The organism is Mycobacterium sp. ACS4054 (genome assembly GCF_001667275.1).
Taxonomy (GTDB): domain Bacteria; phylum Actinomycetota; class Actinomycetes; order Mycobacteriales; family Mycobacteriaceae; genus Mycobacterium.
The window spans coordinates 1-48,811 of the sequence record NZ_LZHV01000028.1; the positions used below are offsets into that span (position 1 = coordinate 1).

Here is a 48,811-nt window from a genome sequence, read left to right on the forward strand (position 1 = left end):
CCCCCCCCCCCCCCCCCCCCCCCCCCCCCCCCCCCCCCCCCCCCCCCCCCCCCCCCCCCCCCCCCCCCCCCCCCCGGGGCCCCCCCCCCCCCCCCCCCCCCCCCCCCGCCGCGACTTACTTCTGGGTGACCTTCTTGGCGGACGCCTTCTTGGCCGGAGCCTTCTTGGCGGGCGCCTTCTTGGCGGGCGCCTTCTTGGCGACAGCCTTCTGGGCCTTCTTGGCCGACTCGTCGGTCTTCTTGGGCAGCTCGATACCGACCAGCTTGGCGGCGCGCTCGCCGACCGCGCGGGTCTGCGACGCGACGGTGCCCAGGGCCTCCTGGGTCAGCTCGACGGCCTGGTCCACGTAGCCCTCGGCGCGCGCGGAGGCGTCCTCCAGGCCGGTCTGGCTGCGCAGCCGCTGCAGGGCGGCCTCGCCCCGCTCGACCAGCTCGTTGTAGCGGTTGGTCGCCGCGTCCAGGTAGCCCTCGGCCGCCTTGCGCAGTTCGTCGCTGGTGAACCGCTCGCGCAGCTCGCCGATCTGCTCGGGCAGGTCCTCCTGCAGCTTGGTCAGGCGAGCGCGGCTCTCCTCCACCCGGGTGCGGGTGTCGGCGCGCGTCTCTTCGGCGCGGTCACGCAGGTTCGCGATCAGCTCGTTGACCGTCGCCAGGGCCAGGTCGGCCGCGCCGAGGGCCGCGAGCAGCGGGGCCCGCAGATCTTCGATGTTGGTGTTGTCCGCCATGGTGTTTCCTTTCGTTATAGGCGTTCTTGGGTGTCTGTTGTGAAAGCCGGGGCGAGCGGTTCTCCTCCGCTCGCGGGCGCCGGATCCTCGCTTCTGGGTAACCCGGGTGGGCGGTGGGCTATACATCGCCCGGAACCGGCCTCACTCGTCGGCGATGGATTCGGGGGCACACTCCTCGTTGCTCGGTTCGGTGGATTCGTTCTGTTGGGTGAACGACGTGTAGATGTCGAGCAGGATCTGCTTCTGGCGCTCGGTGATCGCGGTGTCGGTGATGATGGCGTCGCGCACCTGGCTCTTGTCGCTGGGCTCGAGGATCCCGGCCCGCACATAGAGCACCTCGGCGGAAACCCGCAAGGCCTTGGCGATTTGGCTGAGCACGTCGGCGGACGGTTTGCGCAGTCCCCGCTCCACCTGGCTCAGATACGGATTGCTCACCCCAGACTTCTCGGCGAGCTGGCGCACCGAGACCTGCGCTTGTTCGCGCTGGGTCCGGATGAAGCTACCGATGTCCGAGGCCATGTCGGAGGCGGCGTTGGACACCTTGGCGGAGAGCTTCTCCTCGGGTGCCATGGCGTGCTCCTGGTCGGACGGTCGATCTGACGGCCCTCAGACTACTACAAGTGCTTGCTATTGCAAGCACTTGTTAGCACTACTAGAAAAACAGCTGCGCGACGGCGTAGATCACCAGGCCGGCGAGCGAGCCGACGACCGTGCCGTTGATCCGGATGAACTGCAGGTCACGGCCCACGTGGAGCTCGATGCGCCGGCTGGCCTCCTCGGCGTCCCAGCGCTCGATGGTGTCGGTGATGATCGCTGTGATCTCCACCCCATACTGGGAAACCAGGTGCTGGGCCGCCCGCACGATCCAGTTGTCCACCTTGTCGCGCAGGTCGGCGTCGTCGCGCAGCGACTCCCCGATGCGGACCACCGTGTCGGCGATGCGGGTGCGCAGCGTGCTGGACGGGTCGTCCACGCCCTCCAGCACCAGCCGTTTCAGCGTCTTCCACGCCGTCGCCGCCGCGTTGGCGATCTCGTCGCGCGCCATCAGCTGCTCTTTGATCGCGTCGGCGCGCGCGATGGTGTCCGCGTCGTGTTGCAGGTCGTCGGCGAATTCGAACAGGAACCGGGTCGCCGACCGGCGCAGCTCGTGATCGGGATTGCGGCGCACCTTGTCGGTGAAGTCCATCAGCTCGCGGTGGATGCGGTCGCCGACCAGGTGGTCGATGAAGCGCGGCGACCACGTCGGCGAATCCCGCTCGACCACCCGCTGGATCACCTCGCCGGCGTTCAGGGACCACTGGAAGGCGCGGTCGGCCAGCAACTGGATCAGCGCCTCCTGGCGGTTCTCGGCCAGCAGGGTCGCCAGCACCCGTCCGACCGGGGGCCCCCACTGCGGTTCGGCGATGCGGCGCACGATCATCCGGTCGATCACCTGCTGGACGTCGTCGTCGCGCAGCAGCTCCACCAACACGCGCAGCACGGTGGCCGTCTCGCCGGCCACCCGCTGCGCGTGCGACGGCTCCGACAGCCACTTGCCGAGCCGTCCGGGCACCTGCGCGTCCCGCAGCTTGGTCTCCACCACCGGCGGCGACAGGAAGTTCTCCCGCACGAAGGTTCCCAGCCCCTCCCCGAGCTGATCCTTCTTGCGCTTGATGATCGCGGTGTGCGGGATGGGGATGCCCAGCGGATGACGGAACAGCGCCGTCACCGCGAACCAGTCGGCCAGCGCGCCGACCATCCCGGCCTCCGAGGCGGCGCCCACGTAACCGACCCAGGCGCCCAGGTTGGCGTGGGCCTGGGCCCATCGGCAGGCCAGGAACAGGCCGGTGGCGCCGATCAGGAAGCTCAGCGCCACGGCCTTCATCCGGCGCAGCGCCACCCGGCGCTCGGCGTCGGCCTGCGGGTCGGCACCGGCGAAGGACTCGGCGAACGACGCGTGCGGTCGCCCCGCAGCGGTCGACGGAATCAGTGCGTCCGGGCCCGCCACTCGGGGGGCCGGCGCTTCGCCTCGCGACGAGGCTCTGTGTACCACCCCACCATCATCTATCGAAGCGGCCGATTGATGCGACGACACTGCTCCCGGGCCCGCAGCGGCGCGCGGTCAGAGTTCGAAACAGGCCCGCACGCCGTAGTATCGAGGGCGTCTAGTGAATGGGATATCGGCGACAGTGGCAGAGCGAATGTTGGCTGTGGCGGCCAAGACGGATGGTCGCAAGCGGCGCTGGCACCAGCACAAGGTGGAGCGCCGCAACGAGTTGGTAGACGGCACGATCGACGCGATCCGGCGCCTCGGCGGCACCATCAGCATGGACGACATCGCCGCGGAGATCGGCGTCTCGAAGACGGTGCTGTACCGCTACTTCGTCGACAAGAACGACCTGACCACCGCCGTGATGATGCGGTTCACGCAGACCACCCTGATCCCCAACATGGCCTCGGCGCTGACCTCCAACCTCGACGGCTTCGACCTGACCCGCGAGGTCATCCGCGTCTACGTCGAAACCGTCGCGAACGAACCCGAGCCCTACCGCTTCGTGATGTCGAACAGCTCGGCCAGCAAGAGCAAGGTGATCGCCGACTCCGAGCGGATCATCGCCCGCATGCTCGCGGTGCTGATGCGCCGCCGGATGCAACAGGCGGGGATGGACACCGGCGGCGCGGAGCCGTGGGCGTACCTGATCGTCGGCGGCGTTCAGCTGGCCACCCACTCGTGGATGTCCTACCCGCGCATGAGCCGCGACGAGCTGATCGACTACCTGACGATGCTGAGCTGGAACGCGCTGAAGGGCATCGTCGAGGTCGGTGGGTCGCTGGAGAAATTCCGCGAGGAGCCCCACCCGTCGCCGATCGTGCCGCCGCCGGGACACCAGGATTCGTCCCCGGCGTAGCCGGCCCACGGCGCGGCGCCGGGGTCGCTCTTTTTGTGCATTCGGGCGCTGTCGTGTGACGCTTTGCACCGCTAGCGAAGACGACTCGCATCGCCGCGACGACTAGCATGCAGGGATGCACCGGGGGTGACGCAGGGTTGCGTCGTGCAGGCCGGCCATCCCGCCTCCGCATAAACGAAAGGCTTTATCTCGACATGTCCGTGCAGCTCACGCCGCATTTTGGAAACGTGCAAGCCCACTACGACTTGTCCGACGACTTTTTCCGGCTGTTCCTGGACCCCACCCAGACCTACAGCTGCGCCTACTTCGAGCGGGACGACATGACGTTGGAAGAGGCGCAGCTCGCCAAGATCGACCTGGCGCTGGGCAAGCTGAAGCTCGAGCCCGGGATGACGCTGCTGGACATCGGCTGCGGCTGGGGCGCGACCATGCGGCGGGCCATCGAGAAGTACGACGTGAACGTCGTGGGCCTGACGCTGTCGGAGAACCAGGCCGAGCACGTGCAGAAGTCGTTCGACGAGATGGACACCCCCCGCACGCGGCGGGTGCTGCTGGAGGGTTGGGAGAAATTCCACGAGCCCGTCGACCGCATCGTGTCGATCGGCGCCTTCGAGCACTTCGGCCGCCAGCGCTACGGCCGCTTCTTCAAGATGGCCTACCAGGTGCTGCCGTCCGACGGAGTGATGTTGCTGCACACCATCGTTCGGCCCTCGTTCAAGGAGGCCCGGGCGCGCGGCATGACGCTGACCCACGAGATCGTGCACTTCTCGCAGTTCATCCTGACCGAGATCTTCCCGGGGGGCTGGCTGCCCACGCCGCAGACGGTCGGCGAGTACGCGGTGACGGCGGGCTTCGAGCTGACCCGGGTGCACTCGCTGCAGCTGCACTACGCGCGGACCCTGGAGACGTGGGCCACGGCCCTGCGGGCGAACCGCGAGGAGGCGATCGCCATCCAGTCGCAAGAGGTCTACGACCGGTACATGAAGTACCTGACCGGCTGCGCCAAGCTGTTCCGCCAGGGCTACACCGACGTTGACCAGTTCACGCTGGAAAAGTAGGCGCGCCAAGCGCTTTCGCGGCGCCCGCCCTCAGTACGTGTAGAAGCCCTGGCCGGTCTTCTTGCCCAGCCGGCCCGCCTCCACCATGCGCAGCAACAGCGGCGGCGGGCCGTACTGCGGCTCCTTGAATTCCTCGAACATCTTGTCCGCGATCAGTTTCAGGGTGTCCAGCCCGACCAGGTCGGACAGCCGCAGCGGACCCATCGGGTGCGACAGCCCGGCGACGACCGCCTTGTCGACGTCTTCGATGGTGGCGAAACCTGCCTCCACCATGCGGATGGCCGACAGCAGGTAGGGCACCAGCAGCGCGTTCACCACGAAGCCGGACCGGTCCGAGCAGCGCACCACCTGCTTGCCCAGCACCGCGCTCGCGAACTCCTCGGTGCGCGCCGCGGCGCCCTCGTCGGTGACCAACGTGCAGACCAACTCGACCAGCGGCAGCACCGGCACCGGGTTGAAGAAGTGCAGCCCGAGCACCCGCTGCGGGTTCTTGGTGGCCGCTGCGATCTTCATGATCGGAATGCTGGAGGTGTTGGACGCCAGCACGGCGTCGGGATCGGTGATGGCGCGGTCGAGTTCGGCGAAGATCTCCGCCTTGACGGCCTCGTCCTCGACGATGGCCTCGATCACCAGCTGGCGGTCGGCGAGGTCCTTCAGATCGGTGGTGAAGGTGAGCTTGCTCAGGGCGCGGTCGCGCTCCCGCTCGGTCACCTTGCCCGCGCTGACGCCGCGCTCCAGCGACTTCACGATGCGGTTGCGTCCGGCGGTGATCAGGGCCTCGGTGGTCTCGAACACCGTCACGTCGACACCGGCGCGGACCGAGACCTCGGCGATGCCGGACCCCATCTGGCCGGCCCCGACCACCCCTACCCGCTGAATCGCTGCGTCGCTCACTGTCATCTCTTTCGGTGTCGTATCGTCTTGCACCGCAATAGGCCCCGCCCAGGTTCGCTGGGCGGGGCCAATGCTACTTCACGGTCAGCAGGCGCTGATTCGCACGATCTGGATCGCAGCGGTGCGATTTCGCGACTGCTCGGCTCCGCAGACGATCAGTGAAACTGACCCTCTTCGGTGGAGCCGGTCAGCGCGGTCGTCGACGAAGTGGGGTCGACGGTGGTGGCGATGCGGTCGAAGTAACCCGCACCGACCTCGCGCTGGTGCTTGGTCGCGGTGTAACCGCGCTCCTCGGCGGCGAACTCGCGCTCCTGCAGCTCGACGTAGGCGGTCATCTGGTTGCGGGCGTAGCCGTAGGCCAGATCGAACATCGAGTAGTTCAGCGCGTGGAAGCCGGCCAGCGTGATGAACTGGAACTTGAATCCCATTGCGCCAAGCTCCTTCTGGAACTTCGCGATGGTGGAGTCATCCAGGTGCTTCTTCCAGTTGAACGACGGCGAGCAGTTGTAGGCCAGCATCTGGTCGGGGAACTCCGCCTTGACGCCCTCGGCGAACTTGGCGGCGAGTTCGAGGTCCGGCGTGCCGGTCTCCATCCAGATCAGGTCCGAGTACGGCGCGTAGGCCTTGGCGCGGGCGATGCAGGGCTCGAGGCCGTTCTTGACCCGGTAGAAGCCTTCCTTGGTCCGCTCACCGGTGATGAACGGCTGGTCACGCTCGTCGACGTCCGAGGTGATCAGCGTGGCCGCCTCGGCGTCGGTGCGGGCGATCACCACCGTCGGCACGCCGGCGACGTCGGCCGCCAGGCGGGCCGAGGTCAGCGTGCGGATGTGCTGCTGGGTCGGGATCAGCACCTTGCCACCGAGGTGACCACACTTCTTCTCCGAGGCGAGCTGGTCCTCCCAGTGCGAGCCCGCGACGCCCGCGGCGATCATCGCCTTCTGCAGCTCGTAGACGTTCAGCGCACCACCGAAGCCGGCCTCGCCGTCGGCGACGATCGGCGCCAGCCAGTTCTCCACCGAGGTGTCGCCCTCGACGCGGGCGATCTCGTCGGCGCGCAGCAGCGCGTTGTTGATCCGGCGGATGACCTGCGGCACCGAGTTGGCGGGGTACAGGCTCTGGTCGGGGTAGGTGTGGCCGGACAGGTTGGCGTCACCGGCGACCTGCCAACCCGACAGGTAGATGGCCTTCAGGCCGGCCCGCACCTGCTGGACGGCCATGTTGCCGGTCAGCGCTCCGAGGGCGTTGATGTACTCCAGGTCGTGCAGCTGCTCCCAGAGCACCTCGGCGCCGCGGCGGGCCAGCGTGTGCTCCTCGACCACGCTGCCCTGCAGGGCGACGACGTCCTTGGCGGTGTAGGTGCGGTTGACGTCCTTCCAGCGGGGGTTGGTGTCCCAGTCCTTCTGGATCTCTTCGGCGCTCTTGGGGGTGCCAACGGCAGACATTGGGCATGCTCCTTCAACGATCTTCACTACTGGTTAGGTGAACGCTTCACCGGCGGTAGCTAGCGGCTCAACTTCGCTGGTGTGCTAACTCGACGATGGCACAGCTGTTGACGCAGGTCCAGCCGTTTCATTTGCCAATTTCGGCAACGACTCCGCGGGATTTAGCAAATCTTGCAAAGATGAACGGGAACTGAACCGTTTCAGAAACTACCGGCCGGTAACCAGAATTCGCAGGTCAGCCGGGAAATTAACGGGACGCTTGTCCGGTTAGCGGGAGAAGAGCGCGGCGACGGCTTTCGTCTCGTCGCCGACCGCGTATGTGAGCGTTGTAACAGTGCGATCGGCCAGGTTGGGACCGAACTGATCGGTCGAACCGGGCGGGTGCACGTGCGAAATGATCTCCAGCTTGTCGCCGAGGGCCACCGGCGCCTCGTGCTCGATGGTGATCCGCAGGGGAAGCTGCATCAGCTCCAGATGAGAGGCCAGGTAGTCCTCGATCACGCTCCAATACACCGAGTTGTTCATGTGGTCGAACAGGTCGATGTCGGTGACCCGGACCGGAAACTCGTGGATCTCCGAGGCGTCGTCCCGGCTGCCCGGCTTCAGGTAGCCCTTCCAGCGCAGCCGGTCGATCGACGTGGTCTTGTGCAGGCCGGCGAGGAAGTCGTCGGAGATGCGCGACGGCATCTGGGTCTCGCGGTTGATGTTGATCCAGAAGGCCTCGGACTCGATCAGGCCGCCCTTGCGCCCGTCGACGCGAACCCGCATCTCACACCAGCGGTTCGAGGTGCCCGAACACCACCGGCGGCACCGCAGCATGTCCTGGAATTCGATCGGGCGGATCAGGTCGAGCATGGTGCGGCGGACGATCCAGAGCGGGTGTGTCTCCTCGAAGCCCATCTCGCGCAGCTGATCCTGCCCGATGTCCTGGATGTGCCGGCACGCCGCGTCCAGCCGCAACCGGCCGGTGCGGTCGATGTCGGCGACCCGCAGCGGCCATTCGCGGTCGAACACGTCGGGGTGCCCGTCGGGAACCGGCATCATTTCTTTGTCCAGGCTCACGGCTTCGCTCCCCGTTTCCTCCTCGTGGGCACCCCAGGCCAGTCCTGGGGCCTCCGCAGCGAATCATGCCAACCACCTGGGTCAAAAACCAATTGCGACGCGAACGCCGCCCCATGCGAACTCTGCCAACGTCCGCTTAGCAACCCCGGTACCCTGGGCAAAGTGTCCAAGACCTTCGTCGGCTCCCGCGTCCGCCAGCTGCGCAACGAGCGCGGGTTCTCTCAGGCCGGCCTGGCGCAGATGCTGGATATCTCGCCGAGCTACCTGAACCAGATCGAGCACGACGTTCGCCCCCTGACGGTGGCGGTGTTGCTGCGCATCACCGAGGTGTTCGGCGTGGATGCGACGTTCTTCGCCTCCCAGGACGACACCCGGCTGGTCGCCGAGCTGCGCGAGGTCACCCTGGACCGCGACCTGGACATCGATGTCGAACCCGCCGAGGTGGCCGAGATGGTCGCCGCGCACCCGGGGCTGGCCCGGGCGGTGGTCAACCTGCACCGGCGCTACCGGATCACCACCGCGCAGCTGGCGGCCGCCACCGAGGAGCGGTTCTCCGACGGCAGCGGCAGCGGGTCGATCACCATGCCGCACGAGGAGGTCCGCGACTACTTCTACCAACGCCAGAACTATCTGCACGAGCTGGACACCGCCGCCGAAGACCTGACCATCCAGATGCGGATGCATCACGGCGACCTGGCTCGCGAGCTGAACCGCCGGCTGACCGAGGTGCACGGCGTGCACATCAACCGCCGCATCGATCTCGGCGACACCGTGCTGCACCGGTTCGACCCCGCCACCAAGACGCTGGAGATCAGCAACCACCTCTCGCTGGGTCAGCAGGTTTTCAAGATGGCCGCCGAGTTGGCCTACCTCGAATACGGCGACCTGATCGACGCGTTGGTCCAGGAGGGCAAGTTCACCAGCGACGAGTCGCACACCCTGGCCCGGCTGGGGCTGGCCAACTACTTCGCCGCGGCCGCGGTGCTGCCCTACCGCCAATTCCATGACGTCGCGGAGAATTTCCGTTACGACGTCGAGCGGCTGTCCTCCTTCTACTCGGTGAGTTACGAGACCATCGCGCACCGGCTTTCGACGCTGCAGCGGCCGTCGATGCGCGGCGTGCCGTTTTCGTTCGTCCGGGTGGACCGGGCCGGCAACATGTCAAAACGCCAGTCGGCCACCGGTTTTCACTTCTCGTCCAGCGGCGGGACCTGCCCGCTGTGGAACGTGTACGAGACGTTCGCCAACCCGGGCAAGATCCTGGTGCAGATCGCCCAGATGCCCGACGGCCGCAACTACATGTGGGTGGCCCGCACCGTGGAGCGCCGCGCCGCCCGGTATGGTCAGCCGGGTAAAACCTTCGCGATCGGGCTGGGCTGCGAGCTTCGCCACGCGCACCGGCTCGTCTACTCGGAAGGACTCGACTTGTCGGGTGATATCGCCACACCGATCGGCGCGGGCTGCCGCGTCTGCGAGCGCGACAACTGCCCGCAGCGGGCGTTCCCGGCGCTGGGGCGCGCCCTGGATCTGGACGAGCACCGCAGCACGGTCTCCCCTTACCTGGTGCAGCAACCGTGACCGCGCCTGAAAACGGCCGCATCCCGTCGGGGCGGTTGCGTGAACTCGGGCTGATCAACTGGATTCTGGCGAAGTCGGCCGCCCGCAAGGTCCGCGCGCCCGAGATGCACCTGTTCACCACGCTGGGCCAGAACAAGTTCCTGTTCCTGGTGTGGAGCATCTACAGCGGCCGCGTGCTGCGCGGCCGGCTGCCGGCGATCGACACCGAGCTGGTGATCCTGCGGGTCGCGCACCTGCGCTCGTGCGAATACGAGCTGCAGCACCATCGCCGGATGGCCGCCAGGCAGGGGCTCGACGCGGACCTGCAGGCCGCGATCTTCGCCTGGCCCGAGCGGCTGGAGCCGGTCGAGGCGCGGCTGACCGTGCGCCAGCAGGCGCTGCTGACCGCGACGGACGAGTTCGTCAAGGACCGCACCATCACCGACGCCACCTGGCAGCAGCTGGCCCAGCACCTGGACCGGCGTCAGCTGATCGAATTCTGCTTGCTGGCAAGCCAATACGACGGCCTGGCCGCGACCATGTCGGCCCTGGCAATCCCGCTGGACAACCCCCGCTAGACCCGCCCGCTCACAGGTAGACGCTGGCGAACACGGCCAGCGTCAGCAGTAGCGGCGGCACCGGCAGCCCGAACCCGAAGCCCGACCACGCGTACTTTCGGCGCCGGCGCTGCAACGACGCCCACATCGTCGCGCAGACCGCCAGGGCGAGCGAGGCCAGCAACACCGTCGGCGCCCACTGCCCCACCGCCGCGTTGTCGTCGGCGATCGAAAAAGCGAGCAGCCACAGGACATAGCCCGCGGCGAGGCCGCCGACGGCCCCCAGAACGACGTCGCTGCGCATGGGCCCGTCAGAAGTTGATCATGTGGCCGGTCAAGCCGTGGAAGCACTCCTGCAGCGCCTCCGACAACGTCGGGTGGGTGTGCACATTGCGGGCCAGCTCGGTGGCGGTCAGGTCCCACTTCTGCGCCAACGTCAGCTCGGGCAGCAGCTCGGACACGTCGTGGCCGATCAGGTGCCCGCCCAGCAGCTCGAGGTGTTTCGCGTCGGCGATCAGCTTGACGAAGCCGCTGGGGTCGCCCAGGCCGTGCGCCTTGCCGTTGGCGGTGAACGGGAACTTGGCCACCACCACGTCGTAGCCCTCGTCGCGGGCCTGCTGCTCGGTCAGCCCGAAGCTGGCCACCTGCGGCTGGCAGAACGTCGCGCGCGGCAGCATCCGGTAGTCGCCCAGCGCCAGAGTCTCTGCGCCGGCGATGGTTTCGGCCGCTACCACCCCCATGGCTTCTGCGACGTGAGCGAGCATCAGCTTGCCGGTGACGTCCCCGATAGCGTAGATGTGCGGCACGCTGGTGATCATGTAGTCGTTGATCCCGATCGCCTTGCGGCCGGTGAGCGCGACGCCGGTGTTCTCCAGGCCGTAGCCCTCGACGTTGGGCGCAAAACCGATGGCCTGCAACACCTTTGCGGCCTTGAGCTCCTGCTTCTCGCCGTCCTTGCTGACGGCGACGGTCACCTCGGAGCCGTTGTCGTCGATCGACTCGACCTTGGTTCCGGTGAGGATCTTGATGCCCAGCTTCTTGAACTGCTTCTCGATCTCCTTGGACACGTCGGCGTCCTCGTTGGGCAGCGCGCGCGGCAGGAACTCCACGATGGTCACGTCGACGCCGTAGTTCTTCAGCACGTAGCCGAACTCCATGCCGATCGCGCCGGCCCCGGCGATCACGATCGACTCGGGCAGCTCCCGGGACAGGATCTGCTCCTCGTAGGTGACCACGTTGGTCGACAACGAGGTCCCCGGAACCAGCCGGGTGCTGCTGCCGGTGGCGATGATGGCGTTATCGAACGTGACGTTCTCGGTGCCACCGTCGTTCAGCTCGACCGAGAGCGTGTTGGCGTCGGTGAACCGGCCGTAGCCGTGGATCTCGGTGATCTTGTTCTTCTTCATCAGGAAGTGCACGCCCGCGACCCGGCCCTCGGCCACCTTGCGGCTGCGGTCGAAGGCGGTGCCGTAATCGAAGGTCGCCTCGCCGTTCATGCCGAACGTCTTGGCCTCCTTGGTGAAGATGTGCACCAGCTCGGCGTTGCGCAGCAGCGCCTTGGACGGGATGCAGCCGACGTTGAGGCACACACCACCCCAGTACTTCGGCTCGACGACTGCGGTGTTCAGGCCGAGCTGTGCGGCGCGAATGGCTGCGACATATCCGCCGGGACCGGCCCCGACGACGACGACGTCAAAATGGGTCACGGCCCTACCCTAGTGGCCCCGCGGGCCGGGCGTTAATACGGAACGACGCCCAGCAGGCAGTGGCCGACGCGCGCGCAGTGGTAGTAGCCAGCCACGGGCGCCGCGGCGGCCAGGGCGGCGAACGGCCCCGACATCACCGCCAGCGACAGCGCCGAAACCAGCGGCCGGCCCTCCACCATGGCGAGCAGCACGCCACCGACGGCGCACGCCACCACGTACACCAGGACCGCGAACAACGCCGGTGTCTTGTCGCCCGCGTGGTACCACCAATAGAACAGGCCGAGGCCGACGACGGCCGCCACGAACCAGACGCCGAGGATGACCAGCAGCAGCTTCCACCACTTGAGGTAGAAGTAGCGCCCGGGGACGGTGACGGGCTGCACCGGCACGACGGCGGATTCGGCCTCGTCATCGTCCGGCGCGGCGGCCGGCTCGGCCGGTTCCGGCGCGTCCTTCGCGGCGGCCGGGCGCCCGCCGGTGTCGTCGTCGTCCGAGAAATCCGGCACCCACGACTGCGTCCCGGTGTCCTCCTCGGAATCGGAGAAGTCCGGCACCCATGACTGGGTCCCCGGGCTCGACGGGGTGTCCTCGTCAGCCACCGGCCGTCACCTGAAGGGCGACGAGCACGCCGAACCAGCCCGGTCCCACCGACAGGACGAACGCGCCCAGCATGGTCACCCATCGACGCCCGGAGAAGAGGATGGTCACCAGCCCGAGGGTGCCGGGAATTCCCACCACCAACGCCAGGGCGACGGCCGGGCGGACATCCCCGTGGGCCGGGACGGCGAATCCCACCCCCGCCAGCAGCCCGAGCGCGGCGCCAATCAGCATGGCGCCGGCCAATAGTCGCGGGCGCGGCAGCGGGATCACGCTTTCGACACTACTGGCCTCACCGACCCGGAGGGCACGTTCGCAGCGCCGCGTCGGCCACCACCCGGCCGCGCGCGGACGGGCGTTCACCGCGCTCGTAATCGGCGCCGGTGATCACCGGCGCGGCCCGCAGCACCGCCTGCTCGTCGTCGCTGAAGACCCGTCCGCGCGACAGGAACCGCAGCCCTTCGGGCGCCTCCAGGCTGAAGCCGCCGCCGCGGCCGGGGACCACGTCGATCACCAGTTGGGTGTGCTTCCAGGTCTCGTACTGCGGGCCCGAAATCCACACCGGCACCCCGTCACCGACGTCGAGGACGCCGAGCAGGACGTCGCGGTCACCGACCAGAAAGTCCCCGCGCGGGTAGCACATCGGCGACGACCCGTCGCAGCAGCCGCCGGACTGGTGGAACATCACCGGGCCGTGCCGCTGTTGCAGTCGCTCCAGCAGTTCGGCGGCGGGGGCGGTGATGACCACCCCGGTGACGGGGTCCCGGGCCATCAGAAGAAACCGAGCGCCTTGTCCGAGTAGGACACCAGCATGTTCTTGGTCTGCTGGTAGTGCTCGAGCGCCATCTTGTGGCACTCACGCCCGAAGCCGGACAGCTTGTAGCCGCCGAACGCCGCGTGCGGCGGATACACGTGGTAGCAGTTGACCCAGACCCGGCCGGCCTGGATGTCGCGGCCGGCCCGGTAGGCGGTGTTGCCGTCGCGGCTCCACACGCCCGCGCCCAGGCCGTAAAGGGTGTCGTTGGCCATCGCGATCGCGTCGTCGTAATCGGAGAACGGCGCCACCGCCACCACCGGCCCGAAGATCTCCTCCTGGAAGATCCGCATGCCGTTGTTGCCCGAGAAGATCGTCGGCTGCATGTAGTAGCCGCCGGACAGGTCGCCGCCAAGCTCGGCCCGCTCGCCGCCGGTGATCACCTTGGCGCCCTCGTCCTGGCCGATCGCGATGTAGGACAGGATCTTTTCCAACTGGTCGTTCGACGCCTGCGACCCCAGCATGGTTTCGCTGTCCAGCGGGTCGCCCTGGCGGACCGCCTTGGTCCGGATGGCGGCCAGTTCGAGGAACTCGTCGTAGATGTCGGCCTGGATCAGGCTGCGCGACGGGCAGGTGCACACCTCGCCCTGGTTGAGGGCGAACATGGTGAAGCCCTCGAGCGCCTTGTCCTGGAAGTCGTCGCCGCGCGCCATCACGTCGTTGAAGAAGATGTTGGGGCTCTTGCCGCCCAGCTCCAGGGTCACCGGGATCAGGTTCTGGGAGGCGTATTGCATGATCAGCCGCCCGGTGGTGGTCTCCCCGGTGAACGCGATCTTGGCGATCCGGTTGCTCGAGGCCAGCGGCTTGCCGGCCTCCGCGCCGAACCCGTTGACCACGTTGACCACTCCGGCGGGCAGCAGGTCCCCGATGAGCGACATGAGGTAGAGCACCGAGGCCGGGGTCTGCTCGGCGGGCTTGAGCACCACCGCGTTGCCGGCCGCGAGGGCGGGCGCCAGCTTCCAGGCGGCCATCAGGATCGGGAAGTTCCACGGAATGATCTGCCCCACCACGCCGAGCGGCTCGTGGAAGTGGTAGGCAACGGTGTCGTCGTCGATCTGGGACAGCGAACCCTCCTGCGCGCGCAGCGCCGCGGCGAAATACCGGAAATGGTCGGCCGCCAACGGGATGTCGGCGGCCAGCGCCTCGCGCACCGGTTTGCCGTTGTCCCACACCTCGGCGACGGCCAGCGCCGCCGTGTGCTCATCGATGCGGTCCGCGATCTTGTTCAATATGGCCGCCCGCTCGGCGGGGGCGGCCTTGCCCCAGGCCGGGGCCGCCGCGTGGGCGGCGTCGAGCGCCTTGTCCACGTCGGTCTCGTCGGAGCGCGGTATCTCGCAGAACGGCTGGCCGGTCACCGGTGAGGGGTTCTCGAAATAGCGGCCGGCCGCCGGGGCGACCCACTGGCCCCCGATGAAGTTCTGGTACCGGGATTCGTACGACATCAGCGCCCCGGCAGCACCCGGACGTGCGAAAACAGTCATCTGCTGCGCTCCTCGTCTCGCCTGTGTAATACACCTCACAGTACCGCCGCGGGCCACAATGGCAGCCATGACGTCACACGCCGCCGCCACCCCCGAGGACCCGCACGACCCCTACCTGTGGCTCGAGGATGTCACGGGCGATGAGGCGCTGGACTGGGTGCGCGCGCGCAACGAACCGACGCTGGCCAAGTTCCGCGACGAGGCTTTCGAGCGGATGCGCACCGAGGCGCTCGAGGTGCTCGACACCGACGCCCGCATCCCTTACGTGGTGCGCCGCGGCGAGCACCTGTACAACTTCTGGCGCGACGCCGCCAACCCGCGCGGCGTGTGGCGGCGCACCACGCTGGACAGCTACCGCTCCGATTCCCCGCAGTGGGACGTGCTGATCGACATAGATGAACTGGGGCGCGCTGACAATCAGAAGTGGGTGTGGGCCGGCGCCGGCGTCATCGAACCCGAGTACACCCGCGCCCTGGTCGCGCTGTCCCCGGGCGGCTCGGACGCCTCCGTCGTGCGCGAATTCGACATGGCGACAAGGGAATTCCTCGACGATGGATTCCAGCTGCCGGAGGCCAAGTCGCAGCTGAGCTGGGTGGACCTCGATACCGTCCTGGTGGGCACGGACTTCGGCGACGGCTCGCTGACCGACTCGGGCTACCCGCGGGTGATCAAGCGGTGGCGCCGGGGCACGCCGCTGACCGAGGCCGAGACCGTGTTCTCCGGCGACCGCACCGACGTTCGGGTGTCGGCGTCGGTGGATCGCACCCCCGGCTTCGAGCGCACCCTGCTCGGGCGCGCCCTCGACTTCTGGAACGAAGAGGTCTACGAACTGCGCGGCTCGGCAGAGCACCCCGAGCTGATCCGGATCGACGCTCCCACCGACGCGAGCCTGTCGATACACCGCGAATGGCTGTTGATCGAGCTGCGCACCGAATGGTTCTACGGCGCCGACAGCTATCCGGCCGGCGCCCTGCTGGCGGCCGACTACGACGAATTCCTCGCGGGCACAGCACAATTGACCGTGGTGTTCGCACCCGACGAGCACACCGCGTTGAACCACTACGCATGGACGCGCGACCACCTGCTGATGGTCACCCTTGCCGACGTGGCCAGCCGCGTGGAGATCGTCACGCCAGGAAACTGGCGCCGGGAGCCGATCCCGGGCATTCCGGACGCGACCAACACCGTCGTGGTCGCCGCCGACGACACCGGCGACGAGTTCTTCCTGGACTCCAGCGGATTCGTCACGCCGCCGCGGCTCATGCGCGGTACCGGCACCGGCCCGCTCGAACAGATCAAGTCCGCGCCCGCCTTCTTCGACGCCGAAAACATGACGGTGGCACAGCATTTCGTGCCCTCGCGGGACGGCACGCCGATCCCCTACTTCGTGGTGCGCCCCGCCGACGCGCGCGGCCCCGGCCCGACCATGCTGTACGGCTACGGCGGCTTCGAATCGTCCAACACCCCGGCCTACAGCGGGGTGCTCGGCCGGCTGTGGCTGGGCCGCGGCGGTACCTACGTGCTCGCCAACATCCGCGGCGGCGGCGAATACGGGCCCGGCTGGCACACCCAGGCGATGCGCGAGGGCCGGCACAAGGTAGCCGAGGATTTCGCCGCGGTGGCAACCGATTTGGTGGAACGCGGCATCACGACCGTTGACCAGCTCGGCGCGCAGGGCGGCAGCAACGGCGGCCTGCTGATGGGCATCATGCTGACCCAGTACCCGGAGAGATTCGGCGCGCTGGTCTGCAGCGTGCCGCTGCTGGACATGAGGCGCTACCACCTGTTGCTCGCCGGCGCGTCGTGGATGGCCGAGTACGGCGACCCGGACAACCCGCAGGACTGGGCGTTCATTTCGGAATACTCTCCCTACCAGAACATTTCGGCGACGCGCCACTACCCGCCGGTGCTGATGACCACGTCGACGCGCGACGACCGGGTCCATCCGGGCCACGCCCGCAAGATGACGGCGGCGCTTCAGGCCGCCGGCCACCCGGTCTTCTACTACGAGAACATCGAGGGCGGCCACGCCGGGGCGGCCGACAACGAACAGGTCGCGTTCAAGTCCGCCCTGACCTACTCGTTCCTCTGGCGGATGCTGGGCCCATAGGATCGTGGCGTGTCAGCGACCCAACGCATCGAACTCACCCTGCTGGCGACCGGGCTGATCTTCGTCCTGGTTTCGGCGGCGCAGGCACGCTACCGATTCATCGGCGACCGCCGCGCCGGCCGGCGGTTCTACTGGGCGACCGCGGCGATCGGCACCGTCTGCTTCGCGATCGGCACGGGCCGGCTCTGGCCCAACGCCGTCTGCGTGACGCTGATCTTCTCCGGGCTGATCGTCATGTCGGCCTACCTGACGACGCCCTACCTGAAGATCGGCGACCGCATCTACGCGTCGTCACCGGAAAACCGCCAGCCCGACCCCTAGGGAAGCCATGCCGACACCCGACTTCGAGACGCTGCTGTACACAACGGCCGGCCCGGTTGCCACCATCACGCTGAACCGTCCGGAGCAGCTCAACACCATCGTGCCGCCCATGCCGGACGAGATCGAGGCGGCCATTGGGCTGGCCGAGCGCGACCCGGCCGTCAAGGTCATCGTGTTGCGCGGCGCTGGCCGGGCGTTCTCCGGCGGCTACGACTTCGGCGGCGGCTTCCAGCACTGGGGCGACGCCATGATGACCGACGGGCAATGGGACCCCGGCAAGGACTTCGCGATGGTCAGCTCCCGCGAGACCGGGCCGACGCAGAAGTTCATGGCCATCTGGCGCGCGTCCAAGCCCGTCATCGCCCAGGTGCACGGCTGGTGCGTCGGCGGGGCCAGCGACTACGCGCTGTGCGCCGACCTGGTCATCGCCAGCAACGACGCGGTGATCGGCACCCCGTACAGCCGGATGTGGGGCGCGTACCTGAGCGGGATGTGGCTCTACCGGCTCAGTTTCGCCAAGGTCAAGTGGCATTCGCTGACCGGCCGCCCGCTGACCGGGGTGCAGGCGGCCGAGATCGAGCTGATCAACGAGGCGGTGCCGTTCGAGCGGCTCGAGGCGCGGGTCGCGGAGGTCGCCGCCGAGCTGGCCCGGATCCCGTTGTCGCAGCTGCAGGCGCAGAAGCTGATCGTCAACCAGGCCTACGAGAACATGGGGTTGGCGTCCACGCAGACGCTCGGCGGCATTCTCGACGGCCTGATGCGCAACACCCCGGACGCCCTCGACTTCATCACCACCGCCCAGACCCGGGGCGTGCGCGCCGCGGTCGAGCGCCGCGACGGTCCGTTCGGCGACTACAGCCAGGCCCCGCCGGAGCTGCGGCCCGACCCCACACACGTCATCGTGCCTGATCGGGACCAATGCTGAGCTGACCTAGGAATTCTCCGCCGGCGGCCAAAAAGTGTTACCGTAGTTCCTATGTCTCGGCTGAGTTCTGGCCTGCGTGCAGGCGTCGCTGTCCTCGCCCTGGGTATCGCCGCCACGGCGTTCCCGAAAACGGCCCTGGCCGATTCCACCGAGGACTTCCCGATCCCGCGCAGGATGATCAACACCACCTGCGACGCCGAGCAGATCATGGCGGCCACCCGCGACACCAGCCCGGTGTACTACCAGCGCTACATGATCGACTTCAACAACCACCCGAACGTTCAGCAGGCGACCATCGACAAGGTGCACTGGTTCTACTCGCTGTCGCCGGAGGATCGCCGGACGTATTCCGAGAACTTCTACAACAACGACCCACTGTGGTACGCCTGGCCGAACCACATGAAGCTGTTCTTCAACAACAAGGGCGTCGTCGCCAAGTCGACCGACGTGTGCGCCCAATACCCGCCCGGCGACATGTCGGTGTGGAACTGGGCCTAACGGCTTAAAAAAATCCGCGCGTCCGTGAGGAAGGACGCGCGGATTTTTTTGTCCGATCAGCGCGGCTGTACCACTCCGCCCGCCGGGCGCTCGTCGACGTTCTTGAGCAGCAGTTCGCGCACCGCGGGACGCGGTCCGTACGGTCGGAGCATGGTGCTGGCCGGGCGTGGACGCACGTGCTGCGGCCACCAGAACCAGCGCCCGAGCAGGGTGGCCAGCGACGGCGTCATGAACGACCGCACGATCAAGGTGTCGAACAACAGACCCAACGCGATCGTCGTACCCACTTGGGCCATCACCAGCAGCGGGCTGAACATGAACGTGGCCATGGTCGCGGCGAACACGAGCCCGGCGGAGGTCACCACGGAGCCCGAACCGGCCATCGCGCGGATCGTCCCCGTTCTGAGCCCGGCGTGGATTTCCTCCTTGAACCGCGATATCAACAGCAGGTTGTAGTCCGAGCCCACCGCCAGCAGCAGGATGATCGCCATCGCCAGCACCATCCAGTGCAACTTCATGCCCAGGATGTACTGCCATAGGAGCACGGAGAGTCCGAACGAGGCGCCCAGTGACAGCAACACCGTACCGACGATCACCAGGGCCGCGACGACGCTTCGGGTGATCACCAGCATGATGATGAAAATCAGTGTGGCAGCGGCAATTCCGGCGATCAGCAGGTCGATGTCGGAGCCGTCGTGCATGTCCTTGTAGGTCGCGGCGGTGCCGCCGAGGTAGACCTTGGAGCCCTCCCAGGGCGTGCCCTTGATGGCCTCGTGCACGGCCTGCTTGATCGGTTCGATGTGGCTGATGCCTTCGGGACTCGCCGGGTCGCCTTCATGGGAGATGATCAACCGGACTGCGTGCCCATCGGGCGAGATGAAATTCTTCAGACCCCGTGCGAAGTCCGGGCTCTTGAAGGCCTCCGGCGGAAGGTAGAACGTGTCGTCATTCTTTGCTTTATCGAAGGCGTCGCCTTGCGCGGTGGCGTTGTCCGCCTGCGCTTTCGACTGTTCGTTGAGGCCCATGGTGGTCGCGTAGTTCGACATGATGGTGTCGAGGTTGCGCTGCTGACTCTCGATCTGCGGCGGTATGAGCGCCACCAACTGTGGCTGAATCCGATCCAGCTTGTCCAGGTTCGCGCTGAGCTCCACGATGTTCTGGGCCACCTGGTCGATGCCGTCGAGCGCGTTGAAGACCGACCGTAGCGCCCAGCAGACCGGGATGTCGTAGCAGTGCCGCTCCCAGTAGAAAAAGCTGCGGATCGGCCGCAAGAAGTCGTCGAAGTTGGCGATGTCGTCGCGCAACGCCTCGGTGATCTTCACGGTTTCTTTTGTGAGCCTGGTGGTTTCATGCGTCGTGTTGCTGAGGTCCTGGGTCACCCGCATCTGTTCATGCAGGGTGGCCATGGTCCTCTTCAGCTCGTCGGCCTGCTTGAGCAGATTGTTCGCCTGCTCCTCCTGATAGTGCTGGGTCTGGATGCGACCCGCGGCTTGTGCACTCATCTGAAAACCGAGGGTGCTGTGGTCCAGCGGCGTGCCCAGCGGCCGGGTGATGGTCTGCACCCGGCCGATACCCGGGATGTGGAAGACCGCCTTGGCAACCTTGTCCAGGACGAGGAAATCGGCCGGGTTACGCAGGTCGTGATCGGTCTCGATCATCAACAACTCGGGATTGAGCCGAGCCTGGTCGAAGTGCCGGTCGGCGGCGGCATAACCGACGTTGGCCGGGGTGTCCGCCGGCAGGAAGTGGCGGTTGTCGTAGTCCGTCTTATACCCGGGGAGGGCGAGCAGACCGACCAATGCGATGCCGATGGTCACCGCGAGAACCGGTGCGGGCCAACGGACGACGGCGGTGCCGATGCGACGCCAGCCCCGGGTCTGCAGCTTGCGCTTCGGATCCATGAGCTTGAAGAACGAAGCCACCGTCAACATCGCCGGGGCCAGCGTCAAAGCCGCCAACACCGCGACCAGCATGCCGACCGCGCACGGCACCCCGAGCGACTCGAAATACGGCAGCCGGCAGAAGCTCAGGCAGTACATCGCGCCGGCGATCGTCAGGCCCGATCCCAGCACGACGTGCGCGGTGCTGTGGAACATGGTGTAGAACGCTTGCTCGCGGGTCTCGCCCAGACCGCGGGCCTCGTGGTAGCGGCCGACCACGAAGATGGCGTAATCCGTCCCGGCTGCTATCGCCATCAGCACCAGCATGTTGTTGGCGAAGGTCGACAGCCCCATGATGCCGTAGTTACCGAGCGTCGCGACGACACCGCGGGCCGCAGCCAACTCGATGAACACCATGGCCAGCATGATCAGAACGATGCTGATCTTCCGATAGACGATCAGCAGCATCACGATGATCACCAAGAAGGTGACAAGGGTGACGAGCATGACGCCCTTCTCACCCGCGTGGGACTGGTCGGCGAACAGCGGACCGGCGCCGGTCACATACGCCTTGATGCCCGGCGGCGCGGGCACCGAGTCCACGATCTTGCGCACGGCCAGGGCGGACTCGTTCGCCAGCCCGCCGCCCATGTTGCCGACGAGGTAGACCTGGACGTAGGCGGCCTTCTGATCGTGGCTCTGGGAACCCGCCGCCGTCAGCGGATCGCTCCAGAAATCCTGGACGTGCTGAACGTGTTTCTTGTCTTGCTCTACGCGCCTGACGATTTCGTCGTAGTAGCGGTGCGCTTCGGCCCCGAGTGGCTTGTCGCCCTCCAGCAAGATCATGGCCGAGTTGTCGGAGTTGAACTCTTTAAACGTCGATCCGACCTTCATCATCGACTGAAAGGACGCCGCGTCCGTCGGGCTCATCGACACCGAGTGGGTTTTGGCGACGACCTCCAGCTGCGGGGCCACCGTGTTGGTGACGAACACGATGCCCAACCACACCAGGACGATCGGCAGCGCCAGCCGGTGGATCATCCGCGGCAGGAACGGGGGGATCAGCGGCTGGTCTACGCGCGGCGGAGCCTCGGCTGGCTCGCTCATGCGGACTTGTCCAGGCAATAGACGAAGGCGTTCACGGTTTGGGTGGAATCGGAGCGGTTCGGAGTCTTGATGACGTCACCGCTCCCGTCGTGCTTGTTCACCACGAATTGGCAGGCGATCCAACTGCCGTCGCCTTGCGCCACCAGGTTTGCCGGGATGCCGGGCTTCGTTGAACTCAATACTTTGCTCCAGGGCAACGGCACGTTGAGGGCCTGCTGTGGATGGGAGTTTTCGTCGAGGTAGTTGATGGTTGCCGTGCTGCCCGGTGGTCCCCAGACCTGGAGCGTGATCGTCTTGGCGTTGAACTCGTCGAGGACCTCGCCCGAGGTGCCACCACCGAACGAACCTTTGTGAACGCCGAATACACCGTGCAATCGGTATACGACGAATCCCGACAGCGCGACGACAGCCGTGATCGTGAGCACCAACCAGAAACGCGCGAACAGGCCTTTCAGGCCTTTCTTCTTGGCGCGCTGCGGAGCGAGGTTTTCGCCCTCCCCGCCGGCAGAGCCCACCTTCAGCGGCTCGGTCCTTGGCTCAGTCGTCGTCATGGGCACTCCGAGTCCTTCCCCCTAATCATGGCTTCTCCGCGATGAGGCCGACGCACGTCGCGGTCAGCAGCCGGGTGAGGGCCGACGCGAAGTCCAGATTCCATTCCGGCGGAATCACTTCCGGCTCCTCGGCATAGGCGTCGTTGAGGCGCTCCGGCGGGTTGGCGACCTGCCACAGCGTGGCCGCGAGCGAGTACGCCGCGAGCAAGATGTCGAGCGACCCCGAGCGGCCGAGCTCCGGCAGCGCGCTCTCGATGGAATCGGCGAGCGAGAGCGTGGCGGCGGTGCTGATGCGCTTGACCTCGACGACCCGCTCCACGTCCACCTCGTGTTCGAGGTGCAGGTGCAGGTTCGCCAGCAGGTCGCAGAAGAGCGGGTCCTGGGCCAGGGCGTCGGCCAGCGTCTCAGCGATCTGCGACGGCGACTTCCGGCCGGGCTGGGCCAGTTTCTCGGACACGGTGTTCGACCAGCGCACCCAGCCCTCGGCGGACAGGTGCAGGAGGACTTCCTTGTGCGAGGTGAAGTAGCGGCGCACGGCCGAGTAGTGAATGCCGGCGCGGCTGGCGACGGCGGTCAACGTGACCGAGGCGACGCCCGTCTCGAGCGCCAGCGAACGCGCGGCTTCCACGAGTGCCTCCGCACGTTGGCGCTTCTTCTCCTCGGTGCGGGCACGCTGGAAAGTCAACTGCGCCACCGACAGAGCGTAACGCACATTGTGTGATTTGTATAACGCACGCCGTGTGATTTGTGCCAGGTCACCGCGGCGCGCTGCGGCCGGGCAACGGCGCCGGTGTCAAGCCTTGGGCGGCAAGCCTTTTCGCAAGCCGCCCAGCATCGCCGCGACCACCCCGGCGACCACCAGCGCGGCCCCGGTCAGCAGCGTCAGGTTGAGCCATTCGTGCAGGCCCCCCTCGGCGCGGCCGACCATCACCTCGGCGATGCGGCGGATGTCGCCGGTGGTGCGGTTGAGCGCGTCGTTGACGTACCGCTGGGCGATCTCGATGCCCGCCCAGCCGCCGGCGCCGACCAGCAGCGCGGAGATGCCCAGGCTGGTGAGCGCCTGGCCGCGGCGGCGGGCGAGGGCCAGCGTGAGCACCGCGCAGACGACGCCGAGCGCGGCCGCCCCGATGCTCACCCAGGGGCCCCAGGTGGCGAGCGGGCGCAGCTGCCCCTGCCGCAGCGATCGTGGCGGCGATGCGGTCAACGGAACGGTAAGCGTCGCAGGAACTTTCACGTTGTGGCTGCTCAGGATCCGCTGCAGCGACGGGTCCTGCAGCATCGGGGCGACGTCGATCTCCCAGGCCTCGCCGGCGCCGTCGGCCGCGAACAACCAGCGGTGCGCGGCGCTGTTCGCCCGGGCGAACAGCCCCGGAAACGCCGGCCCGGCGGTGAACGCGGCGGCGGCCCGGTGCAGCTCCGCGCCGTCGACCGGCCGGCCTCCCCTGGTGTGCTCGGCGATGAGCGCCGTCGCGCGGCCGGTCAGTTCATTCGCGGCGGCGGCCTGCAGCGCGGGGTCCGTCGCGGCCCGCTGGGCCAGCGCCGCGTAGCCGCCCTCGCTGACGACGTTGAGCTGCAGCCACGCCGCCGGGATCGCGACCGCCAGCGCGACGGTGGTGGCCAGCCACAGCACCGCCCGCAGCACCGCGGCCAGGAAGCGCACGCCGGAAAACCCTAGGGCGCGATGCCGCGAACGTAAGCGGCCTGCCCGAGGTGTTGGGCGCAGTCGTCGATGATGCTGACCAATCGCGCGCTGGCCGTCACCGGCGGGTCCCAGTTGGTGTCGACCACCCGCTCCAGCTCGCCGGCGGTCACGCCGGCGACGTATTCAAGGGTGAGCTCGTGCACTGCGTGGTAGTACGCGGAGAGCAGGTCCGCGGGCGCCTTGACCTTCCCGACCTGCTCGGGCTTGTGCCCGTAGCCGGTGTCGTTGCGCGGCAGGTCCAGCCCGAACCGGTCCACCCAGCCGTCGCGCAGCCACACCTGCTCGACGCCGGCCACGTCGGCCAGCTGGACGTCCTGCACCCGCGCGCTGTGCCAGAGCAACCAGGCGATGCTGTTGGCGTCGGGCGTCGCCCGATAGTCGGCGACCTCGTCGGTCAACCCGTCGGCGATGTCGTCGACGTGTTCGATCAACCGGGTGAAGGCGTCGCGGAGCACTTCTTGGACGGCGGCATCGGGGCTGGAGGTGTTGGCCATACAGCGACACTAGATCCTGGCACGACCCACCGGCGCGGTCGTAGATTGTTTGGATGACGTACGACCTGATCATCCGCAATGGCACCATCGTCGACGGTCTGGGCGGTGAGCCGTACGTCGGCGACGTCGCGGTGCGAGACGGCCTCATCGCGGCGGTCGGCCACGTCAACGGCGAGACCGCCGACCGCGAGATCGACGCCACCGGGCTGCTGGTCACCCCCGGCTTCGTCGACCTGCACACCCACTACGACGGCCAGTCCATCTGGTCGGAACGCCTGACCCCGTCCTCGGCGCACGGCGTGACCACGGTGGTGATGGGCAACTGCGGGGTCGGCTTCGCCCCGTGCCGCCAGGAGGACCACGACGTGCTCGTCGACGTGATGGCCGGGGTCGAGGACATCCCCGGCGTGGTCATGACCGACGGCCTGCCCTGGACGTGGGAGACGTTCCCCGAATACCTGGACGCGCTGGATTCGGGCAAGCGTGACATCGACGTCGCGGCGTACCTGCCGCACTCGCCGCTGCGGGTCTACGTGATGGGCCAGCGCGGCGCCAACCGCGAACCGGCCACCGCCGAAGACTTGGCCAAGATGCGGGCGCTGGCCAAGGAGGCGGTCGAGGTCGGAGCGCTCGGCTTCGCATCGTCCCGGCTGACCATCCACAAAACCGAAAGCGGTTCGCCCATCCCGAGTTACGACGCCGCCCGGGAGGAGATCGAGGAGATCGCCCGCGGGGTCGTGGACGGCGGCGGGGGCCTGCTGCAGTTCGTGCCGGACATCCCCGCCGGTGGCTACGAGCCCGTGCTGCAGACGGTGTTCGACGTGGCCGAGGACGTGGGCCTGCCGCTGACGTTCACGCTGGTCGTCGCGAACGCCGGCGATCCGACGTGGCCGGACGCCATCACGATGATCGAGAAGGCGAATTCACGGGCGGGCTCCGACGGCCCGCAGATCACCGCGCAGCTGCTGCCGCGCCCGATCGGCCTGATCATCGGGCTGCAGCTGTCGGCCAACCCATTCGTGCTCTACCCCAGCTACCGCGAGATAGCGCACCTGCCGCTGGCCGAGCGGGTCGCCGAGATGCGCAAGCCGGAGGTGCGCGCCCGCATCCTGGCCGACAAGCCCGGCGCCGGCCACCCGATCCTGTACGTGGCGCAGATGTGGGATTGGATCTTCCCGCTGGGCGACAACCCCGACTACGAGCCGAACCCGGCGGACAGCATCGGCGCCCGGGCGCGGGCCAAGGGGGTGGCGCCGATGGAGGAGGCCTACGACCGGCTGCTCGACGACGACGGCCGCGCCATGCTGTTGGTGGCCACCAGCAACCTGCAGGGCAACTCGCTGGACACCGTCGGCGAGCTGCTGCACCGCGACGACGTGATCCTGGGGCTCGGCGACGGCGGCGCCCACTACGGGATGATCTGCGACGCCAGTTACTCCACGTATTTTCTGGCGCACTGGGCGCGCGACCGCAAATCGGGGCGGTTCACCGTGCCGGCGGCGGTCCGGGAGCTGACGTCGGTGCCCGCCCGGGTCGCGGGGCTGGGCGATCGGGGCCGCATCGCCGTCGGGTACAAGGCCGACCTCAACGTCATCGACCACGCGGCATTGCGCCTGCATAAACCCGTTATCAGCTACGACCTGCCGGCCGGGGGGCGGCGCCTGGACCAGACCGCCGACGGGTACGTCGCGACGATCGTGGCCGGGGAAGTGATCGCGGAGAACGGCGTCCCCACCGACGCCCGTCCAGGCAAGTTGGTGCGGGGGCGGCAAACTTGCCCGGTACCCGCGCAATAACGCCACCAAAGCGGCCAAATCCCAGGTAAGTTGAGCCGGTGACGAGCCCGCATTTTGCGTGGTTGCCGCCAGAAGTCAACTCGGCACGAATCTTCTCGGGTCCCGGAGCCGGGCCGCTGCTTGCTGCCGCGGAAGCGTGGGACGGGTTGGCCGAGGACCTGGCATCGTCAGCATCGTCGTTTTCTTCGGTCACGTCAAATCTTGCCAACGGATCCTGGCAGGGGCCGTCGTCGGCGGCGATGATGGCGCTCGCCACGCACTACGTCAGCTGGCTCAGCGCGGCGGCGGCGCAGGCCGAGGCGGTGTCCAGCCAGGCCTCGGCCGTCGCGGCCGCGTTCGAGGGGGCGCTGGCGGCCACCGTGCAGCCCGCAGTGGTCGCGGCCAACCGCGCGCTGGCGCAGGCGTTGTCGTCCACCAACTGGCTGGGACAGAACACCCCGGCGATCGCCGACATCGAGGCCGCCTACGACCAGATGTGGGCCTCGGACGTCGAGGCGATGTACGGCTACCACGCCGACGCCTCGGCGGCCGTGGAGAAGCTGGCGCCCTGGCAGCAGGTGCTGCAGAACCTCGGTTTCCACTTCAGCAGCAGCGGCCAGCTCACGTTCGGCCTGCCGGCGGCGCGGGTTCCGCGCACGCTGTAGCCGCCCGGCCCGCGCCTATCCTGAGCATCATGCGCACGAAGAAGAGCGTGGACTTCGAGCGGCTCGCCGCCGCTCTCCCCGACTACCCGTACGCCTACCTGGTCACCGTCGATGACGACTACCGCGTGCACACCGTGACGGTCGAGCCGCAGCTGGGCGAGGCCAGGCTCGACATCGGGCTCATCGGCGGCCGCACCCAACAGAATCTGGCCAGGCGCCGCGACGTCACGCTGCTGTGGCCCCCGACGGAGCCGGGCGGCTACTCGCTGATCGTCGACGGCACGGCCGAGGTGACCGAGGCCGGCGACGCCGTTCGCCTGGGCGTCGTGCCCACCCGCGCGCTGCTGCACCGCGACGCCGGCCCCGACTCGCCGGAGGCGGCCAAGGGCTGCCTGCACGACTGCGTGGTGTTCTCCAAGTGAGCCGCGTCGCTCCGCTCGCCCCGCCGTGGAGCGAGGAAGATGCCGCCGGCATCAACAGCTGGGGTCACCCGGACCGCACCTACGAGCCGCTGGTGTTGGTGCGCTGCCTGCAGCGCCACCCGGCGCTGGCCACCCGGCTGCGTAAGCTCGGCGAATCACTCTATGTCTCAGCGCTTTTGCCGGCCCGCACGCGGACGATCGCGATCCTGCGCATCTGCGCGCTGCTGGGTTGCGAGTACGAGTGGGGCGGGCAGGCGGCGTTCTGGGGGCCGATCGCCGGGGTCAGCGACGACGAATGCGACGCGCTGGTGACCGGCGGCGCCGACGACCCACGGTGGGGCCCGGACGAGCGCACGCTGATCGAGGCGGTGGACGAGTTGGAGCGCACGGGCTCGTGGTCGGAGGCGACTTGGACAGGACTGGGGCGTTTCCTTTCTGACGAGCAGCGGATCGAATTGCTCACGGCCGTCGGCTGGTATCGCACCATCTGCACGCTGTGCAACGCGCTCGCGCTGCCGGTGGAGGGCTGGATGCGGCGCTGGCCGCTAGCTGGCTGACCGATCCCTGCGCAGCCCCGGGTGCTGGTTCTTCAACAGCGGCAGCAGCACGCGCCGCGGCATGAACTGGAACAGCCGCGTGGACAGCTGGCTCGGCAGCCCGGCGATCACGGTGCCGCGGTCGTGCTCGAGCGCGTCGACCCCGGTTCGCGCGACGTCCCGCGAGGGCATCCACATGAACTTCGGGAAGGCGTCGGCGAAGGTGCGCTCGTCCATGCCCGCGTTCTTGAGGAAGTCGGTGCGCACCGGCCCGGGGCAGAGCAGGGCGACCGTGACGCCGGTGCCGGCGAGCTCGCCGCGCACCCCCTCGGTGTAGGTCTTCACGAACGCCTTGGTGGCGGAGTAGCCGGCCTGACCCGGGAACGGGTGATACCCCGCGGTGGAGCCGACGTTGAGGATGGCGCCGCGTCCGCGCGCGACCATCTGCTGGACCGCGCGGGTGGTCAGGTCGATGACGGCCTCGACGTTGACCCGCACCTGGGCGATCTCGTCCTCGACGCGCGTCTTGGTGACCGAGCCGATGGTGCCGATGCCGGCGTTGTTGACCAGGATGTCGGCGGTCAACCCGCGGCGGTCGACCTCCTCGAGGAGGCCGGCGCGGGCCGTCGCGTCCGCCACGTCGCAGGCGATCACCTCGACGCGGACGCTGCCCGAGAGTTCGTCGGCCAGCTCGCGCAGCCGGTCCTCGCGGCGGGCGACGAGCGTGACGCCGTGGCCGCGGTCGGCGAGCTCGCGGGCGATGTCGGCGCCGATGCCCGACGATGCGCCGGTCACCACGGCGGTGCTGGCGGGATTGGGTGTCGGTAGGGCCACGCCGTTCACCCTAGGCCGCCACGCGGTTAGCCGGACAGCGCGTCGAACAACGCCGCCAGTTGGTCCGGCGACACCGAGGTGTTGCACCGTCCGCGCAGGTCGAGCAGCGGCTGCGCAATGCCCTTGAGATCGAGCGCTTCACCGGGATGACCGAGGAAGTAGCCACGCACCGAAGCCCTCGCGTCGGCGGGCGTTTGGCCGGCCGCGGCGGTCAGAACGCTATTGGCGTCGGGATGGCCGTCGAGATACCCGCTGGCCGAATTTAGGACCCCGCTGGCCACCGCGGCCAACCCGCTGGCCGAACAGGGGTCCGGCGTGGCAGCTGCGGTCGGCGCGACCAAGACGCACAGAGCGCAGCCAAGAATCGCTCCGAAAGCCGCGCGCCATAACGATCTGCCCATTGCCTGGTCCTCCCGTGCCCAACTGATCGAACGTTCAGTACATCAGTTACCCAAAAACGCGGTCGAACTCCCGGATCAGCGAATGTGCGGCTGGCTGCACGCTCGGCGCCGAACGTGCGGCCAGCTTCACACTCGGCGCGCACGAAAAAGCCCGGCCCCCAGAGGGGACCGGGCTTCTTCGTTGACTTACTAGAAGTCCATGCCGCCCATGCCGCCGGTCGGGTCGCCCGCGGGAGCGGCCGCCTTCTCCGGCTTGTCGGCGACGACGGCCTCGGTCGTCAGGAACAGCCCGGCAATGGACGCCGCGTTCTGCAGCGCCGAGCGGGTGACCTTGACCGGGTCGGCAACGCCGGCCTTCAGCAGGTCCTCGTACTCGCCGGTGGCCGCGTTCAGGCCGGTGCCGGCCTTCGCGTTGCGAACCTTCTCGGCGACAACGCCGGGCTCCAGCCCGGAGTTGAAGGCGATCTGCTTCAGCGGAGCCTCGAGCGCCACGCGCACGATGTTGGCGCCGGTGGCCTCGTCACCGGTGAGCTTGAGCTCCTCCAGGGACGGCGCCGACTGCAGCAGGGCCACGCCACCACCGGCGACGATGCCCTCCTCGACGGCGGCCTTGGCGTTGCGGACCGCGTCCTCGATGCGGTGCTTGCGCTCCTTGAGCTCCACCTCGGTGGCGGCCCCGGCCTTGATCACCGCAACACCGCCGGCCAGCTTGGCCAGGCGCTCCTGCAGCTTCTCGCGGTCGTAGTCGGAGTCGCTGTTCTCGATCTCCTGGCGGATCTGGGCCACGCGCCCGGCGATGGCGTCGGTGTCACCGGCACCCTCGACGATGGTGGTCTCGTCCTTGGTGACGACGACCTTGCGGGCCTTACCGAGCAGCGCGACGTCGGCGCTCTCCAGCGACAGGCCGACCTCTTCGCTGATCACCTGACCACCGGTGAGGATCGCCATGTCCTGCAGCATCGCCTTGCGGCGGTCACCGAAGCCGGGGGCCTTGACCGCCACCGACTTGAAGGTGCCGCGGATCTTGTTGACCACCAGGGTGGAGAGGGCCTCGCCCTCGACATCCTCGGCGATGATCAGCAGCGGCTTGCCGGCCTGGATGACCTTCTCCAGCAGGGGCAGCAGGTCCTTGACGGTGGACACCTTGGAGCTGACCAGCAGGATGAACGGGTCCTCGAGGACGGCTTCCTGACGCTCGGCGTCGGTGACGAAGTAGCCCGAGATGTAGCCCTTGTCGAACCGCATGCCCTCGGTGAGCTCGAGCTGCAGGCCGAACGTGTTGGACTCCTCGACGGTGATGACGCCCTCGTTGCCGACCTTGTCCATGGCCTCGGCGATCAAGTCGCCGATGGACTGGTCGCCCGCGGAGATGGCCGCGGTGGCCGCGATCTGCTCCTTGGTCTCAACGTCCTTGGCGGACTTGAGCAGGACCTCGGTGACCTTCTCGACGGCCTTCTCGATGCCGCGCTTGAGGCCCAGCGGGTTGGCACCCGCGGCAACGTTGCGCAGGCCCTCCTTGACGAGCGCCTGGGCCAGCACCGTGGCCGTCGTCGTGCCGTCACCGGCGACGTCGTCGGTCTTCTTGGCGACTTCCTTGACCAGCTCGGCGCCGATCTTCTCGTAGGGGTCCTCCAGCTCGATCTCCTTGGCGATGGACACACCATCGTTGGTGATCGTGGGAGCGCCCCACTTCTTCTCCAGGACGACGTTGCGGCCCTTGGGACCCAACGTCACCTTTACCGCGTCGGCGAGGGCGTTGAGCCCCCGCTCGAGGCCGCGACGGGCCTCTTCGTCGTACGCAATTGTCTTGGCCATTGCGAAGTGATTCCTCCGGATCGGGAATGACACCGGGTGACCACAGCGTGGCCACCCCATTACTTACGCTGGCCGGGTGCAGTGCCCGCGACGGACGACCCCAGGTGTCTGCTGGTCTCACCGTCCCGACCTAGCACTCGCCAGTCGCGAGTGCCAACGTCATTCTTAGCACTCGCCTATGCCGAGTGCAAGGACAGTTCGCCCTTATCGCGGCGGGCGTAAACCGTCGATGACGACGTCGGTCGCCCGCTCGGCCAGCGCCGCGTCGTACGCCTGCATCGCCTGGCAGCCGACCAGGATCGCCTTCAGATCCCGCATCTCGACATCGCGGCGGGCGGTGCCGGCCTCCTGCGCTGCGTGCAGCAGCTCGCCGAGCATGGCCTTGAAGGCGTCTTCGGCCTCGGGCGCCACGCACGCGATGTCGATCCCGTAGCCGGCAAGGGCGTCCACGAGGCCGCGGTCCGCGGGTCCCCAGTGCAGCACCATCGAGCGCAGAAACGCGAACAGCGCCTCACCCGGCCCGGCCGTCTCCAGCAGGGCGCGGCCGTCGTCCACCATGCCCTGCATCCGGTCCTCGATGACCGCCGTGAACAGCGCCTCCTTCGTCGGGAAGTGCCGGTAGACCGTTCCGGCCCCGACCCCCGCGCGCCGGGCGATCTCGTCGATCGGGACGGACAGGCCCTCGGCAGCGAAGGTGTCGTAGGCGACGTCCAGCACGCGCGCGCGGTTGCGCGCCGCGTCGGCGCGCAGCGGTCGCGCGGGCTGCGCCAAGAGTTCACCCCTCACCGGTTGACAAAGCGGGGCGTGCGTTCCGTATAGTTGCGATCAACCGGAGCGCTCGCCCCGTTTACCTTACTAGCTCGAGGAGCTTCCCATGGCCAAGTGGACCGCATCCGACATTCCCGACCAGACCGGTCGCGTCGCCGTCATCACCGGGGCCAACACCGGCCTCGGCTACGAGACGGCCGCCGCGCTGGCCGGCCGCGGCGCCCGCGTCGTGCTCGCGGTGCGCAATCTCGACAAGGGCAAGGACGCCGCCGCGCGGATAACCGCCGCCAGCCCGGACGCCGAGGTCGCGCTGCAGGAGCTCGACCTCACGTCGCTGGAGTCCGTCCGGGCCGCCGCCGCGCAACTCAAGGCCGACTACGACCGCATCGACCTGCTGATCAACAACGCCGGCGTCATGTACACGCCGAAGGAAACCACCAAAGACGGCTTCGAGATGCAGTTCGGCACCAACCATCTGGGCCACTTCGCGCTCACCGGCCTGCTGCTGGACCGGCTGCTGCCGCTGCCCGGATCGCGGGTCGTGACGGTGAGCAGCATGGGCCACCGCATCCTCGCCGACGTCCACTTCGACGACCTGCAGTGGGAGCGCTCCTACAACCGGGTCGCCGCCTACGGGCAGGCCAAGCTGGCCAACCTGCTGTTCACTTACGAGCTGCAGCGCCGCCTCGCCCCGCGCGGGACGACGATCGCCGCCGCCGCCCATCCCGGCGGGTCGAACACCGAGCTGGGCCGCTACGTGCCCACGGCGGTCCGGCCGCTCGTCAACGTCTTCTTCTCGGTGATCGCTCAGGACGCGGCCATGGGCGCCCTGCCGACGCTGCGCGCGGCCACCGATCCCGGCGTGCTCGGCGGCCAGTACTACGGCCCCGACGGGTTCGCCGAAACCCGGGGCTACCCGAAACTGGTGTCCTCCAGCGCGAAGTCGCACGACGTCGACGTCCAGCGCCGGCTGTGGGCCGTCTCCGAGGAGCTAACTGGCGTCGTCTACCCCGTCGACTGACGGGGAGAATAAGGCCCATGGCGGGCGTGCTGCAGGGTTACGACGTGGCGGGCACGCGGCTGCGCATCGTCGATGAGCCGGGATCGATCGCGGCGGGCGTGGTCGCGACCGAACTCGCCATGGACGGCTACGGGCTCGGCCGCATCACGTTCGAACCCGGGGACGTCGTCGTCGACGTCGGCGCCCACGTCGGGATGGTCGCGATCTGGCTCGCGGTGCGCAACCCGTACGTCACCGTGATCGCGATCGAGCCGGAACCGCTCAACCTCGCCCACCTGCGCACCAACGTCGCCGCCCACGGCGTCGACAACGTGGTCGTGGTGCCGCTGGCGTTGACCCGCGACCGGCGCACGGTGCGCATCGCGCGGCCGCCGCTGAACAGCGGGGGCGCCGGCTGCTACCACGGCCGCGCGGATGGCTACCCCACCGCCGAGGTCCGTTCGACGACGCTGGACGCGATCTTCGACGAGTACGTGCCGGGGCGATGCCGGCTGCTCAAGGTGGATTGCGAAGGGGCGGAACATGAAATCCTCCCGGCGAGCCGCGCCCTGCGCCGCGTCGATTGGTTCGCCGGCGAATTTCACGTCAGCTCCCGCCTGGCAGCCGGCGGCCACAGCGCCGAGGCGCTGACCGCGTCGGTCGCGCGATTCGTCGGTCCCGACCGGATGTCGGTCACGACGGTCGACCTCGACGACATGGCGGCGTGGGAGCGGCGATTCGCCGGAGCGGCCGGGTAGCCGCCGACGCGCCACACTGGAGGCATGTCGCTCGTCGTCCCGCCCTATCCCCCGCCCCGATACACCAAGGACGAGCCGGAGATCAGCGCCTGGCTCAAGCGCGCTGACGCGCCGCCCGACTACGAAACCTTCGGGACCAAATACCACTACCTGGCCAACCAGCAGGCCACCGACGGCGACTACGGCCTGTACCGGGTCGACATCGCCCCGGCCGGCGGCGGGCCCCCGGCCCACTTCCACCGGGCGATGTCCGAGGCCTTCTTCGTGCTGTCCGGGACGATGAAGCTCTTCGACGGCAACGAGTGGGTCGACGGGCATCCGGGCGATTTCCTCTACGTCCCGCCCGGCGGCGTGCACGGCTTCCGCAACGAGGCCGACCAGCCGGCGTCGGTCCTGATGTTGTTCGCGCCCGGTGCACCCCGCGAGGCCTACTTCGAGGGGTTCGGGGCGCTGGCCGACATGACCGACGACGAGCGACGGGAGTGGTTCATCCGCCACGACAATTACTGGGTCCAATAGCCGGCGGTGAACGGTCGGCCAACTTTCTGCGCCCGACGGCCATGCGCGCCCCGGGCCCGTCGTAGGGTTTGGCGGTGCAGGTCAGGTCGAAGCGCGCCGCGGCATGGTTGCGGATGAAGGTCGAGACGGCGTTCAGCGCCCCGATCAGGACCGCGGAGCGGGTCAAACGGCCCCGGCGGCCGGGCCTGCGGCCGGTGCCGACCGCGTCCGCCAGGCTGCGCGGGCGGCGGCTCAGGCCGCCAACAAGTCACCGACCGAAGCGGTAGTCGGCCTCGACCAGCTCGCGGGTGCGCTCGAAGAAAACCCGCCCGCTGTAAGGCAATTGGGTGACCACCTTCCCGCTGGGATGCCGGAAGTAGTTGCTGCACGCCAGCCACACCTTGCCCGCCATCGCGGCCTGTAGCTCGTCGTTGTAGCGGCGCTGCGCGTCGGGCGTCACCTCCACGGTGTGCGCGCCGCGGGCGTGCATCGCGTCGAGAATGTGCCGGACGAAGGTGGTCTGCGCCTCATGGATGTAGATGATGGAGTTGACGCCGTTGGTGTTGGGGCCGTACAGCGTGAAGAAGTTGGGGTACCCGGCCACCAGCGTGCCGAGGTACGCCTCGGCGCCGCCGCGCCAATCCTCCGCGAGGCGGCGGCCGCCCGTCCCGTACACGTCGATGCTGGCCAGATAGTCGGCCGCGGTGAACCCGGTGCCGTAGATGACGGTGTCGACGCGGTGCTCGACGCCGTCGACGGTGCGCACCCCGCGTTCGGTCAGCTCGGCGATGGCGGTCGTCTCCAGCGAGACGTTGGGCAGCGCGAAGGTGGGGTACCAGTCGCGCGACATCAGCGGCCGCTTGCAACCCGCGGGATAGTCGGGCGTCAGCTTGGCCCGCAGCTCGGGGTCGGTCACCTTGCGCATGAGGTAACTGCGGGCCAGCTCGGTCGCCTCGCGCGTCTGGTCGGCATCGACGTCGAAGCTGGCCGACTCGTAGGCGTCGAACGCCTCGTCGCGCAGCTTCTGCGCCATCTCGGGATGGCGTTCGAACAGCTCGTGCTGCTCGGGCGTGAACGGGAAGTCGAACCGCGGTGCGATCCAGATCGGGGTCCGCTGAAAAACGGTGAGGTGCGCGGTTTCTCGCGCGATCGCGGGGACGTACTGGATGGCGCTGGCGCCCGTGCCGATGGACGCCACCCGCTCGCCTGCCGTGGACTTGCTGTGATCCCAACGCGCCGAATGGAATTGGCGTCCCCGGAATCGGTTCGCCCCGGCGATGTCCGGAATGTAGGGCACGTCGAGCATCCCGACGGCGCTGACCACGACGTCGAACTCGTGGTCACCACCGTCGCCGTCGACCAGGGTCCAACGATGCCGGGTGTCCGACCACCGGGCGGTCACCACCGCGGTGTTGGCGCGCAGGCGCGCGGCCAGCCCGTGGCCGGCGGCCACCTTCTCGAGGTAGGCCAAGATCTCGGGCTGGTTGGCGTACGTCTTGCTCCACCGCGGGTTGGGCGCGAAGGAATACGAGTACAGGTGCGAAGGGACGTCGCACGCCGCACCGGGAAAGGTGTTGTGCCGCCACGTTCCGCCGAACCCGTCGGCCCGGTCGAAGATGGTGAACTCGTGGCCGGCCTCGGCCAGCTGGATGCCCATGGCGATGCCACCGGCGCCCGCGCCGATGATCCCGACGGTCGGCTTCATCCCCATTGCGCGTAGTACGGGCGCTGCGGGCGGCTCTTCTCCACCAGGATGAACACCACGCCCCAGGGGTCGACGAACCAGGTGGTGCGGACCCTGGCCACCTCCGCGATGCCGTTGACCAGAAAACGCACGCCCTTGCTCTCCAACTCCGCCCGGGTGGCGTCGAGGTCCTCGCAGATCAGCCCGACGTGCGACAGGCCGTGATCGGTCAGGGTCCGACCGGCGCTGCCGCCGTCGGCGTTCAGGTATTCGATGACCTCGAGCACGCGGTCGCCGTCGCCGTCGAATCCCACGATGGCCGCCTTCATGCTGGGGTCGGACACCAGCTCGCCCATGTCGTCGCGAATGGCGTTACCGCTCATGACATACGGCGGCGAAAGCACACGCAGGCCCAACACGTCGCGATAGAACGCCACGGCGGCCTCGCAGTCCGGAACACACACCCCGGTGTGGGCCATCCCGGTAATCACGTTCTCGACTCTACGTCGGCCCGCCCAATTCGGCGGGCCGATAATGGCCAGGTGCGGTCGGTCCAAGAACATCAGCGCGTCGTCGCCGAACTGATCCGTTCCCGGCCGGCGGCCACCGCGGCGCTGGCGGTGGCGCAGGGCCTGGCCCTGGCCGACGACGTGGTCGCCCGGCTGGCGCTGCCGGTCTTCGACAACTCCGCGATGGACGGCTACGCGGTGCGCGCCGAGGACATCTCCGGCGCCACCCCCGAGCATCCGGTGGTGCTCAAGGTCGCCGAGGACATTCCCGCCGGGCGCACCGACGAGTTGACGCTGCAACCGAATACCGCGCACCGCATCATGACCGGCGCGCCGCTGCCGGCCGGGGCGACGGCCGTGGTGCCGGTCGAGGACACCGACGGCGGGGTGGACGTGGTGTCGATCCGCGCGGCGCGCGAGCCCGGCAAGCACATCCGGCGCGCGGGCGAGGACGTCGCCCCCGGCACCACGGTGCTGCGGCGCGGCCAGGTGGTGACGCCGGCCGTGCTCGGCCTGGCGGCGGCGCTGGGAATGGCCGAGCTGCCGGTGCTGCCCCGCCAGCGGGTGCTGGTGATATCGACGGGGTCGGAGCTGGTGACGCCGGGCGATCCGCTGCGGCCGGGGCAGATCTACGAGTCGAATTCGATCATGCTGGCCGGCGCCGTCCGCGACGCCGGGGCCGACGTGATCGCGGTGGCGACCGCCGAAGACGATGTCGCACAGTTCAGTTCGCTCATCGACGAGTACGCCGGCGAGGCGGACCTGATCATCACCAGCGGCGGGGTCAGCGCCGGCGCCTACGAGGTCGTCAAGGACGCCTTCGGCCGCGAGGGCGACCAGGGCGTCGAGTTCGTCAAGGTCGCGATGCAGCCCGGCATGCCGCAGGGCATCGGCCGGGTGGCCGGCGCGACGATCGTCACCCTGCCCGGCAACCCGGTCAGCGCCCTGGTGTCCTTCGAGGTGTTCATCCGGCCCGCGCTGCGCCGCGCGATGGGCCTGCCGGACGCGGACCGCCCGCACCGGGCCGCGGTGCTCACCGAGTCGTTGACCTCGCCGCGGGGCAAGCGGCAGTTCCGCCGCGCGGTGCTGGACCGCGCCGCCGGCACGGTCACCAGTTACGGCCCGCCGGCCTCGCACCACCTGCGCTGGCTGGCGTCGGCGAACGCGCTGCTGGATATCCCCGAGGACGTCGTCGAGGTGCCGGAGGGCACCGAGCTGCAGGTCTGGGATCTCACCTAGCCGGCGGGGGTGGCCACCTGCCGGTGAAATTCGTCGGCGCGGTCGAACGCTGCCGCGCAGCGGATGGCCAGGGCGACGATCGTCATCAGCACCGGGATCGTCACCAGGGCCGCCGACAGCCCGACCCGATCGGCCAGGTGGCCGATCAGCGGCGGCCCCAGCAGGTAGCCCAGCCAGCCCGTCGCCGCAACGATGGCGATGGCCGAGCCCGCCCCGCCGGCGCCATAGGCGGCGCTGAACGCGGTCGGCACCAGCAGCGCGACGCCGACCCCCAAACAGGCGAAACCGGCAACGCTGACAACGGGATTGGCGGCCACCAGCGTCACCCCCATGCCCGCCGCCGCGAACAGCGCGAGCACCGGCAGCAGCCGACGGGCCGAGACCCGCGCGTGCAGGCGTATCGCGCCCAGTCGGGTGACGACCATGGTCAGCGTGTAGGCCGCGTAGCTGAGCGCGGCGATCCCCGGGCCGGCGCCGACGACATTGCGCAGGTAATTGGCCGACCAGTCGGTGGCGGCGCCCTCGCACAGGAAGGACACGAAGGCCACCGCCGCCAGGATCGCCACGGTCGGCGTCAACCAGGACCGCTTGGACCGCTCTTGGGGTGACACCCCGGCCGCCGAGTCCGGGATCAGCCCACGCGCCAGCACGCCGACGACGATCAACACCACCAACCCGACCGCCGCCAATTGGGGCGTCAGGCCGATGCCCGCGGCCACGCATCCCGCGCCGATCAGGGCGCCCAGCAGCGCGCCCAGGCTCCACATGCCGTGGAAGCGGGCCATGATCGGGGCCCGGGCCAGCCGCTCGACCGTGCCGGCCTGGGTGTTCATCGCGACGTCCAGCCCGCCCTGGAATAGCCCCCACACCGCAAGCCCCGCAAACAGCGCCGCCCCGGACCGCGCCAGCCCCACCGTCGTCCCCGCCAGCGCGTAGCCGGCGGCCGTCGCGGGAATCAGCCGGTGGCTGCCCCAGCGCGGCAGCGCCCAATGGCTGAGCAGCGTGGCCACGACCGAGCCCAGCGGCGCCCCGAACAGCGCCGTCCCCAGCGCCGCGTCGGACAGGCCGAGCTCGGCCTTGACGGACGGAATGTGGGCGGCCCACGAGGAGAATCCCACGGCGTGGGCGATGAACACGGCGGTGACGGCGACCTTCGCGCCGCGCAGTCGCGGCGCCCACTCGTCAATCGGTTGCATGTCGAAGGTGGGCGTTCCCCGTGCGGGCCCGAACCAACCGGCCACGGCTTTCGTAAGATGGCCGCGTGGCACGACGCCCCCGCCCAATCGGCCCCACGGCCGAGGAGCCAACGTTCAGCCCGCAGCACGCGTTGGAGTTGGTGCGGGCAACCGTTCCGCCGGTCCACCCCGCCGGCCGCCCGTTCATCGCGGGCGGGCTGGCGGTGGCGCTCGCCGGCCGCAAGCACCGGTGGATTCGGCGGGCCGGCCTGCTGGCGGCGGGCGCCTGCGCCGGGTTCTTTCGCCACCCGCCCCGGGTGCCGCCGAACCGGCCGGGCGCGATCGTGGCCCCCGCCGACGGGGTGGTCTGCGTGATCGATTCCGCCGCCCCGCCCGCCGAACTCGGCATGGGTGACGCGCCGTTGCCGCGGGTGAGCATCTTCCTGTCGCTGCTGGACGCCCACGTCCAGCGCGCGCCGGTGAGCGGCGAGGTGATCGCCATGCAGCACCGGCCCGGCCGCTTCGGCTCGGCCGATCTGGCGGCGGCCAGCACCGAGAACGAGCGCACCAGCCTCCGGATCCGGACGCCCGCGGGCGCGGAGGTGGTGGCGGTGCAGGTCGCGGGGCTGCTGGCGCGGCGCATCATCTGCGACGCGCGTGTCGGGGACAAGCTCACCATCGGCGACACCTACGGGCTGATCCGGTTCGGCTCCCGGCTCGACACCTACCTGCCGCCGGGCGCCGAACCGCTGGTCTTTCAGGGCCAGCGGGCGATCGCGGGCGAGACCGTGCTGGCCGAGCTGTCATGATCAGCAAGCCGCGCGGCAGGCCGTCGGTCAACCTGCAGATCCTGCCCAGCGCGATGACCGTGCTCTCCATCTGCGCGGGCCTGACCTCGATCCGGTTCGCCCTCGAGCACCAGCCGAAGGCGGCGATGGCGTTGATCGCCGCGGCCGCCATCCTCGACGGGCTGGACGGGCGGGTGGCCCGCATCCTGGATGCCCAGTCGCGGATGGGCGAGGAGATCGACTCGCTGGCCGACGCGGTGAACTTCGGCGTCACACCGGCGATCGTGCTCTACGTGACGATGCTGACCAAGTCGCCGGCCGGCTGGGTGGTGATCCTGCTCTACGCCGTCTGCGTGGTGTTGCGGCTGGCGCGCTACAACGCGCTGCAGAACGACGGCAGCCAGCCCGCCTACACCCACGAGTTCTTCGTCGGCATGCCGGCGCCGGCCGGCGCGGTGTCGATGATCGGGCTGATCGGGCTCAAACTGCAGTTCGGGGAGGGCTGGTGGACGTCGACGACGTTCCTGTGCATCTGGATCACCGGGACGTCGATGCTGATGATCAGCAAGATCCCGATGCGCAAGATGCACGCCGCGGCGGTGCCCCCCAGCTGGGCCGCGCCGCTGCTGGCGCTGCTGGCGATCTGCGCGGCCGCGGCGGTGCTGGCGCCCTACGTCCTGATCTGGGTCATCATCATCGCCTACCTGTGCCACGTGCCGTTCGCGGTCCGCAACCAGCGCTGGCTGGCCGCGCACCCCGAGGCGTGGTCCGAGGAACCCAAGCAGCGCCGCGCCGCGCGACGCGCGACCCGCCGGGCGCAGCCGAACCGCCGGTCCATGGCGCGGCTCGGCCTGCGCAAGCCGGGCGGGCGCCTGCCATGAGCCGGCCGGGCGAGGATGCGCCCCGTCAGCTCACGCTCACCGCGCGGTTGAACACCTCCGCCGTGGACTCGCGCCGCGGGGTCGTTCGCTTGCATCCGAGCGCCATTGCCGCGCTTGGCATTCGGGAGTGGGACGCGGTGGCGCTGACCGGCTCGCGGACCACCGCGGCGGTGGCGGGCCTGGCCGGAGCGGACACGCCGGTGAGCACCGTGCTGCTCGACGACGTGACGCTGTCCAACGCCGGGCTGCGCGAGGGCACCGCGGTGATCGTCGGCGCGGTCACCGTCTACGGCGCCCGGTCGGTGACGCTGTCCGGCTCGTCGCTCGCCAGCCAGTCGATCGCCCCGGTCACCCTGCGGCAGGCCCTGCTCGGCAAGGTGCTGACCGTCGGCGACGCCGTCTCGCTGCTGCCCCGCGACCTGGGCCCGCCGTTCTCGACGTCGGCCGCCGCCCGCGCGCTGGCCGCCTCGGTCGGCATCAGCTGGACCTCGGAGCTGCTGACCGTCACCGGCGTGGATCCGCAGGGACCCGTTAGCGTGCAACCGAATTCGCTGGTCTCCTGGGGAGTGGGCGTCCCGTCGGGCACCGGGACGTCGTCGCCCGTATCGATCGAGGTCACCACGCCGGACACGGTGGTCGAGGAACTCAAGGGCTCGCAGCCGCAGGCCGCCAAGCTCACCGAATGGCTCAAGCTCGCGCTCGACGAGCCGCACCTGCTCAAGACCCTGGGCGCCGGCGCCAACCTCGGCGTGCTGGTGTCGGGCCCGGCCGGCGTCGGCAAGGTGACGCTGGTGCGCGCGGTGTGCGCGGGCCGCCGGCTGGTGAACCTGGACGGCCCGGAGGTGGGCGCGCTGGCGCCGGAAGACCGGCTCAAGGTCGTCGCTTCGGCGGTGCGGGCCGTCCGCGACGGCGGCGGCGTCCTGTTGATCACCGACGTGGACGCGCTGCTGCCGGCCACCCCCGAGCCGGTGGCCGCCCTGATCCTGGGCGAGCTGCGCACCGCGGTGGCCACCGAGGGCGTCGCCCTGATCGCCACCTCCGCGCGGCCGGACCAGCTCGACGCCCGGCTGCGCGCGCCGGACCTGTGCGACCGGGAGCTGAGCCTGCCGCTGCCCGACGCCGGGACCCGCAAGGCGCTGCTGGAGTCACTGCTGAAATCGGTGCCCGCCGGTGTGCTCGATCTCGATGAGATCGCCGCGCGCACACCGGGTTTCGTGGTGGCCGACCTGGCCGCGCTGCTGCGCGAGGCGGCGCTGCGCGCGGCGTCGCGGGCCAGCTCCGACGGCCGGCCGCCGGAGCTGAACCAGGAGGACCTCGTCGGTGCCCTGACGGTCATCCGGCCGCTGTCCCGTTCCGCCAGCGAGGAAGTGGCCGTCGGCAACATCACCCTGGACGACGTCGGCGACATGGCCGAGGCCCGGCAGTCGTTGACCGAGGCCGTGTTGTGGCCGCTGCAGCACCCGGACACCTTCGCCCGGTTGGGGGTCGACCCGCCCCGCGGGGTGCTGCTGTACGGGCCGCCCGGCTGCGGCAAGACCTTCGTGGTGCGCGCGCTGGCCAGCACCGGTCAGCTGTCCGTGCACGCGGTCAAGGGATCCGAGCTGATGGACAAGTGGGTGGGCAGCTCCGAAAAGGCCGTCCGCGAACTGTTTCGGCGCGCCCGCGACTCCGCCCCCTCGCTGGTGTTCCTCGACGAGATCGACGCGCTGGCGCCCCGGCGCGGGCAGAGCTTCGACTCGGGCGTGACCGATCGGGTGGTGGCCGCGCTGCTCACCGAGCTCGACGGCGTCAACCCGCTGCGCGACGTCGTCGTGCTGGGCGCCACCAACCGGCCGGACCTGATCGACCCGGCGCTGCTGCGCCCTGGCCGCCTCGAGCGGCGGGTGTTCATCGAACCGCCCGACGCGGCCGCGCGCCGCGAAATACTGCGCACCGCAGGCAAATCCGTGCCGCTCAGCGACGACGTCGACCTGGACGAGGTGGCCGCCGGGCTCGATGGCTACAGCGCCGCCGACTGCGTGGCGCTGCTGCGGGAGGCGGCCCTGACCGCGATGCGGCGGTCCATCGACGCCACCGACGTGACGGCCGCCGACATCGCCGCGGCGCGCCAAATCGTGCGCCCCTCATTGGATCCCATGCAGGTGGAGTCGCTACGGGCCTTCGCCAAAGCTCCGTAGCACGGCCAGCGCCGAGGCCGCGACGTCTTTTTCCAGCCAGGACGGCATCGGGTCGTCGTGGGCGTGGCGGCGCACCACGGCGTAGGGCAGGTCCGCGACCGCTCGCGCGACGGCGTCCACCGACCGCGGCCTGCTGTTCCCGTACAGCTGCCGCGCCAGCACCGCGAGGCGCTCGGTCAACGGGGCGTTCATCGCGGCCAGGGTTTCCCGGAATGAGGCGTCGGGTTCGTCGTCGAGCAGGTCGCTTGGCCGGATCGTCAGCAGCAGGCGGGCGTCCTCGGGCAGCTCGCGCGCGAATCTGACGGCCGACACCGCCATCGCTATCGCCGTTTCCATGGCGGTGTCCGCCGCCGTCGCGGCGTCAGCGGCCAGCGCCCGCGCCTGGAAGCGTTCGAGCGCGCGCAGCCAGGCCGCCGTCAGGATGCCGTCCCGGTTGCCGAACCGGTGATACAGCGTGCCCGCCGGGGCGCCGCTGGCCTTGGCGATGGCCGCGACGCTGGCCGCGCGCGGCCCGCCGTCGAGCACCAGCGTCCGGGCTGCGTCGAGGATCACATCGGTTTCATGCTTCCGCGGAGGGGCCATAATCTAGTACATTCCTTCTATATGGAACGATTACCCTATATCGATGAGCATGCCATAACCGTCGACGCGGAGCGCGCGGACACGTGGTCCGCGCTGCTGCGGGTGCTGTGCCGGGACCCGGGCGACCCGTCGACCGTGCCGCCCGGCTTCGTGCTGGACGAGGCGCGACCGCCGGCGCGGTTCGCGCTGAAGGGCCGGCACCCGTTCGCGGTGTACCGCTGGGTGTTCGAGCTGGACGACGATCCGGCGGGCGGCACCCGGGTGCGCGCGGCCACCTGGGCGGCCTTCCCCGGCCTGCACGGGACGATCTACCGGGCGCTGGTCATCGGCAGCGGCGGGCACCGCGTGGTGGTCCGCCGGACGCTGAAACACATCGCGGCGGCCGCCGAGCGGGCCGACTACACCGACGTGTTCGAAGTGCCGCTCCCGCAAGGGGATTCGCGCGGCGCCGAGCAGATGTTCCGCGACGCCCTGGGGCACGCCCCGGGCGGGGGCATCGTGCCGTGGATCCACCGCCACGTGCTGAGGTTCGACCTCGGGCCGGGCTCGTCGCCCGATCACCCCATCGGCTGGACGATCGTGCGGTCGGAGCACGACGAACTCGTGCTGCGCGCGCGGGGGCCACTGATGGACGGCGAGCTGACGCTGCGCCGCGAGGACGATCGGCGGGCCGCCCTCACCACCCGCGTGCGCTACCGCCGCCGGCTCACCGCCCGAGCCGTCTGGACGGTCGTCGGCCCGCTGCATCGGGTGGTGGCGCCGCGGCTGATGGCCCGCGCGGCGGTGTGGCAGCCTATACCGGCATGACCGAGGATCCGACCGCGCTGCAGATCGTCGACGGAGTCGACTTGTCCGGCAAGGTCTGTGTGATCACCGGCGCGTCCTCCGGGCTGGGGCGCGAGTCGGCGCGGGCGCTGGCGGCGGCCGGCGCGCATGTCGTCCTGGCCGCCCGCGACGCCGAGGCGTTGGAGGCGACCGCCCGTTGGATCGCGGCCGAGGTGCCCGGCGCGGTCACGTCCCGGGTGCGGCTTGACCTCACCGCGCTGACCGCGGTGCGCGCGGCGGCCGGCGCGATTCGCGAGATCGCCCCGGCCATCGACGTCTTGATGAACAACGCCGGTGTCATGTTCACGCCGTTCGGCAGGACGCGCGACGGCTTCGAAATGCAGCTGGGCACAAACCATTTCGGGCACTTCGAACTCACCCGGCTGCTCGTCCCGCAACTGGCCGCCGCCGGCGGGGCCCGGATCGTCAACCTGTCGTCCGGCGGTCACGTCCTGGGCGACGTCGACTTCGACGACCCCAATTGGGAGCGCCACCCGTACGACAAGTTCGTCGCGTACGGCGCGTCGAAGACGGCGAACATCCTGCACGCCGTCGAGGCCGACCGGCGGCTGCGCGATCGCGGAATCCGCGCCTACGCCGTGCATCCCGGCACCGTGGCCACCGCGCTCGCGCGGCACATGTCGCGGGCGGACTTCTCCCAGCTGCGCGAGCTGGCCGGCGGGTCCCTCGACGTCACGACGCCAGAGCGCGGCGCGGCCACCCAGGTGTGGGCGGCGGTCAGCCCGGAGCTGACCGACCGGGGCGGGCTCTACCTCGAAGACTGCCGCGTCAGCGAACGGGCGGCCCCCTACGCCCGCGACGGGCAGCGCGCGGCGCGGTGGTGGGAGCTCTCCGAGCAGCTCACGGATCGGGCAGCGCGGTCCACTCCTCCGACAGTCGCGACGTGAACGACGGCGGCCGGCGCTCGAGAAAGGCCGCGACCCCTTCGCCCGCGTCGGGGGCGCCCATCACCCGTTGGTGCAGTTGGGTTTCCAGCGCGGCGACCTGCCGCGGGGTGTAGCCGTTGATCGCGGTATCCCACAGCAGTCGCTTGCACAGCGCCGCCGACATGGGCGCCACGTTGACCGCGATGTCGCGGGCCACCGTCACCGCGTGGTCGAGCACCTGCCCCGCGGGCAGCGCCCGGTTCGCGATGCCGAGCGCCGCCGCCTCGGCCCCACCGAAGGTCCGCCCGGTGAGCAGAATGTCCGCGGCCACGCCCAGCGTGGTCAGCCGCGCCAACGTCCAGTGCGCCATGCAGTCGGGGAGCACGCCCCGGCGCACTTGCACCACACCGTATTTCGCGTCGTCGGCGACGAAACGCAGGTCGGCCTGCAACGCGATGGTCAGCCCGATGCCGATCGCGTGGCCGTTGACGGCGGCGATGACCGGCTTGCGCAACTCGAAGGCGGCCGGGGCGATCGGCGACGCCGAGAATTCCTCACCCGGGGCGTCGAAAGGGCTTGTCTCGCCGGAGAAATCCGCGCCCGCGCAGAAGGCGCGCCCGGCCCCGGTCACCACGATGGCCCGGACGTCGTCGTCGCCGTCGCAGTCGGCGTACGCCCGGCTCAGCAGCGCGCCCATCTCGGCGGTGTAGGCGTTGAGTTGCTCGGGCCGGTTGAGCGTGAGCACCGCCACGCCCGCGTCGACATCGACCGTCACGTCCGGGCTCATCGCAGCGCCGGTGTGCGGTGCAGGGCGCCGATCAGGTCCGCGACGTCCGCAGCGGCCGGCGTATAACCCGGGAAGTAGCAGCACACCTCGGCGGCGTGCTCGCCGAACCGGGCGGCGATCTGTTGCGCGCAGTCCTCGGGGGTGCCGACGATCCCGATCCGGGCCACCATCTCGTCGCTTATCAGCCGGCGCATCTCGGGAAAGCGGCCCTGTTTGGACAGGGCGTTTAGCTCGGGCTGGACGTCGGCCCAGCCCTCGGCCTCAAGCACGGGCAGGTAGGCCGGCGTCGAGCCGTAGAACGAAATGAGGCCCGCGACACCGGCTTTCGCAGCGGCCAGGTCCGCCTCGTCGCGGCCGACGGCGACCATGGCCTGGACGATGATCTCGAAGTCCTCGGCGGATCGCCCGGAGCGCCGCAAGCCCTCGTCCACGGCGGGCAGGGTGCGCTCGGCGAAGTGGCGGCCGCTGTTGAAGGGCATCACCAGCAACCCGTCGGCCACCTCGGCGGCGGTGCGCGTCATCACCGGGCCCAGCGCCCCCAGCAACACCGGCGGCGGCCCGAACGGGTTGGGCCCGGGATTGAAGTTGGGCGCCATGATGGTGTGGGTGAAGAATTCGCCGCGAAAGTCCAAGCGGGCGCGGCCTTCCCAGGCTGCGAAGATCGCCTTGATCGCCGCAATGGTTTCGGCCATTCGGGCCGCGGGCCGCTCCCACTTACTGCCGTAACGCTTTTCGATGTGGGCTTTCACCTGCGAGCCGAGGCCGAGCCGGAACCGCCCCCCGCTGTAGAGCTGCAGGTCGTAAGCGGCGTGCGCCAGGTGCAGCGGGCTGCGAGGCGGTGCGATCGCCACGTTGGTCATCAGCTCCAGGCCGGTCGTGCCGGCGGCGACGATCAGCGGGAAGAACACGTCGTGCTGGCCCTCGAAGGTGAACAGGCCGTCGGCGCTGGCCGCCGCGTCCACCGGCGAGCCGTTGACCTGCAGATGCACCTTCATCTGATCCCCTGTCGGATTATTCGGAGAGCTGGAACTCCACCACCTCGGCCACCGCGGCCACCGCCTCGCGCAGCGCGGTCAGGCGCTCGGCGACCGACGGCGCCGCCAGCACCGTGTATCGATCGGCGGTGCCGATGGGGATGCGGGACGCCAACGCGTACAGGCGTTCCCCGGGATCGCCGGCCGCGTCGTCGCCCAGGATCGCCTCGCGGCCCGGCAGCGCCAGGCCGCGCGCGTCGGCGATCCTCTCGAACAGCGCCATCACCGCGTCCTCGACCTCGCGCAGCTGGGCCGGGGTGACCGGATCGCCCGGCTGGTCGGGCCAGACCGCCACGGTCGCGCGTGGGTAGGGCTCGTCGCGCAGCCACTGCGACACCCGGATCCGTTCTCCGGTGCGGCAGTGCATCGAGTACCGGCCCGCGCCGTGCTCGACGCAGTCGGTGATCCTGGCCAAAACGCCGACATCGCAACGTGATTCGCCGCCGCCGACCTCACGTCCCCGCGAGATCAGCACCACGCCGAACGGATCGCCGGTGGCCAGGCAATGCCGGACCAGCGCACCATAGCGCGGCTCGAAGATGCGCAACGGCAGGTCCTGATCGGGCAGGAGCACCGACTCCAGCGGGAACATCGCCAGTTCCATCAGATCTCCAGCTCGGCCACCAGGGCGTCGACCACCGTCCGCAGGTCGCCGTCGTTTTCCTCGGCCACCCGGCGCTGCCGCTGATAAGAGGCGCCCTGTCTGGGGATCTCGGCCACCGCGGCCAGTTCGTCAACGCAATTCAGCGATTTCGCGACGGGCTCGAGCCGGTTGAGCACGTCGTCGAGGTCCTCGGTGACCAGCCGCTCGTTGCTGTCGGCGTCCTGGATGATGATCGCGTCCAGCCCGTAGCGGGCCGCGCGCCACTTGTTCTCCTGGTTGTGCCAGGGCGGCATGGTCGGCAGCGTCTCGTCGGCCTCCAGCCTGCGGTCCAGGTCCACCACCAGGCAATGCGTCAACGCCACCAGCGCACCCAACTCACGCATGTTGGACACCCCGTCGCACACCCGCACCTCGATGGTGCCCAGGTGCGGCGAAGGCCTGATGTCCCAACGGACTTCGTCGACGTGATCGATGATTCCGGTCTTCTTCTGGTCGTAGACGAAACCCTCGAACTCCGCCCAGGTCTGAAACTGGAACGGCAAGCCGGCGGTGGGCAATTGCTGGAACATCATCGCGCGGTTGCTGGCGTAACCGGTGTCCACCCCGGCCCACCACGGCGAGGACGCCGACAGCGCAAGCAGGTGCGGGTAGTACTTCAGCAGCGACGTCATGATCGGCATGACCTTGTGCGCCGAGGAGATCCCGACGTGCACGTGCACGCCCCAGATAAGCATCTGCCGTCCCCACCATTGGGTGCGCTTGATCAGTTCGGCGTACCGGGGCGCGTCGGTGAGCTTCTGGGTGGTCCACTGCCCGAACGGGTGCGCGCCGGCGCAGAACAGCTCCATCCCCCGGTCCCGGACGATGCGGTGCGCGGGCCCCAGGGTTTGGCGCAGATCCTCCATCGCCTCCCCGGTGGAATTGCACACGCCGCTGACCACTTCGACGGTGTTGCGCAGCAACTCCTTGTGCACGCGCGGGTTTTCGCCGATCTCGGCGATCACCGCCGTTGCCTCGTTGCTCAGGTCGCGGGTCTGCGCGTCGACGAGCGCGAACTCCCACTCCACGCCGAGGGTGGGCCGCGGTGAACGGGCGAAATCGATGCGCGCGGTTGCCCTGTTAGCCGGCACCGATCACACCGCACGCGACCCGCTTGCCGGCGTCACCGGTGCTCATCGTCATCTGGTCGGGACCCGGGGTTCCGTTGCTCTGGTTGTAGCGCTCCGGCGGGATGTTGGCGAAATTGTCGGCGCCGGCGTGGATGATGATCGCGGTCTTCTCGCCGGTGAGCAGGTCTTCCATGGCGAACGCCTCCGTGGTGGTCATCAGCATCGCGGAGCCGTCCCTGCGCACCTGAAGCGACGTCAGGTCACCGCTGGCCGGCTCGCCCGTGTGGCCGGGCTTCTGGAAGTGGCCCCCCGCGGACAGGAAGTCGCCCGGCGCGCCACCGGTCGGGGCGACGGAGCTGGGCTCGCACTTGCCGACCTTGTGAATGTGCACCCCGTGGAAGCCGGGCGTCAGCTCCCCGTTGGCCGTCGTCTCGATGGTGATGGTGGCGTAGCCGTTGTTGAACTGGAATGTCGCGGTGCCGACCTCGGTGCCGTCGGCCGCCCTGAGGTGGGTGGTGATGTTCTGCCCCGGCGCCGCGGCGGCGCGGCCCTCCGGGGTCCCGCCGCCCGCCGGCGCCGGCGCCCCGGTCCAGACCGCCGGCGTGGTGCCCGGCGACGACGAGGCGTGTTGGGGCGACGAGCACGCGTTCAAAAGCGCCATGGAAGTGGCTGCGCAGAGCGCGGAAACGGTGG

Annotated in this window: 50 protein-coding genes and 1 pseudogene; 21 read left to right on the forward strand and 30 right to left on the reverse strand. The window is 69.2% G+C overall.

What is annotated here, in order from left to right:
* Nucleotides 1-115: 115 nt before the first annotated feature.
* The 3 genes and pseudogenes from hbhA to A5730_RS05250 form a co-directional block, all read right to left on the reverse strand.
* On the reverse strand, nucleotides 116-721 hold the full coding sequence (gene hbhA / locus A5730_RS05240) for a heparin-binding hemagglutinin HbhA (RefSeq protein WP_067896593.1): 606 nt from the start codon (nucleotides 719-721) through the stop codon (nucleotides 116-118).
* 140 nt (nucleotides 722-861) lie between these two features.
* Nucleotides 862-1,291 (reverse strand): annotated as a pseudogene (locus A5730_RS05245) (helix-turn-helix domain-containing protein); the annotation flags it as partial.
* 82 nt (nucleotides 1,292-1,373) lie between these two features.
* A complete protein-coding gene (locus A5730_RS05250) occupies nucleotides 1,374-2,753 on the reverse strand; it encodes a DUF445 domain-containing protein (protein ID WP_156745697.1) in 1,380 nt (459 codons plus the stop codon).
* 136 nt (nucleotides 2,754-2,889) lie between these two features.
* Here A5730_RS05250 and A5730_RS05255 point away from each other — a divergent pair, with 136 nt between their 5' ends.
* The gene (locus A5730_RS05255) at nucleotides 2,890-3,609 is read left to right on the forward strand and encodes a TetR/AcrR family transcriptional regulator (protein ID WP_067896598.1); all 720 of its coding nucleotides are present in this window, start codon (nucleotides 2,890-2,892) and stop codon (nucleotides 3,607-3,609) included.
* Between the two features lie 194 nt (nucleotides 3,610-3,803).
* Nucleotides 3,804-4,667 carry a cyclopropane mycolic acid synthase PcaA gene (pcaA, locus tag A5730_RS05260; protein WP_067896601.1) on the forward strand — a complete coding sequence of 288 codons (864 nt, stop codon included), beginning with the start codon at nucleotides 3,804-3,806 and terminating at the stop codon, nucleotides 4,665-4,667.
* A 30-nt stretch (nucleotides 4,668-4,697) separates the two neighbouring features.
* On the opposite strand, the gene A5730_RS05265 is transcribed toward pcaA, so the two are convergent.
* From A5730_RS05265 to A5730_RS05275, 3 genes are all read right to left on the reverse strand, one after another.
* Nucleotides 4,698-5,561 (reverse strand): 3-hydroxybutyryl-CoA dehydrogenase, encoded by an 864-nt coding sequence (locus A5730_RS05265; protein ID WP_156745698.1) that lies wholly within the window; start codon nucleotides 5,559-5,561, stop codon nucleotides 4,698-4,700.
* A gap of 155 nt (nucleotides 5,562-5,716) precedes the next feature.
* The gene (gene aceA / locus A5730_RS05270; RefSeq protein WP_067896607.1) at nucleotides 5,717-7,003 is read right to left on the reverse strand and encodes an isocitrate lyase; all 1,287 of its coding nucleotides are present in this window, start codon (nucleotides 7,001-7,003) and stop codon (nucleotides 5,717-5,719) included.
* 267 nt (nucleotides 7,004-7,270) lie between these two features.
* A complete protein-coding gene (locus tag A5730_RS05275; protein ID WP_067896611.1) occupies nucleotides 7,271-8,065 on the reverse strand; it encodes an acyl-[acyl-carrier-protein] thioesterase in 795 nt (264 codons plus the stop codon).
* 162 nt (nucleotides 8,066-8,227) lie between these two features.
* Between A5730_RS05275 and ramB the strand changes: the two genes are divergently transcribed.
* Nucleotides 8,228-9,643, forward strand: a complete 1,416-nt coding sequence (gene ramB / locus A5730_RS05280; protein ID WP_067896614.1) for an acetate metabolism transcriptional regulator RamB — start codon at nucleotides 8,228-8,230, stop codon at nucleotides 9,641-9,643.
* Nucleotides 9,640-10,200: a carboxymuconolactone decarboxylase family protein gene (locus A5730_RS05285; RefSeq protein WP_055400696.1), complete on the forward strand. Its 561-nt coding sequence runs from the start codon at nucleotides 9,640-9,642 to the stop codon at nucleotides 10,198-10,200. Before ramB ends, A5730_RS05285 begins: the two co-directional genes overlap by 4 nt.
* A 10-nt stretch (nucleotides 10,201-10,210) precedes the next feature.
* Here A5730_RS05285 and A5730_RS05290 read toward each other — a convergent pair whose 3' ends face one another.
* The 6 genes from A5730_RS05290 to A5730_RS05315 are packed head-to-tail and all read right to left on the reverse strand — an operon-like array spanning nucleotide 10,211 to nucleotide 14,777.
* Nucleotides 10,211-10,483: a hypothetical protein gene (locus A5730_RS05290; RefSeq protein ID WP_067896617.1), complete on the reverse strand. Its 273-nt coding sequence runs from the start codon at nucleotides 10,481-10,483 to the stop codon at nucleotides 10,211-10,213.
* Between the two features lie 7 nt (nucleotides 10,484-10,490).
* Nucleotides 10,491-11,885, reverse strand: a complete 1,395-nt coding sequence (gene lpdA / locus A5730_RS05295; protein WP_067896620.1) for a dihydrolipoyl dehydrogenase — start codon at nucleotides 11,883-11,885, stop codon at nucleotides 10,491-10,493.
* A 32-nt stretch (nucleotides 11,886-11,917) separates the two neighbouring features.
* On the reverse strand, nucleotides 11,918-12,484 hold the full coding sequence (locus A5730_RS05300; RefSeq protein WP_067896623.1) for a hypothetical protein: 567 nt from the start codon (nucleotides 12,482-12,484) through the stop codon (nucleotides 11,918-11,920).
* On the reverse strand, nucleotides 12,477-12,755 hold the full coding sequence (locus A5730_RS05305) for a putative holin (protein WP_067896626.1): 279 nt from the start codon (nucleotides 12,753-12,755) through the stop codon (nucleotides 12,477-12,479). The genes A5730_RS05300 and A5730_RS05305 overlap by 8 nt, the downstream gene beginning before the upstream one ends.
* Nucleotides 12,756-12,774: 19 nt before the next feature.
* Nucleotides 12,775-13,254 (reverse strand): DUF779 domain-containing protein, encoded by a 480-nt coding sequence (locus A5730_RS05310; protein ID WP_067896628.1) that lies wholly within the window; start codon nucleotides 13,252-13,254, stop codon nucleotides 12,775-12,777.
* On the reverse strand, nucleotides 13,254-14,777 hold the full coding sequence (locus A5730_RS05315; RefSeq protein ID WP_067896631.1) for an aldehyde dehydrogenase family protein: 1,524 nt from the start codon (nucleotides 14,775-14,777) through the stop codon (nucleotides 13,254-13,256). The genes A5730_RS05310 and A5730_RS05315 overlap by 1 nt, the downstream gene beginning before the upstream one ends.
* 67 nt (nucleotides 14,778-14,844) lie before the next feature.
* Here A5730_RS05315 and A5730_RS05320 point away from each other — a divergent pair, with 67 nt between their 5' ends.
* From A5730_RS05320 to A5730_RS05335, 4 genes are read left to right on the forward strand one after another with little or no spacing between them, the layout of a single operon-like run.
* Nucleotides 14,845-16,887: a prolyl oligopeptidase family protein gene (locus A5730_RS05320; protein ID WP_067896634.1), complete on the forward strand. Its 2,043-nt coding sequence runs from the start codon at nucleotides 14,845-14,847 to the stop codon at nucleotides 16,885-16,887.
* A gap of 9 nt (nucleotides 16,888-16,896) precedes the next feature.
* A complete protein-coding gene (locus tag A5730_RS05325; RefSeq protein ID WP_067896637.1) occupies nucleotides 16,897-17,208 on the forward strand; it encodes a hypothetical protein in 312 nt (103 codons plus the stop codon).
* A gap of 7 nt (nucleotides 17,209-17,215) precedes the next feature.
* Entirely contained in the window at nucleotides 17,216-18,133 is a 918-nt protein-coding gene (locus tag A5730_RS05330; RefSeq protein ID WP_067896641.1) for a crotonase/enoyl-CoA hydratase family protein, read from the forward strand.
* A gap of 51 nt (nucleotides 18,134-18,184) precedes the next feature.
* Entirely contained in the window at nucleotides 18,185-18,631 is a 447-nt protein-coding gene (locus A5730_RS05335) for a DUF5078 domain-containing protein (RefSeq protein WP_055400678.1), read from the forward strand.
* A gap of 56 nt (nucleotides 18,632-18,687) precedes the next feature.
* On the opposite strand, the gene A5730_RS05340 is transcribed toward A5730_RS05335, so the two are convergent.
* The 5 genes from A5730_RS05340 to A5730_RS05360 form a co-directional block, all read right to left on the reverse strand.
* Nucleotides 18,688-21,618, reverse strand: a complete 2,931-nt coding sequence (locus A5730_RS05340) for an RND family transporter (protein ID WP_067896644.1) — start codon at nucleotides 21,616-21,618, stop codon at nucleotides 18,688-18,690.
* Complete coding sequence (locus A5730_RS05345) at nucleotides 21,615-22,169, reverse strand: MmpS family transport accessory protein (RefSeq protein WP_067896722.1); 555 nt, start codon at nucleotides 22,167-22,169, stop codon at nucleotides 21,615-21,617. Before A5730_RS05345 ends, A5730_RS05340 begins: the two co-directional genes overlap by 4 nt.
* Before the next feature lie 25 nt (nucleotides 22,170-22,194).
* Nucleotides 22,195-22,881 carry a TetR family transcriptional regulator gene (locus A5730_RS05350; protein WP_156349447.1) on the reverse strand — a complete coding sequence of 229 codons (687 nt, stop codon included), beginning with the start codon at nucleotides 22,879-22,881 and terminating at the stop codon, nucleotides 22,195-22,197.
* Nucleotides 22,882-22,962: 81 nt separating this feature from the next.
* Nucleotides 22,963-23,829: a hypothetical protein gene (locus tag A5730_RS05355; protein ID WP_067896647.1), complete on the reverse strand. Its 867-nt coding sequence runs from the start codon at nucleotides 23,827-23,829 to the stop codon at nucleotides 22,963-22,965.
* An 11-nt stretch (nucleotides 23,830-23,840) separates the two neighbouring features.
* Nucleotides 23,841-24,365 (reverse strand): mycothiol transferase, encoded by a 525-nt coding sequence (locus A5730_RS05360; RefSeq protein ID WP_067896650.1) that lies wholly within the window; start codon nucleotides 24,363-24,365, stop codon nucleotides 23,841-23,843.
* A 53-nt stretch (nucleotides 24,366-24,418) separates the two neighbouring features.
* Between A5730_RS05360 and A5730_RS05365 the strand changes: the two genes are divergently transcribed.
* From A5730_RS05365 to A5730_RS05380, 4 genes are read left to right on the forward strand one after another with little or no spacing between them, the layout of a single operon-like run.
* Nucleotides 24,419-26,161, forward strand: coding sequence for an amidohydrolase family protein (locus tag A5730_RS05365; RefSeq protein WP_067896653.1), 1,743 nt, complete (start codon nucleotides 24,419-24,421; stop codon nucleotides 26,159-26,161).
* Between the two features lie 38 nt (nucleotides 26,162-26,199).
* Complete coding sequence (locus A5730_RS05370; RefSeq protein WP_082946719.1) at nucleotides 26,200-26,805, forward strand: PPE family protein; 606 nt, start codon at nucleotides 26,200-26,202, stop codon at nucleotides 26,803-26,805.
* A gap of 29 nt (nucleotides 26,806-26,834) precedes the next feature.
* The gene (locus tag A5730_RS05375) at nucleotides 26,835-27,227 is read left to right on the forward strand and encodes a pyridoxamine 5'-phosphate oxidase family protein (protein WP_067896656.1); all 393 of its coding nucleotides are present in this window, start codon (nucleotides 26,835-26,837) and stop codon (nucleotides 27,225-27,227) included.
* A complete protein-coding gene (locus tag A5730_RS05380; protein WP_067896659.1) occupies nucleotides 27,224-27,784 on the forward strand; it encodes a carboxymuconolactone decarboxylase family protein in 561 nt (186 codons plus the stop codon). The genes A5730_RS05375 and A5730_RS05380 overlap by 4 nt, the downstream gene beginning before the upstream one ends.
* Here the strand turns inward: A5730_RS05380 and A5730_RS05385 are convergent.
* From A5730_RS05385 to A5730_RS05400, 4 genes are all read right to left on the reverse strand, one after another.
* Complete coding sequence (locus tag A5730_RS05385; protein ID WP_067896726.1) at nucleotides 27,773-28,597, reverse strand: SDR family oxidoreductase; 825 nt, start codon at nucleotides 28,595-28,597, stop codon at nucleotides 27,773-27,775. The genes A5730_RS05380 and A5730_RS05385 overlap by 12 nt on opposite strands.
* A 26-nt stretch (nucleotides 28,598-28,623) precedes the next feature.
* Nucleotides 28,624-28,998, reverse strand: a complete 375-nt coding sequence (locus tag A5730_RS05390; protein ID WP_067896662.1) for a heme-binding protein — start codon at nucleotides 28,996-28,998, stop codon at nucleotides 28,624-28,626.
* A 189-nt stretch (nucleotides 28,999-29,187) separates the two neighbouring features.
* Nucleotides 29,188-30,813, reverse strand: a complete 1,626-nt coding sequence (gene groL, locus A5730_RS05395) for a chaperonin GroEL (RefSeq protein WP_055400660.1) — start codon at nucleotides 30,811-30,813, stop codon at nucleotides 29,188-29,190.
* Nucleotides 30,814-31,017: 204 nt separating this feature from the next.
* Entirely contained in the window at nucleotides 31,018-31,584 is a 567-nt protein-coding gene (locus A5730_RS05400; RefSeq protein WP_067896664.1) for a TetR/AcrR family transcriptional regulator, read from the reverse strand.
* 103 nt (nucleotides 31,585-31,687) lie between these two features.
* Here A5730_RS05400 and A5730_RS05405 point away from each other — a divergent pair, with 103 nt between their 5' ends.
* Genes A5730_RS05405 through A5730_RS05415 form a run of 3 tightly spaced genes read left to right on the forward strand, consistent with a single transcriptional unit; the run spans nucleotide 31,688 to nucleotide 33,858 of the window.
* The gene (locus tag A5730_RS05405; RefSeq protein ID WP_067896667.1) at nucleotides 31,688-32,602 is read left to right on the forward strand and encodes an SDR family NAD(P)-dependent oxidoreductase; all 915 of its coding nucleotides are present in this window, start codon (nucleotides 31,688-31,690) and stop codon (nucleotides 32,600-32,602) included.
* 17 nt (nucleotides 32,603-32,619) lie between these two features.
* Entirely contained in the window at nucleotides 32,620-33,339 is a 720-nt protein-coding gene (locus A5730_RS05410) for an FkbM family methyltransferase (RefSeq protein ID WP_067896670.1), read from the forward strand.
* Between the two features lie 24 nt (nucleotides 33,340-33,363).
* Nucleotides 33,364-33,858 carry a cupin domain-containing protein gene (locus A5730_RS05415; protein ID WP_067896673.1) on the forward strand — a complete coding sequence of 165 codons (495 nt, stop codon included), beginning with the start codon at nucleotides 33,364-33,366 and terminating at the stop codon, nucleotides 33,856-33,858.
* Between the two features lie 247 nt (nucleotides 33,859-34,105).
* Here the strand turns inward: A5730_RS05415 and A5730_RS05420 are convergent, their stop codons facing one another.
* Together A5730_RS05420 and A5730_RS05425 are read right to left on the reverse strand one after the other, a co-directional pair.
* Nucleotides 34,106-35,548, reverse strand: coding sequence for an NAD(P)/FAD-dependent oxidoreductase (locus A5730_RS05420; RefSeq protein WP_067896676.1), 1,443 nt, complete (start codon nucleotides 35,546-35,548; stop codon nucleotides 34,106-34,108).
* On the reverse strand, nucleotides 35,539-36,012 hold the full coding sequence (locus tag A5730_RS05425; RefSeq protein WP_067896679.1) for a VOC family protein: 474 nt from the start codon (nucleotides 36,010-36,012) through the stop codon (nucleotides 35,539-35,541). The genes A5730_RS05420 and A5730_RS05425 overlap by 10 nt, the downstream gene beginning before the upstream one ends.
* A 51-nt stretch (nucleotides 36,013-36,063) precedes the next feature.
* Between A5730_RS05425 and glp the strand changes: the two genes are divergently transcribed.
* Nucleotides 36,064-37,269 carry a gephyrin-like molybdotransferase Glp gene (gene glp, locus A5730_RS05430; RefSeq protein ID WP_067896682.1) on the forward strand — a complete coding sequence of 402 codons (1,206 nt, stop codon included), beginning with the start codon at nucleotides 36,064-36,066 and terminating at the stop codon, nucleotides 37,267-37,269.
* On the opposite strand, the gene A5730_RS05435 is transcribed toward glp, so the two are convergent.
* Nucleotides 37,266-38,465 carry an MFS transporter gene (locus A5730_RS05435; RefSeq protein ID WP_067896685.1) on the reverse strand — a complete coding sequence of 400 codons (1,200 nt, stop codon included), beginning with the start codon at nucleotides 38,463-38,465 and terminating at the stop codon, nucleotides 37,266-37,268. The genes glp and A5730_RS05435 overlap by 4 nt on opposite strands.
* A gap of 65 nt (nucleotides 38,466-38,530) precedes the next feature.
* On the opposite strand from A5730_RS05435, the gene A5730_RS05440 reads away from it, so the two are divergent.
* The 3 genes from A5730_RS05440 to A5730_RS05450 are packed head-to-tail and all read left to right on the forward strand — an operon-like array spanning nucleotide 38,531 to nucleotide 42,290.
* Nucleotides 38,531-39,253 carry a phosphatidylserine decarboxylase gene (locus A5730_RS05440; RefSeq protein WP_067896688.1) on the forward strand — a complete coding sequence of 241 codons (723 nt, stop codon included), beginning with the start codon at nucleotides 38,531-38,533 and terminating at the stop codon, nucleotides 39,251-39,253.
* Entirely contained in the window at nucleotides 39,250-40,113 is an 864-nt protein-coding gene (gene pssA / locus A5730_RS05445) for a CDP-diacylglycerol--serine O-phosphatidyltransferase (RefSeq protein WP_067896691.1), read from the forward strand. Before A5730_RS05440 ends, pssA begins: the two co-directional genes overlap by 4 nt.
* Complete coding sequence (locus tag A5730_RS05450; protein ID WP_067896693.1) at nucleotides 40,110-42,290, forward strand: AAA family ATPase; 2,181 nt, start codon at nucleotides 40,110-40,112, stop codon at nucleotides 42,288-42,290. The genes pssA and A5730_RS05450 overlap by 4 nt, the downstream gene beginning before the upstream one ends.
* Here the strand turns inward: A5730_RS05450 and A5730_RS05455 are convergent.
* Nucleotides 42,264-42,872, reverse strand: a complete 609-nt coding sequence (locus tag A5730_RS05455; RefSeq protein WP_067896696.1) for a TetR/AcrR family transcriptional regulator — start codon at nucleotides 42,870-42,872, stop codon at nucleotides 42,264-42,266. The genes A5730_RS05450 and A5730_RS05455 overlap by 27 nt on opposite strands.
* A gap of 21 nt (nucleotides 42,873-42,893) precedes the next feature.
* Here A5730_RS05455 and A5730_RS05460 point away from each other — a divergent pair, with 21 nt between their 5' ends.
* Together A5730_RS05460 and A5730_RS05465 are read left to right on the forward strand one after the other, a co-directional pair.
* Nucleotides 42,894-43,679, forward strand: a complete 786-nt coding sequence (locus tag A5730_RS05460; protein ID WP_067896699.1) for a DUF2867 domain-containing protein — start codon at nucleotides 42,894-42,896, stop codon at nucleotides 43,677-43,679.
* A complete protein-coding gene (locus tag A5730_RS05465; protein ID WP_067896701.1) occupies nucleotides 43,676-44,605 on the forward strand; it encodes an SDR family NAD(P)-dependent oxidoreductase in 930 nt (309 codons plus the stop codon). Before A5730_RS05460 ends, A5730_RS05465 begins: the two co-directional genes overlap by 4 nt.
* On the opposite strand, the gene A5730_RS05470 is transcribed toward A5730_RS05465, so the two are convergent.
* The 5 genes from A5730_RS05470 to A5730_RS05490 are packed head-to-tail and all read right to left on the reverse strand — an operon-like array spanning nucleotide 44,559 to nucleotide 48,779.
* On the reverse strand, nucleotides 44,559-45,371 hold the full coding sequence (locus tag A5730_RS05470) for an enoyl-CoA hydratase/isomerase family protein (RefSeq protein ID WP_067896704.1): 813 nt from the start codon (nucleotides 45,369-45,371) through the stop codon (nucleotides 44,559-44,561). The genes A5730_RS05465 and A5730_RS05470 overlap by 47 nt on opposite strands.
* A complete protein-coding gene (locus A5730_RS05475; RefSeq protein WP_067896709.1) occupies nucleotides 45,368-46,366 on the reverse strand; it encodes a TIGR03617 family F420-dependent LLM class oxidoreductase in 999 nt (332 codons plus the stop codon). The genes A5730_RS05470 and A5730_RS05475 overlap by 4 nt, the downstream gene beginning before the upstream one ends.
* A gap of 16 nt (nucleotides 46,367-46,382) precedes the next feature.
* Entirely contained in the window at nucleotides 46,383-47,009 is a 627-nt protein-coding gene (locus A5730_RS05480; RefSeq protein ID WP_067896712.1) for an LON peptidase substrate-binding domain-containing protein, read from the reverse strand.
* Complete coding sequence (locus tag A5730_RS05485; RefSeq protein WP_067896714.1) at nucleotides 47,009-48,139, reverse strand: glutamate--cysteine ligase; 1,131 nt, start codon at nucleotides 48,137-48,139, stop codon at nucleotides 47,009-47,011. The genes A5730_RS05480 and A5730_RS05485 overlap by 1 nt, the downstream gene beginning before the upstream one ends.
* Entirely contained in the window at nucleotides 48,129-48,779 is a 651-nt protein-coding gene (locus A5730_RS05490; RefSeq protein ID WP_067896717.1) for a superoxide dismutase family protein, read from the reverse strand. The genes A5730_RS05485 and A5730_RS05490 overlap by 11 nt, the downstream gene beginning before the upstream one ends.
* Between the last annotated feature and the right edge of the window lie 32 nt (nucleotides 48,780-48,811).

Coding starts and splice junctions, on each gene's coding strand:
- hbhA (WP_067896593.1), bottom strand. CDS start 721: ATGGCGGACAACACCAACATCGAAGATCTGCGGGCCCCGCTGCTCGCG.
- pcaA (WP_067896601.1), top strand. CDS start 3,804: ATGTCCGTGCAGCTCACGCCGCATTTTGGAAACGTGCAAGCCCACTAC.
- aceA (WP_067896607.1), bottom strand. CDS start 7,003: ATGTCTGCCGTTGGCACCCCCAAGAGCGCCGAAGAGATCCAGAAGGAC.
- A5730_RS05290 (WP_067896617.1), bottom strand. CDS start 10,483: ATGCGCAGCGACGTCGTTCTGGGGGCCGTCGGCGGCCTCGCCGCGGGC.
- A5730_RS05310 (WP_067896628.1), bottom strand. CDS start 13,254: ATGGCCCGGGACCCCGTCACCGGGGTGGTCATCACCGCCCCCGCCGCC.
- A5730_RS05315 (WP_067896631.1), bottom strand. CDS start 14,777: ATGACTGTTTTCGCACGTCCGGGTGCTGCCGGGGCGCTGATGTCGTAC.
- A5730_RS05320 (WP_067896634.1), top strand. CDS start 14,845: ATGACGTCACACGCCGCCGCCACCCCCGAGGACCCGCACGACCCCTAC.
- A5730_RS05330 (WP_067896641.1), top strand. CDS start 17,216: ATGCCGACACCCGACTTCGAGACGCTGCTGTACACAACGGCCGGCCCG.
- A5730_RS05335 (WP_055400678.1), top strand. CDS start 18,185: ATGTCTCGGCTGAGTTCTGGCCTGCGTGCAGGCGTCGCTGTCCTCGCC.
- A5730_RS05340 (WP_067896644.1), bottom strand. CDS start 21,618: ATGAGCGAGCCAGCCGAGGCTCCGCCGCGCGTAGACCAGCCGCTGATC.
- A5730_RS05345 (WP_067896722.1), bottom strand. CDS start 22,169: ATGACGACGACTGAGCCAAGGACCGAGCCGCTGAAGGTGGGCTCTGCC.
- A5730_RS05360 (WP_067896650.1), bottom strand. CDS start 24,365: ATGGCCAACACCTCCAGCCCCGATGCCGCCGTCCAAGAAGTGCTCCGC.
- A5730_RS05365 (WP_067896653.1), top strand. CDS start 24,419: ATGACGTACGACCTGATCATCCGCAATGGCACCATCGTCGACGGTCTG.
- A5730_RS05375 (WP_067896656.1), top strand. CDS start 26,835: ATGCGCACGAAGAAGAGCGTGGACTTCGAGCGGCTCGCCGCCGCTCTC.
- A5730_RS05390 (WP_067896662.1), bottom strand. CDS start 28,998: ATGGGCAGATCGTTATGGCGCGCGGCTTTCGGAGCGATTCTTGGCTGC.
- groL (WP_055400660.1), bottom strand. CDS start 30,813: ATGGCCAAGACAATTGCGTACGACGAAGAGGCCCGTCGCGGCCTCGAG.
- A5730_RS05405 (WP_067896667.1), top strand. CDS start 31,688: ATGGCCAAGTGGACCGCATCCGACATTCCCGACCAGACCGGTCGCGTC.
- A5730_RS05410 (WP_067896670.1), top strand. CDS start 32,620: ATGGCGGGCGTGCTGCAGGGTTACGACGTGGCGGGCACGCGGCTGCGC.
- A5730_RS05415 (WP_067896673.1), top strand. CDS start 33,364: ATGTCGCTCGTCGTCCCGCCCTATCCCCCGCCCCGATACACCAAGGAC.
- A5730_RS05420 (WP_067896676.1), bottom strand. CDS start 35,548: ATGGGGATGAAGCCGACCGTCGGGATCATCGGCGCGGGCGCCGGTGGC.
- A5730_RS05435 (WP_067896685.1), bottom strand. CDS start 38,465: ATGCAACCGATTGACGAGTGGGCGCCGCGACTGCGCGGCGCGAAGGTC.
- pssA (WP_067896691.1), top strand. CDS start 39,250: ATGATCAGCAAGCCGCGCGGCAGGCCGTCGGTCAACCTGCAGATCCTG.
- A5730_RS05450 (WP_067896693.1), top strand. CDS start 40,110: ATGAGCCGGCCGGGCGAGGATGCGCCCCGTCAGCTCACGCTCACCGCG.
- A5730_RS05455 (WP_067896696.1), bottom strand. CDS start 42,872: ATGGCCCCTCCGCGGAAGCATGAAACCGATGTGATCCTCGACGCAGCC.
- A5730_RS05460 (WP_067896699.1), top strand. CDS start 42,894: ATGGAACGATTACCCTATATCGATGAGCATGCCATAACCGTCGACGCG.
- A5730_RS05465 (WP_067896701.1), top strand. CDS start 43,676: ATGACCGAGGATCCGACCGCGCTGCAGATCGTCGACGGAGTCGACTTG.
- A5730_RS05470 (WP_067896704.1), bottom strand. CDS start 45,371: ATGAGCCCGGACGTGACGGTCGATGTCGACGCGGGCGTGGCGGTGCTC.
- A5730_RS05475 (WP_067896709.1), bottom strand. CDS start 46,366: ATGAAGGTGCATCTGCAGGTCAACGGCTCGCCGGTGGACGCGGCGGCC.
- A5730_RS05480 (WP_067896712.1), bottom strand. CDS start 47,009: ATGGAACTGGCGATGTTCCCGCTGGAGTCGGTGCTCCTGCCCGATCAG.
- A5730_RS05490 (WP_067896717.1), bottom strand. CDS start 48,779: ATGGCGCTTTTGAACGCGTGCTCGTCGCCCCAACACGCCTCGTCGTCG.